This is a genomic window from Armatimonas sp. (assembly GCF_964826245.1).
The window spans coordinates 1-42404 of the sequence record NZ_CBAYMC010000004.1; the positions used below are offsets into that span (position 1 = coordinate 1).

Annotated in this window: 44 protein-coding genes, 2 tRNA genes and 1 pseudogene; 21 read left to right on the plus strand and 26 right to left on the minus strand. The window is 59.0% G+C overall.

Annotated elements, in window-relative coordinates; all coding sequences use genetic code 11:
* The 3 genes from AC1XOS_RS00970 to AC1XOS_RS00980 form a co-directional block, all read right to left on the minus strand.
* On the minus strand, positions 1 to 776 hold a 776-nt coding region (locus AC1XOS_RS00970), incomplete at its 3' end, for a substrate-binding domain-containing protein (protein WP_481960345.1).
* A 52-nt stretch (positions 777 to 828) separates the two neighbouring features.
* Positions 829 to 2586 carry a glycosyltransferase family 117 protein gene (locus tag AC1XOS_RS00975; protein WP_481960346.1) on the minus strand — a complete coding sequence of 586 codons (1758 nt, stop codon included), beginning with the start codon at positions 2584 to 2586 and terminating at the stop codon, positions 829 to 831.
* Positions 2587 to 2617: 31 nt separating this feature from the next.
* Positions 2618 to 3001: a VOC family protein gene (locus tag AC1XOS_RS00980; RefSeq protein WP_481960347.1), complete on the minus strand. Its 384-nt coding sequence runs from the start codon at positions 2999 to 3001 to the stop codon at positions 2618 to 2620.
* Between the two features lie 332 nt (positions 3002 to 3333).
* Between AC1XOS_RS00980 and AC1XOS_RS00985 the strand changes: the two genes are divergently transcribed.
* Entirely contained in the window at positions 3334 to 3753 is a 420-nt protein-coding gene (locus tag AC1XOS_RS00985) for a nucleotide triphosphate diphosphatase NUDT15 (RefSeq protein ID WP_481960348.1), read from the plus strand.
* Positions 3754 to 4010: 257 nt separating this feature from the next.
* On the opposite strand, the gene AC1XOS_RS00990 is transcribed toward AC1XOS_RS00985, so the two are convergent.
* Complete coding sequence (locus AC1XOS_RS00990; protein ID WP_481960349.1) at positions 4011 to 4625, minus strand: hypothetical protein; 615 nt, start codon at positions 4623 to 4625, stop codon at positions 4011 to 4013.
* A gap of 49 nt (positions 4626 to 4674) precedes the next feature.
* On the opposite strand from AC1XOS_RS00990, the gene AC1XOS_RS00995 reads away from it, so the two are divergent.
* Positions 4675 to 6156 carry an SDR family NAD(P)-dependent oxidoreductase gene (locus AC1XOS_RS00995; RefSeq protein ID WP_481960350.1) on the plus strand — a complete coding sequence of 494 codons (1482 nt, stop codon included), beginning with the start codon at positions 4675 to 4677 and terminating at the stop codon, positions 6154 to 6156.
* 1 nt (position 6157) lies between these two features.
* Here the strand turns inward: AC1XOS_RS00995 and AC1XOS_RS01000 are convergent, their stop codons facing one another.
* Positions 6158 to 6826 (minus strand): L,D-transpeptidase family protein, encoded by a 669-nt coding sequence (locus AC1XOS_RS01000; RefSeq protein WP_481960351.1) that lies wholly within the window; start codon positions 6824 to 6826, stop codon positions 6158 to 6160.
* A gap of 168 nt (positions 6827 to 6994) precedes the next feature.
* Here AC1XOS_RS01000 and AC1XOS_RS01005 point away from each other — a divergent pair, with 168 nt between their 5' ends.
* Complete coding sequence (locus tag AC1XOS_RS01005; RefSeq protein WP_481960352.1) at positions 6995 to 7720, plus strand: phytanoyl-CoA dioxygenase family protein; 726 nt, start codon at positions 6995 to 6997, stop codon at positions 7718 to 7720.
* Between the two features lie 74 nt (positions 7721 to 7794).
* Here the strand turns inward: AC1XOS_RS01005 and AC1XOS_RS01010 are convergent, their stop codons facing one another.
* The 3 genes from AC1XOS_RS01010 to AC1XOS_RS01020 all read right to left on the minus strand — a co-directional run bounded on the left by AC1XOS_RS01010 (position 7795) and on the right by AC1XOS_RS01020 (position 11140).
* Positions 7795 to 8400, minus strand: coding sequence for a PEP-CTERM sorting domain-containing protein (locus AC1XOS_RS01010; protein WP_481960353.1), 606 nt, complete (start codon positions 8398 to 8400; stop codon positions 7795 to 7797).
* Between the two features lie 247 nt (positions 8401 to 8647).
* Positions 8648 to 9616: a glycoside hydrolase family 43 protein gene (locus AC1XOS_RS01015; protein ID WP_481960354.1), complete on the minus strand. Its 969-nt coding sequence runs from the start codon at positions 9614 to 9616 to the stop codon at positions 8648 to 8650.
* Between the two features lie 3 nt (positions 9617 to 9619).
* Entirely contained in the window at positions 9620 to 11140 is a 1521-nt protein-coding gene (locus AC1XOS_RS01020) for a carboxypeptidase M32 (protein WP_481960355.1), read from the minus strand.
* Between the two features lie 68 nt (positions 11141 to 11208).
* Between AC1XOS_RS01020 and AC1XOS_RS01025 the strand changes: the two genes are divergently transcribed.
* A tRNA-Gln gene (locus AC1XOS_RS01025) sits at positions 11209 to 11279 on the plus strand.
* 178 nt (positions 11280 to 11457) lie between these two features.
* Positions 11458 to 12621, plus strand: coding sequence for a hypothetical protein (locus tag AC1XOS_RS01030; RefSeq protein ID WP_481960356.1), 1164 nt, complete (start codon positions 11458 to 11460; stop codon positions 12619 to 12621).
* Between the two features lie 158 nt (positions 12622 to 12779).
* Here AC1XOS_RS01030 and ccmA read toward each other — a convergent pair whose 3' ends face one another.
* Complete coding sequence (gene ccmA, locus AC1XOS_RS01035; protein ID WP_481960357.1) at positions 12780 to 13406, minus strand: heme ABC exporter ATP-binding protein CcmA; 627 nt, start codon at positions 13404 to 13406, stop codon at positions 12780 to 12782.
* Positions 13406 to 13528 carry a hypothetical protein gene (locus AC1XOS_RS01040; RefSeq protein ID WP_481960358.1) on the minus strand — a complete coding sequence of 41 codons (123 nt, stop codon included), beginning with the start codon at positions 13526 to 13528 and terminating at the stop codon, positions 13406 to 13408. The genes ccmA and AC1XOS_RS01040 overlap by 1 nt, the downstream gene beginning before the upstream one ends.
* A 136-nt stretch (positions 13529 to 13664) precedes the next feature.
* On the opposite strand from AC1XOS_RS01040, the gene AC1XOS_RS01045 reads away from it, so the two are divergent.
* From AC1XOS_RS01045 to AC1XOS_RS01055, 3 genes are read left to right on the plus strand one after another with little or no spacing between them, the layout of a single operon-like run.
* The gene (locus AC1XOS_RS01045) at positions 13665 to 14288 is read left to right on the plus strand and encodes a sigma-70 family RNA polymerase sigma factor (protein WP_481960359.1); all 624 of its coding nucleotides are present in this window, start codon (positions 13665 to 13667) and stop codon (positions 14286 to 14288) included.
* Between the two features lie 21 nt (positions 14289 to 14309).
* A complete protein-coding gene (locus AC1XOS_RS01050; protein ID WP_481960360.1) occupies positions 14310 to 14834 on the plus strand; it encodes an anti-sigma factor family protein in 525 nt (174 codons plus the stop codon).
* An 8-nt stretch (positions 14835 to 14842) separates the two neighbouring features.
* Positions 14843 to 15874, plus strand: a complete 1032-nt coding sequence (locus AC1XOS_RS01055) for a sigma-E factor regulatory protein RseB domain-containing protein (RefSeq protein WP_481960361.1) — start codon at positions 14843 to 14845, stop codon at positions 15872 to 15874.
* A gap of 4 nt (positions 15875 to 15878) precedes the next feature.
* Here the strand turns inward: AC1XOS_RS01055 and AC1XOS_RS01060 are convergent, their stop codons facing one another.
* The 4 genes from AC1XOS_RS01060 to AC1XOS_RS01075 are packed head-to-tail and all read right to left on the minus strand — an operon-like array spanning position 15879 to position 20409.
* Positions 15879 to 16829, minus strand: coding sequence for an AAA family ATPase (locus AC1XOS_RS01060; RefSeq protein WP_481960362.1), 951 nt, complete (start codon positions 16827 to 16829; stop codon positions 15879 to 15881).
* Positions 16830 to 16889: 60 nt separating this feature from the next.
* A complete protein-coding gene (locus AC1XOS_RS01065; RefSeq protein ID WP_481960363.1) occupies positions 16890 to 17399 on the minus strand; it encodes a hypothetical protein in 510 nt (169 codons plus the stop codon).
* Between the two features lie 26 nt (positions 17400 to 17425).
* Positions 17426 to 19456 carry a serine hydrolase gene (locus AC1XOS_RS01070; RefSeq protein WP_481960364.1) on the minus strand — a complete coding sequence of 677 codons (2031 nt, stop codon included), beginning with the start codon at positions 19454 to 19456 and terminating at the stop codon, positions 17426 to 17428.
* A 53-nt stretch (positions 19457 to 19509) separates the two neighbouring features.
* Entirely contained in the window at positions 19510 to 20409 is a 900-nt protein-coding gene (locus AC1XOS_RS01075) for a universal stress protein (RefSeq protein ID WP_481960365.1), read from the minus strand.
* A gap of 69 nt (positions 20410 to 20478) precedes the next feature.
* Here AC1XOS_RS01075 and AC1XOS_RS01080 point away from each other — a divergent pair, with 69 nt between their 5' ends.
* The 4 genes from AC1XOS_RS01080 (at position 20479) to AC1XOS_RS01095 (ending at position 24290) form a co-directional block, all read left to right on the plus strand.
* Positions 20479 to 20883 (plus strand): OsmC family protein, encoded by a 405-nt coding sequence (locus AC1XOS_RS01080; protein ID WP_481960366.1) that lies wholly within the window; start codon positions 20479 to 20481, stop codon positions 20881 to 20883.
* Between the two features lie 74 nt (positions 20884 to 20957).
* On the plus strand, positions 20958 to 21764 hold the full coding sequence (locus AC1XOS_RS01085) for an ABC transporter permease (protein ID WP_481960367.1): 807 nt from the start codon (positions 20958 to 20960) through the stop codon (positions 21762 to 21764).
* An 8-nt stretch (positions 21765 to 21772) separates the two neighbouring features.
* Positions 21773 to 22708 (plus strand): ABC transporter ATP-binding protein, encoded by a 936-nt coding sequence (locus AC1XOS_RS01090; protein ID WP_481960368.1) that lies wholly within the window; start codon positions 21773 to 21775, stop codon positions 22706 to 22708.
* Position 22709: 1 nt separating this feature from the next.
* Positions 22710 to 24290: an ABC transporter permease gene (locus tag AC1XOS_RS01095; protein WP_481960369.1), complete on the plus strand. Its 1581-nt coding sequence runs from the start codon at positions 22710 to 22712 to the stop codon at positions 24288 to 24290.
* Between the two features lie 159 nt (positions 24291 to 24449).
* On the opposite strand, the gene AC1XOS_RS01100 is transcribed toward AC1XOS_RS01095, so the two are convergent.
* On the minus strand, positions 24450 to 26804 hold the full coding sequence (locus AC1XOS_RS01100; RefSeq protein ID WP_481960370.1) for a VIT domain-containing protein: 2355 nt from the start codon (positions 26802 to 26804) through the stop codon (positions 24450 to 24452).
* A gap of 65 nt (positions 26805 to 26869) precedes the next feature.
* Here AC1XOS_RS01100 and AC1XOS_RS01105 point away from each other — a divergent pair, with 65 nt between their 5' ends.
* Genes AC1XOS_RS01105 through AC1XOS_RS01115 form a run of 3 tightly spaced genes read left to right on the plus strand, consistent with a single transcriptional unit; the run spans position 26870 to position 28280 of the window.
* Positions 26870 to 27352 (plus strand): NUDIX hydrolase, encoded by a 483-nt coding sequence (locus AC1XOS_RS01105; protein WP_481960371.1) that lies wholly within the window; start codon positions 26870 to 26872, stop codon positions 27350 to 27352.
* A 2-nt stretch (positions 27353 to 27354) separates the two neighbouring features.
* Positions 27355 to 27816 (plus strand): NADPH-dependent FMN reductase, encoded by a 462-nt coding sequence (locus tag AC1XOS_RS01110; protein WP_481960372.1) that lies wholly within the window; start codon positions 27355 to 27357, stop codon positions 27814 to 27816.
* Positions 27816 to 28280, plus strand: coding sequence for a DinB family protein (locus tag AC1XOS_RS01115; RefSeq protein WP_481960373.1), 465 nt, complete (start codon positions 27816 to 27818; stop codon positions 28278 to 28280). Before AC1XOS_RS01110 ends, AC1XOS_RS01115 begins: the two co-directional genes overlap by 1 nt.
* On the opposite strand, the gene AC1XOS_RS01120 is transcribed toward AC1XOS_RS01115, so the two are convergent.
* From AC1XOS_RS01120 to AC1XOS_RS01150, 7 genes are all read right to left on the minus strand, one after another.
* A complete protein-coding gene (locus AC1XOS_RS01120; protein WP_481960374.1) occupies positions 28265 to 29395 on the minus strand; it encodes a glycosyltransferase family 4 protein in 1131 nt (376 codons plus the stop codon). The genes AC1XOS_RS01115 and AC1XOS_RS01120 overlap by 16 nt on opposite strands.
* A gap of 15 nt (positions 29396 to 29410) precedes the next feature.
* Positions 29411 to 30667 (minus strand): MFS transporter, encoded by a 1257-nt coding sequence (locus AC1XOS_RS01125; RefSeq protein ID WP_481960375.1) that lies wholly within the window; start codon positions 30665 to 30667, stop codon positions 29411 to 29413.
* An 87-nt stretch (positions 30668 to 30754) separates the two neighbouring features.
* Complete coding sequence (locus AC1XOS_RS01130; protein ID WP_481960376.1) at positions 30755 to 32512, minus strand: AMP-dependent synthetase/ligase; 1758 nt, start codon at positions 32510 to 32512, stop codon at positions 30755 to 30757.
* 227 nt (positions 32513 to 32739) lie between these two features.
* Positions 32740 to 33267, minus strand: coding sequence for a DUF1559 family PulG-like putative transporter (locus tag AC1XOS_RS01135; RefSeq protein ID WP_481960377.1), 528 nt, complete (start codon positions 33265 to 33267; stop codon positions 32740 to 32742).
* Between the two features lie 20 nt (positions 33268 to 33287).
* The gene (locus tag AC1XOS_RS01140) at positions 33288 to 34415 is read right to left on the minus strand and encodes a heavy metal-binding domain-containing protein (RefSeq protein ID WP_481960388.1); all 1128 of its coding nucleotides are present in this window, start codon (positions 34413 to 34415) and stop codon (positions 33288 to 33290) included.
* Positions 34416 to 34444: 29 nt separating this feature from the next.
* On the minus strand, positions 34445 to 34840 hold the full coding sequence (locus AC1XOS_RS01145) for a YbaN family protein (protein WP_481960378.1): 396 nt from the start codon (positions 34838 to 34840) through the stop codon (positions 34445 to 34447).
* A gap of 116 nt (positions 34841 to 34956) precedes the next feature.
* Positions 34957 to 35166 (minus strand): hypothetical protein, encoded by a 210-nt coding sequence (locus AC1XOS_RS01150; RefSeq protein ID WP_481960379.1) that lies wholly within the window; start codon positions 35164 to 35166, stop codon positions 34957 to 34959.
* 102 nt (positions 35167 to 35268) lie between these two features.
* Between AC1XOS_RS01150 and AC1XOS_RS01155 the strand changes: the two genes are divergently transcribed.
* Genes AC1XOS_RS01155 through AC1XOS_RS01165 form a run of 3 tightly spaced genes read left to right on the plus strand, consistent with a single transcriptional unit; the run spans position 35269 to position 37514 of the window.
* A complete protein-coding gene (locus tag AC1XOS_RS01155; protein WP_481960380.1) occupies positions 35269 to 35973 on the plus strand; it encodes a pirin family protein in 705 nt (234 codons plus the stop codon).
* 14 nt (positions 35974 to 35987) lie between these two features.
* Positions 35988 to 36437, plus strand: coding sequence for a MarR family winged helix-turn-helix transcriptional regulator (locus AC1XOS_RS01160; RefSeq protein ID WP_481960381.1), 450 nt, complete (start codon positions 35988 to 35990; stop codon positions 36435 to 36437).
* Between the two features lie 21 nt (positions 36438 to 36458).
* A complete protein-coding gene (locus AC1XOS_RS01165; RefSeq protein ID WP_481960382.1) occupies positions 36459 to 37514 on the plus strand; it encodes a BMP family lipoprotein in 1056 nt (351 codons plus the stop codon).
* On the opposite strand, the gene AC1XOS_RS01170 is transcribed toward AC1XOS_RS01165, so the two are convergent.
* The gene (locus tag AC1XOS_RS01170) at positions 37511 to 37921 is read right to left on the minus strand and encodes a ribonuclease HI family protein (RefSeq protein ID WP_481960383.1); all 411 of its coding nucleotides are present in this window, start codon (positions 37919 to 37921) and stop codon (positions 37511 to 37513) included. The genes AC1XOS_RS01165 and AC1XOS_RS01170 overlap by 4 nt on opposite strands.
* Positions 37918 to 38916, minus strand: a complete 999-nt coding sequence (locus tag AC1XOS_RS01175) for an SGNH/GDSL hydrolase family protein (RefSeq protein WP_481960384.1) — start codon at positions 38914 to 38916, stop codon at positions 37918 to 37920. Before AC1XOS_RS01175 ends, AC1XOS_RS01170 begins: the two co-directional genes overlap by 4 nt.
* 190 nt (positions 38917 to 39106) lie before the next feature.
* Here AC1XOS_RS01175 and AC1XOS_RS01180 point away from each other — a divergent pair, with 190 nt between their 5' ends.
* The 3 genes and pseudogenes from AC1XOS_RS01180 to AC1XOS_RS01190 all read left to right on the plus strand — a co-directional run.
* Positions 39107 to 40273 (plus strand): DUF2157 domain-containing protein, encoded by a 1167-nt coding sequence (locus AC1XOS_RS01180; protein ID WP_481960385.1) that lies wholly within the window; start codon positions 39107 to 39109, stop codon positions 40271 to 40273.
* 4 nt (positions 40274 to 40277) lie between these two features.
* A complete protein-coding gene (locus tag AC1XOS_RS01185; protein ID WP_481960386.1) occupies positions 40278 to 40811 on the plus strand; it encodes a GDYXXLXY domain-containing protein in 534 nt (177 codons plus the stop codon).
* A gap of 197 nt (positions 40812 to 41008) precedes the next feature.
* Positions 41009 to 41209 (plus strand): annotated as a pseudogene (locus AC1XOS_RS01190) (HNH endonuclease); the annotation flags it as partial.
* Here AC1XOS_RS01190 and AC1XOS_RS01195 read toward each other — a convergent pair.
* Both AC1XOS_RS01195 and AC1XOS_RS01200 read right to left on the minus strand, forming a co-directional pair.
* Positions 41169 to 41242 (minus strand) — tRNA-Met (locus tag AC1XOS_RS01195). The pseudogene AC1XOS_RS01190 and the gene AC1XOS_RS01195 overlap by 41 nt on opposite strands.
* A gap of 18 nt (positions 41243 to 41260) precedes the next feature.
* On the minus strand, positions 41261 to 42190 hold the full coding sequence (locus AC1XOS_RS01200) for an NHL domain-containing protein (protein WP_481960387.1): 930 nt from the start codon (positions 42188 to 42190) through the stop codon (positions 41261 to 41263).
* Positions 42191 to 42404 lie beyond the last annotated feature (214 nt).

The following is a 42404-nucleotide window of genomic DNA, read 5'->3' on the forward strand; positions in this document are numbered from 1 at the left end:
TCGTAGGCCCAGATTCCTAGGAAGCCGTTGATCTTGTCGCCGTACTTGGTGATGGCGTCCTGGACATTGCGCTGCGCCTTGAGCGGGTCGGCCTGGTCCTGGAACGGCTCCTGGAGCATCTCGATCTTGCCCTTGGTGGCGTCCTGGAAGCCCTTGTAGCGGTCAATGGCGTTCTGTGCGGACATATTGCCCACGAAGGCCACGAACTTCCCGCCTTCGGGCAGGAGCTTGAGGGCGGCCTCACCGGCGGCCTTGCCTGCTTCGTAGTTATTGGTGCCCAGATACGCCAGGCGCTTGCTGCTCTCACTGTCGGAGTCGAAGCAGATCACGGGGATTTTCTTGTCAATGGCTTCGTCAATGACAGACGCGAACTCTTTGCCATCAATGGGGGTTACGGCGATCCCATCGGGGTTCTTGGCGACGGCATCCTCGAAGGTTTTCTTCTGATCCGCGTGGGTGGGCGATGCGCCTGCGGGTGTCATGCGGCTGGTGTCGCAGTCGGTCAGCTCGGTCTTGGCGGCTTCGAGACCTTTCTCGGCAGCGGTCCAGAAGTCGGCGCTGTTGTTGGTGATGAGCGTGACGGCGAGCTTGCCATCTGCCTTGCGCGGTGCATCGAAGGCGCTACTGCCGCCTTCAGGAGCCTTTGCCGCAGGGGCAGGGGCGTCGCCTCCGCCCGGCGCAGGCGTCGCCGCCTGATCTTTACACGATGCCAGGGAAAACAGCGAGACCAATGCGGTCAGCGCGAGGCCCTGGCGAAAAAGCTGGGATCGCTTCATTCTTTGGGTTATCCTCCGCCGCCAGTATAACATATGGAGCGATCCGTGTGGGTTACTGCTCCGCGAGGCGCTTCTGGAGAGCATCCCCAAGCTCCGGATGGCCCGCCTCCTTGGCGAGCGTATCTACCGCCTGGAACGCCTCGACATAGCGCAGGAAGACATGCCGCTGGAGGGGGTCACGCTCACCCCAGCCAGTGAGCAGGCCGCGGGTCTGGAAGCTCTCCCAGAGAGGTAGATTGCCATCGAGTAGGGCTTGAGAGTCGGGGCGTGTGCCCGGGAGATAGAGGCGCTCCGTAACTCCCCACGGAGCATTTTCGAACTCCGCAGCGACTTCATGGAGGCTCGTGTTGAGAACCTTACGGCGAGCAAAGCGTGTGTCGCGAACTAAGAGCATGGCTCGTCCCTCGGTGAGCGCCTGACGGAAAAATGCCCGCTGAAAAGTGCCGTCTGCAAACTGCGCGGTGGTAAGACTTGCACCGGGCAAGACACTGTCAAGGGTGGGGTACTGTGCGAGGAGATGGCGGTAGTACCAGCCGTCGTAGAGCAAGGCACTTCCCAGGGTGTTCCAGTCCACAATCACCACATCGGGGCGCTGGTGCTTGACCCATTTCTGGTACCAGAGGCTAAAGGTGACATTGGAGTCGGTGACGATTACGGCGTTGGGTGGGGCGGAGAGGAGGATGTTTTGTGAAAAATCCGCTTCGATAACGTTGCCACTCTTGTCCGCTGCGCCCCAGTGGGTTCCCAGCGCAATCAGTGGCAGTCCGATGGCGGTGAGTGCGGCGATCTGTGGCTTTAGTGCAACCCGCTGCGCCAGTGTCCACGCTCCAACAGCCATCCAGGCGGTAGTCATCATAAACGATGGTAAGTAATAAACATAGATATCTAAAATATGGTAGTTTAGTGCGTAGAAAAGGCTCACACTCGCAATCCAGAGCGTTAGGAGAAGCATCGCCCGCTGCATTTTCCATAGTGTCATCACGCCCACCGGAGCCAGCCAGAGTGTCCAAATCCCAAACTCAGCCACCAGTGCTTTTCCATAGCGCAGGGTGTTCTCCCCGACCACACTCAGCGACTGTGAGAACATGAGCTGGCGGTAGAGATCCCCGGACAGATGCTTATAGAATAGCTCCGGTGTTGTTGGGCTTCCCCAGAGCACAGGAGATTGACTGAGTTTGGCGGACAGTGGCACGTAGGCGTAGAGGAGTAAGGGGAGCAGAAAAAGGGGCACCAAAGGCAGGAGCTTCTGAATGCCTACCCTACGACAGGCAAGTGTCAGAAAGCCTGGAAGAAAGAGCACCATCGTGAGATTGTTGGTCAGTGCAAGGCCATAGAGAAACACCAGGGGAGCCAGCACTTTTTCTCCCCGCTCGAGGCGCACACTCAGCCAGAGCACCGTGCACAGAAACAAAGCCGTGAGGGTGTAGACCTCACAAGAGAGAGATTGCTGCCAGAGAGTCGGGGCAAAAGCAAGCAAGAGCGCCGCGCTTGCCGAGACGGTGCGTGAGGGCACGACACTGGCGACAAAGCGGTAGAACATCGCGACAGCTCCTGCCCCGAAGAGAGCCGTCATCAGATTGACACGCATCGCAGGCTCATCTATCACGGGCGCGAGTCCAAAGAGAAACGCCCGGCCTAGCAGGGTAAAGAGCGGGTAGCCTGTCGGGTGACATACCCCAAGCGTCGCCATTGCGGTCTCGAAGTCGCCATCATCACCTGTGTAGATCGTCCGACACATGGTCGTGGCATAAATAACGGCGGCGAGGGTAAAGACGAGCCAAGCGATTTTCTTATCGGAGAGTGCGTTCACTCTCCTGATTGTCGGAGAAACCCCGTGATTTTTACAGCAGTGGTGTGCCGCGCTTGCAGAGCTGGAGCGCTAGGCCCCAAGGGTCGCGGAGCATGGTGAGCTGAGAGCCGTCGGGAAGGCGGACTTCGGAGGCATAGGTCGCACCCGCGGCTTCAAGACGTGCCCGATCCGTGTCCGGATTTTCGGAGACAAGGGCAATGTGGACAATGAGCGGGTCAAGGCTCGCATAGTCGGGCACTTGGTCGGGGGGATTGCAGTAGATCTCCAGAACGCTCTGACCGCTCTCATCGGCGAGAAAGTGTGTCTGGGTGGTGTTGTCCACATGTCGGACAACTCGGAAGCCGAGGTGCTCCACGTACCACGCGGCCATGGCGACAGGCTCGGCGACATTGAGAGCAAAGTGTTCGATGCGCATGGCTCTATTCTACAGCCCAAGGACAAATTCGGTATATTTCCCCAAGTTTGTGTGGGCTTTTACGAGACGAATTTGAGACAGTGAAATCTTATAAAAAGATATATAGTCAGTATGAATTGCTTTAAAGTGAGGGTTTTATTGGGTTTTAATTGGTTTTTATATGTTCAGGAATTTATAGGGGCTCTGATTTTTAATGGGCGTGGAGAGGGCATTTTGGGATATACTATATTCATAGTGACCTGGAAAACCCAGGAAACGAATCCTGGCGATCCCTTCAAAGCGAAGTGTGATCGTCATTTTTGTTTGTGCCTCCTATGCAAACGCCCCTTCCTTTGCAAACGCCCCTTCTTTTCCCCCGTGTTGGTGTTGCCGTCTTGCTCCTGCGCGAGGGGAAGCTTCTGCTTGGCCCGCGTGTCGGAACTCATGGGACAGGAACCTGGGCACCGCCGGGTGGCTACTTGGAGTTTGGTGAGTCTCCCGAAGCCTGTGCCCGCCGCGAGGTGCTGGAAGAGACCGGCCTGAGTCTGGAAAACCTACGTCATGGCCCGTACACCAACACGGTCTTCGAGGCCGAAGGCAAGCACTCCGTCACGCTCTTTCTCCTCGCCGACTGCCCCGAGTCGCTGGGTCCACCGGAGCGCCGCGAGCCCGACAAATGCCTCGGTTGGAGCTGGCACGCTTGGGACAACCTCCCCGAACCGCTCTTCGCCACGCTGGCTCAGCTCAAGAACAGTGGCTTTCGTCCGAAATAGTGGGCTTGAAATAAGAGACAATTTCGAGACAGTGAGTTGTTCATTTTTGGTAAGATTGATTTGGAGTTATAGATTATTCTAGATTTTTAAATGAATTTTCATTGATATATTGCTATTTTGAATTTTTCCATCTTAGATTTCTGAGTGGCGCAGGTAGGCCATTTTGGGATATACTATATGCATAGTGACCTGGAAAACCCAGGAAACGAAATCCCGACGATCCCTTCAAAGCGAAGTGTGATCGTCGTTTTTGTTTGTTACCCCCCTTCTTCTTCCACCCAAAAACTCTCCGCGATTAGCACATTGTTTCCCAATAACAAAACCCCCAGTGGCACTGTCACGGTCGGGGCGTCATCGGCTAAGAGAGCGCTCTGCATTCCGTGACGGTTCAAAATCTCTTGGGCGGGTGCGGCCAGTGAGAGCGGCCCCCGTAGGAAAAGCCCGGAAGGGAACCGAAAGAGATGCTCCAGAATTCTAGAGATCCCCCCGATAGGAAAGCCCTTTCGGGAGTCGGTGCCGTAGTGGTTTAGGTACTGCCAGAGAGGTCGCCAGCCGCCAAATACTTCCTGGGTGACTTGTTCAAGCTCCTGTACCAACGAGGGAATATCTGTAGGGATCGCGTTGAAGTAGAGGCTCGCTTGCGGATCGGTATAGTTGAGGAGCAAGGGATGCTCGGTGTGAAAGGACGCGCCAGCAAACCGCTTGTGCGGCCAGTGAAACGCGCGCTTGCTGCGAAAAGTCACGCGGAAGTGATACTCGCCTGCTTTCACGCACAGGAAGGTGGACTGGCGTTTTGTGAGCTGCGCCTCGGCGGCTCCGGAGATGATCGCGACAAACTCCTCCAGAGGGATACTCTCTTTCTCGTGGGCCATGGCGCATTTTACCGTCTAGGGGTGTTTTGACGTGCCGTACAATAGACCGATGTTGACAAGTGAGAACCCGGAAGAGCTGACGCAGCAAGTGCGAGCGGCGATGGAGACGTTAGAGGCGATTGTGGAGGATCGGGCACTTTTGGCCCATCTGAACAAGGACGATCTGGCGCGTTTGCTAAAGGCTGCGGGGCAAGTGGCAACTCCCGACGATGCGAGCCACCGCTACTTAATGAAAGCCACCAAGCGCCTGCGAAAGGCCGACAAGCGCGAGAAAATCGAGAGCGTTCTCCAAGAGGCGGGGATTCGTAAGCTGCGCCGTGAGGCGGTCTTTGTGACCCCGAACTACGCGCCACCCAGCGATGATAGCCAGCAAGAGATAGATGACCCGGACTTTCGAGAGGCAATTGAGCCACAGTATTGCTATATCTGTAAGCGCCACTACACCCAGCTCCATCACTTCTACGACCAGCTCTGCCCCAGCTGCGCCGCGTTCAACTACGCCAAGCGCACCGAGCTGGCGGATCTGCGAGGCCGTGTGGCGCTACTGACCGGCGGGCGCGTCAAGATCGGCTACCAGGCGGGGATCAAGCTGCTCCGCTGCGGGGCGCATTTAATCGTGGTGACGCGGTTTCCTCACGACTCGGCGGCGCGGTATGCGCTAGAGCCGGACTTTGAGCAGTGGGCGGATCGCTTAGAGATCTTTGGGCTGGACCTGCGCCACACGCCCAGTGTCGAGGCGTTCTGCTCGCACCTGCTCAATACCCGCGAAAGGCTTGATTTTATGATCAACAACGCCTGCCAGACCGTGCGCCGTCCGCCGGAGTTCTATGCCCACATGATGGAGGGCGAGCAAGCCCCGCTCTCGATGCTCCCCGAGGCGACCCGCAAGCTGCTCGGGGGCTACGAGGGGCTGCGCGGCTATGAGCTCCTCCCCTCGGCCAAGCTCTCGCAGATGGCACTTCTCCCCGGTGAGGGCGCGGGCCAGCAAGATCTCTTCCCGGAAGGGCGGCTGGATCAAGACCTGCAACAGATTGATCTGCGCGACCGCAACTCTTGGCGCTTGCAGATGGATGAAGTCTCCGCCGTGGAGCTTCTGGAGGTCCAGCTCGTCAATGCCGTCGCGCCGTATATCCTCAATGCACGCCTCAAGCCGCTGATGCTACGCACCCCCGAGCGCGACAAGCACATTGTCAATGTCTCAGCGGTCGAGGGGCAGTTCTACCGCAAGTTCAAGACAACCCGCCACCCGCACACGAATATGGCAAAGGCCGCACTGAACATGATGACCCGCACGTCGGCAGCGGACTACCAGGCCAGCGGAATCCACATGAACGCGGTGGACACCGGCTGGGTCACCGATGAAGACCCGGTGCAGATCGCGGAGCGCAAAGTGGCCCAGCACGGGTTTCATCCGCCGCTGGATATTGTCGATGGCGCGGCGCGGATTGTCGATCCGATTATCGCGGGGATCAACTCTGGCGAGCACGTCTGGGGCAAGTTCCTCAAAGACTACCTGCCCACGGATTGGTAGCTCACCCCTGCCAGCGTCCCTGGATGCGAATGGGGGTTCCCCGGTCAACCCACTCGTAGAACCAGCGAGCAGGGTTACCATTGCTTAGGGGGACTCGGATGCAGCCGTGCGATGCGGGGAACGGTGGCACGCTGGTGAACCCGTGGATGAAGACATTGCCGTTTACCTGGACGCTGTAGGGCATGGGGGCTCCGTTGTAGAGGCTAGAGTAGTGCATCCGTTCCTTGACCGGCCCCGCCATGAAATCGCCTTTCGGGGTTCGGTGGCCTAGCCGCCCCGTACTCACGGGTGTCTCCAGCACGAGAGTGTCTCCCTGCCAGGCACGGAGCCGCTGGGTGGCGCAGTCTACCTCGACACGCTTCTCGCCACGGACAATCTGGACCGTGCGCTCCCCGCTCTTGACCGTCACCATGCCGCTTGACGGCTCCCACGAGACAGCACCGTCCAGGGAGCGTAGCGCACCTACCACGAGGAGCGCGGTGCCATCCAGGAGTCGTCGCACGCTGCTGGGGGAGGTCACGGCTTGGTTGTTGATCGAGAGGCGCTGAGTGCTCTGTTCCCAGAGGATCGTCCAGCCAAGGGCATCGGCGACCTTTCGTGCATCGACATAGAGAGTCTCGGGTCTGTCGGCAAAGCTGATGCCGCTCAGGGGGGGGGCTTGTGTTCGCATGGGCGCATTTTACTGGAAAAAGTGCGTGTTTAGGGCTTCAGGGGCAGTGTCCTGCCGAGGGAACCGATCCCTCGGGGCGCATGCGCGGAGGTCGCGCCAGACGATGCTGGTAACTAAATCGCGCGGTGCTTAGGAGGAAAAACGTCTCGCCTGCCGAACGAGATATGTATGGAAAATGACGCTGTGGTCGCCGCAAATCTTGCGGTGCTTGAAGAGAAGGGCTGGGTGGTTCTGCCGGGGGCGCTCTCGCCGGAGGAGACGGAGAGCTGTCGGGTGGCACTGAACCAGGCCCGTGCCAATGGCTGGGAAGAGGGCCTCAACCGTGTGGGCAATATGTGGTTCGACTGCTTGCTTGCCAAGATGCCCGAGGTCTTTGCGCCCCTGGTGATGCACCCGAGTGTCAAGCCGTACTTGGACGCGCTCTACGGCCCCCAGGCGCTGCTCCGCTCGCTACGTGGGCACATCAACCCCGGCCCCTATGACCAGGAGTGGCACCTGGATTTCTACGGCTACTGGCAGCAAAACGACAAGGCGCCCTATGCCAGCCGTGCCACAGGGATCAACACGACCTTCTATTTTCAGGACAATGGCCCCGGTATCGCCAAGCTAACGTATGTGAAGGGAGGGCACCGGATTCCTCCCCCGGAGGAGCTGACGCATCGGGGTGGCTGGGCCGTTTCGGAAGCGGCGTTCAACGCACACTACGATGCCCAAGAGCACGAGATTGTCTATCCCAAGGCCGGCGACTGCGTCCTCTTTTTTAGCCACATCCCACACAAGGGCTCCAAAGACGATGCCACCGTGGAGCGCTCCAATGTTGTCTGTCACTACCAGAATATGCCGTTTTATGAGGGGATTCCCCATGTCAGCCGCTTCCAAGCGGTGCGCCCTTAAGTGATGGTTGTGAGTGGGCTCTCCCTCGTCGGCTGCGGCGGTGGGGGTGGGAGCAATCCCCATTGAGACGATCTCTACTTCTTGCGACGTGCTACGATACCGAGGGCCGTGCCCAGCGCGAGGAGGGCGAGCGTGCCGGGTTCGGGTGCGGCGGAGGAAGAAGAGCCGAGAGTGCTAATTTTATCTCCGTTCCCCCTCACGATAACCGTGTCAAACGCCCCGTTTGCTGGGGCAGCAGCAGCGATGTTAGTGATGGTCGTTATTGTGCCAGCAGTCAGAAAGACTGTGTCCCCAGTAGTCACACCAGGAAACGAACCAAAAATATAGACATCATTCGTAGCCAAGCTTCCTCCTGTATAACCGCTGTTGATGCCATTGATGGTCTGCGCCGCGCCCCCATTGATGCTAAACGTCATCGTGGCGGTCACCGATGGTAAGGTATCCAAGAAAGGATTCCCCACTCCCTGAAAGGCGAAAATGGGCGCAACGGGGCTAGTGGTTGTGATGGTGTAGGTAATGGGAGCGGCAATGGTCATGGTCAGCGGGGTGCCACTGCCCCCGCTAAAGGTCAGGTTCGCCTGCGCTCCCGCTTTTTGCGGAAGTACGGTGAGGGTAGCGATACCTAGGCAGGTAGCGATAGCCAACTTAGAGGGGCGAGGGAGGAGAGAGGAGAGCTTCACGGGTTTCATTCCATTTCTATTGCCTACTGAAAGCTCGTCTGCGTCGGCAGCGAGCCAAAAGGCTACTATAAACTGGCAATATTATATACCGGCACTGGTAAAAGTACAAGGTTGTGAATCTAGGGGGCAAGACCAAAAAGTGGTGAGGCGAATACGCGCCAGGAGCTGAAAATTCCTCGCTGAACGCCTTCGGCGCAACGTCCTGCTGGACGAGGAGGCGTGGACTTTCCCACCCGTAATGTTTGCTCTACTGCTGGAGCGCCAGCTTTCCCTCTCCGTCACAGACCAGCTCTTTGACCTTGACGCAGCGCAGGTGATTCACCCCGCCCGAGAGGCTGGCGTCGTGGTGGAAGAGATACCACTTGTCTTGAAACTCGACGATGGAGTGGTGGGTTGTCCAGCCGAGAACGGGCTCTAGGATTCGTCCCTGGTAGGTAAACGGCCCCAGCGGGTTGTCCGACGTAGCATAGACAAGATAGTGGGTGTCGCCGGTGGAGTAGGAGAGATAGTACACCCCGCCCAGCTTGTGCACCCACGCGCCCTCAAAGAAGCGCCGGTCGTGGTCGTCGGCCTGGAGCGGGTTGCCACTCTCATCTAAGATTGCGATCTCTACGACGGGGCCCGCCAGCGCGTGCATGTCGTCGGAGAGCTTGGCGACGCGTGGTCCGAGCGCGGGGACGGCTCCGGTGGGCTCGACGGGTGCGTTTTTGTTGAAAGCATCGCCTTGCCAGCACTGGAGCTGCCCGCCCCAGATTCCGCCAAAGTAGAGATAGGCCGCGCCACCGCTCGCCGCATCGTCCACGAAGCTACACGGATCAATGGAGAACGTCCCCGCAATCGGCTCGGGATCGGCGGTAAAAGGCCCGGTGGGGGAGTCCGAGACCGCCACTCCAATCCGAAAAATGCCGTCTTTGTCGCGTGCGGGAAAGTAGAGATAGTAGCGCCTGTTTTTCGTCGCCGCATCGGGAGCCCAGAGCTGGGCACTCGCCCAGGGAATGTCTTCGAGCGCCAGCGCCACCCCGTGATCTGTCACCGGCCCGCTGGCACTCTCCATCGAGAAGACATGGTAGTCGCGCATCGCGTACTGATCACCGTTGTCGTTGGACTCTAGGCCAGAATCAATATCGTGCGACGGGTAGAGATAGAGCTTGTCCTCAAAAACATGCGCCGATGGATCTGCGGTGTAGATATGGGAAATTATCGGCTGGTCAGACATGGCTTACAGAATTCGCTTTCGGTCGCGGTGCTCGGCGAAGTAGATCTCGCGGTACTTGCTGTGCAGGTAGCGAATGAGCGGCTTGGCGGAGAGCGGCTCGCCGCAGATGCGCTCGGTCAGCTCGCCGGGTAGGTAACGTCGTCCGGGCTGGTGGACATTCGTGCGGAGCCAGCCCAAGAGCGGAGCGTAGTCGCCACGAACGAGCCCCGGCTCGATGGTGGAGTCGCTAGCCAGTGCCTTCTCAAAGAGCTGCGCGGAGAGCATCGTGCCCAGCGCATAGGTTGGGAAGTAGCCAAACATCGCGCCGGACCAGTGGACATCTTGCAGGCAGCCGAGCGCATCGCTGGGGGGCGTGATGCCCAGATACTGCTCCATCTTGGCGCTCCAGGCTTCGGGGATGTCTTTTACCGCGAGAGTCCCCGCAACCAGCTCTTGCTCCAGCTCAAAGCGCAGGAAGATATGCAGGCAGTAGGTCACTTCATCGGCCTCAACCCGAACCAGTGAGGGCTCGACATGGTTGATTGCGCGGTAGAACTGGTGGACATCCACATCGGCCAGCACACCGGGGAAGTGATGCTGGAGGCCGGGGTAGAACACGTTCCAGAAGGTCCGTGAGCGCCCGATAATGTTCTCCCACAGCCGCGACTGCGACTCGTGAAACGCCAGGCTTGCGGCTCCCGAGAGCGGCGTGTCGTCGTCCTTGGGATCGAAGCCCTGCTCGTACATGCCGTGGCCCGCCTCATGGATCGTCCCCATGAGGGCACCGGGTAGCCAGTGGGTCTCGACACGCGTCGTGATGCGCACATCAGTGCGGTGTAGTCCCTGGCAGAACGGATGAACCGCCATGTCTTGCCGCCCCCGCTCAAAGTCAAAGCCCAGCTTCTTGGCGATGTACTCCGCGAACTGGAGCTGTGTCTTATCATCAAAGCCTCGCTTGAGGCAGGAGTTGTCCACGGGCTCGCCCTCGCGGATGATCTCCATCAAGGGCAGTAGGCCATCGCGCACCTCGGCAAAAACCGTCGCCACTTGCGCTGTGGTCATGCCGGGCTCGTACTGATCCAGCAGTGCATCGTAGCGGCAGCCACCGTGCCCCAGATGATCGGCCACGTCGCGGGAGAGCCCCAGGAGCTTTTCCAGAGTGGGGGCGAACTGGGCGAAACTATTTTCCTGTCGCGCCTTCACCCAGATCTCATGGGCCAGGGCTGTCTCTCGGGCAAGGCTCGAAACCAGTGCCGTCGGTAGCTTTACCGACTTGTCGTAGTCGCGGCGCACGGCTCGGAGTGTCAGGGCTTGATCCGAGCCCTCCTCGGCCCCCTCCGCCTCGGCATTGCTCAGCAAGCGCCCCGTTTCATCATCGGTGAAGCGCTCGTGAAGCAGCTTGCCCATCGCGCCCATGGCATTCGCACGTGCCAGCGCCCCGCCGTGCGGCATGTAGCACTGCTGATCCCAGCCCAGCAGGGCAGCGGCGTGGCCCAAGTGACCTAGCTCCGCCAAGCGGGCCAGTAAGCTCTCGTAGTCAGACATAGGCGGCATTGTACCCGATGGGTTGCAAATTGGGTAAATCTGCGATAGAGTATCTCTCGCCTAGCCGCTCCCGGATCGTTCAACGGCAGGACGACAGGTTCTGGCCCTGTTAATCGAGGTTCGAATCCTTGTCCGGGAATCCAAACCCCGCTACAATCGTAGTGGGGTTTTTTGTTGCCCTCCTCCCCCAGCCCCTCCTCCCAATCCTGGGAGGAGAGGGAGAGAGGGAAGTTTGAGGGGGCGAGGTTTTTGGCCTGGCTCCCCTCCTTGCCCAACCTCCCAGGATTGGGAGGAGGGGCTGGGGGAGGAGGGTATCTATGACCGAGAGCTATCGCGCCGCCTATAATGCGGCCTTCACACCGGCACGCTACGAGGCATTCCAGCGCCTGCTGACGGAGCGCTGCGGTGTGCCGATTGCGTTTCGTTGCGCGGAGACACCGTGCTTCTTCGAGGCGGCCACTCTTGAGGCGATGATCACCGCAGGTCGTGAGCTGATCGTGCCGCTTTTAGAAGATGCGGACTATCTTGCTCGCGCCGCGGAGGCCATCCCCGAGGCGTTTCGCGTCCCCGGCACCGACTCCGCCCCGCTCTTTGTCCAGGCAGATTTTGGTTTGGATGCGAACTTGCAGCCCAAGCTGGTCGAGATCCAGGGCTTCCCCTCGCTCTACGCCTTCCAGCCCACTCTGGCGGAAGCCTATCGGGATGCCTTTGCGCTGGATGCAACACTGGGGGCCTATCTGGAGGGCGGCACCGCGCAGAGCAACGATGCGGCGCTGATGCAAGCCTTCTGCAATGGCCACGATCCCCACGAAGTGTTCCTGCTGGAGCTCGACCCGCAGAGCCAGAAAACCCTCCCCGATTTTGTCCTCACCCAGAAGCGCTACGGCGTGCGGATGCTGGATGCTCGTGAGGTGGTCAAGCGCGGCACGAAGCTCTACACGCCCGAGGGGACACAGATCAAGCGGGTCTATAATCGGGTGATCGTGGACGAAGTGATCCGCAAAAATATCACGCTCCCCTTTGATTTCCGCGATGAGCTGGATTTAGAGTGGGCCGGGCACCCGAACTGGTACTTTCTGCTCAGCAAGTTCTCCCTGCCGTTTCTGACGCATCCGAGTGTCCCCAAAACCAGCTTTCTCTCGGAGGTGACGGCGCTCCCGGAGAACCTGGAGGACTTTGTGCTCAAGCCACTCTTCTCGTTTGCGGGCCTAGGCGTGAAAGTCGGGCCGACAAAGGCCGATATTGCTGAGGTAGTTGACCCGACCCAGTGGATTCTGCAGGAGCGCGTGAACTTTATCCCGACCATCCAGACCCCCGAAGGCCCGACCAAGGTGGAGGTGCGGATCATGTTTGTTCGGGTCGGGGAGCACTACCGGGCACTCACGACGCTCCTGCGGCTCGGACGCGGCAAGATGCTGGGCGTGGATCATAACCGCGATGCCACCTGGATCGGAGCCAGCGCCGCCTTTACGGTGCCTTAGTCTGTTAGCGGGTCAAGAAACTGGCCTCTCTCAAGTGGTAGACGAAGTCGTAGGCAGTGCCCGGCACCACCCAGGCGATGAAGTGGCCGGCGGGGCCGGGCGTGGGCTTTGCGCTGCGCCGCGAGGTCGAAAAAAGCAGCGCTTGTTCGGAGCTATTTTTACAGAGCAATAATCCGTTGGGCGAGAACTACTTCGCGGCTGTCGTTGGTGGCGATAAGCGTGAGCCCACCGCGTTTTTGCTGCTCCGCGACGAGCTCGGCGACCAGTGCGACGCCTTTATCATCGAGAGCGAGCCCGGCTTCGTCGAGGAGCAGCACCGGCGGCTCGAACAACACCGCTAGGGCGAGCTTCACGCGCTGGCGCAAGCCCGACGAGTACTGCCCAATGGGATCGTCTTCGCGCCCCGAGAGCCCGACGCGCTCTAGAGTCGAGGCGATATTTTCGGGTGAAGCGCCGCGCACGTCGCAGAAGAACTGAAGGTTCTCACGAGCCGTTAGCTCTGTGTAGAGTGTCAGGTCGGGCGAGACATAGCCACAGAGCCGCCGCCGCCGCGCGGGATCACTCTCATCGGCAGTGCCCACGGTCAGTGCAATCTGGCCTTTGCTTGCCCGCAAGAGCCCCGCCACCAGCTTGACCACCGTGCTCTTGCCGCTCCCGTTGGCCCCCGTGATCGCGACCACCTCGCCGCCCTCGGCCAGAAACGAGAAGTCTCGCAAGACGCGCCGCATCCCGTAGCGCTTCTCGATTCCCGTCAGCTTAAGTTGGATACTTTGCAGATCGTTCACTAGGAGACCAGCTCTAACAAGATACCTAGAATCTTCTCTAGTGCTTCAAGCGGCGTGTCACGCTCGATAGTCAGCCCGAACTGTGCTTCGACCTCCGGGAGAGTGAAACGATTATAGGCCATGTTCCCATTCTACCGCTTCATGCCCGTGTTCGTGATTGCCCGATGGAGAGCATGTCGCGTTTTACACACCTAGACTCTAGTGAACAATTTTTAAGGACATTCGTCCGAGAATACACTATAGAATGAAGGGGACGAGATGGCATTGGCAACTTTCTGGAATCGGGGCGCAACACCCATGACGACCGACACGGCTCTTATTGCGCGTTGTCAAAAAGCGGATATCGCGGCCTTCAATGAGATCGTCGGGCGTTATAAAGGCAAGATCTACAACTATCTCTATCGGATGACGGGCAATGCCGAAGACGCCGAGGATCTGACCCAGGAAGTTTTTGTGCGGATGTACTCCCATATCCACACATTTCGGGCGGAGGCGAGTCTCTCGACCTGGCTGTTTCGGATCGCGGGCAATCTCTGCGTGGATGCGTTCCGTCGCAAGAAAAAAGAGCGCGGCGTGGTCAGCTCGCTGGATGCGCCACTGTACAACGATGAGGAAGACGGCGGAGCGACGCGTGATGTGCCCGATATGAAGGCTGCGCCGGAGGTACTTTTCTCTCGTAAGGAACTAGGGGGGCAGATTGAAGAGGCACTAGCCAAGCTCCCCACCAAGCTACGCTCCGCTGTGGTTCTCCATGATATCGAGGGGCTCTCCTACGAAGAGATCGCGGAGGTAGAGAAAATACCCCTGGGAACCGTGAAATCGCGCATCTATAATGCCCGTGTGGCACTGCGAAGCTCTCTTCGTCCGTACTTAGAATCATGAGTCAAAAATAAAATGGCAAGCATGTTAGATTGTAAAAAAATTCAAGAAGGGCTCTCGGAGTACATCGATGGTGTACAGACGGTGGAGCAGAGTGAGGCGACGCAGGCACACCTGCGGTCTTGTGCGGTCTGCACCAAAATCGCTGAGGAGCTTACTCAGACCAGTCGCTTGCTGGCGTTTCTGCCACGCCCCGAGCTTTCAGAGAGCTTTGAGCTGAAGCTAACCACGCGGCTTGCGGGGCAGGCTCTCCGGCCCAAACCGATCACGCTTACGGAGAAGCTTGCCGCCTGGTGGGTACGCCCAGGAGTTCGCCCTGCCTTGGCCTCTGGACTTGCGGTGGCCACCCTCGTGCCCGTGGTGGTCTTCTTCCCGCGTGCTGTACGCCCGACGGTTGTCGCGACACCGGCAGTCGAGGCCGTGGCCGAGAACGCGGAGGTAGAACAGGCCATGCAGGAGCACCTCTCCGCCAAGGCGGGCGAGGTCTTTGGTGATTCCTCAGGCCTCTTACTTGCATCGACCCCGGCGGGGCGCGAGACAGGGTCATAGGTAGAGGGATGTCTCGTATTGCTCTAGGGGTGGGGCTGGCGCTGGTGGCGCTCTCGGCGCAGGCACAGCCTCCCCCGCTGCCAAAGGAACTTCAGAGGAATCAAGAGGTGCTCGCCAAGGCAAGAGCAGGGCTGGCTCACGTGATCCTGCGCCGCATGGTTCAGGCCGAGGCTGCGCTGGCGTTCCAGGCACGCGAGGTCACCGTGGGCTCCGAGGGGCGCACCACGGAGCAGTGGGTCAAGCGCGATCCCAAGCAAGGGATTCGGCGCGAGTCGATCAAGCCGGAGGGAATTCTCCTGATCGACAACCAGCACCGTCAGTTTCTGATCCACCAGCGGGAGAAGCGCTACCAGGAGGGCAAGTCCCAGCTCGCGGAGGTGAAGAAACACCTCCAGGAGGCGCTATCGGCGGGTAAGGGAGCGCTACAGATCGAGCTGCAAGGCACCGACACCATCGCAGGGCGTCCGGTGGATGTGGTCTTTGTCCATCCCGGCGATGGCCTCTTGGGACCATCACGGCGCTTCTGGGTAGACCGCGAGACGGGGCTACGGCTCCGCACGGAGGAGCGGGCCCCCGATGGCCGCATCCTCTCCAATACCTACTACCTCTCTTTGGAGCTCAACCCCAGCTTCAAGCCCGATGACTTCCAGCCCCCGCCGCTCCCACAGGGGTTCAAGCGGGTCTTGGATAACCAGAAGCGCTATAAGTCCCTGGAGGAGGCAAGCAAAGACGGCGTGATCATTCGGCAACCCGGCTGGCTTCCTCCTGGCTTTAGCCTGCGCACGATCACGGTGACAAAAGCGGCCCGCCCACGAACGACTCTCCTCTGGGGTAACGGGCTGACGACACTCTCGCTGGTGAGTATTGCCAGCCCCATGCCCTCCCTGCTGGTTCGGCTTTTGAAGGGTGCGGAGAGCGGGATTGTCCAGCCTCCCAAGGGCGAGCGCTCCTACACCTGGAAGACCAGCGAGGGGTACTGCCTGCTGATCGGCAACCTCCCCGATGACCAGCTCAAACATATCGCCGACTCGGTGAAGTAGGGGCTCAAACTGTCGGGACGGGAACTTGGGTGAGGATTTTCTGGATGATGGTGACATCCTCCATCCCGTGTGCCCGTGCCTCCGCGGAGAGGATCAGGCGGTGGGCTAGCACAAACGGAGCGAGGCGCTTGACATCGTCTGGGTTGGCGTACTTGCGGCCTGCCATCGCGGCATGGGCCTGTGCGGCGTGCATCAGTGCCAGCGAGCCACGAGGGCTCGCCCCAATCTCCACCTGATCGCTCTTACGGGTAGCTGCCACGACCTCTGTGATGTACTTTTGCAGCAGCGGGGCAACAACAACGTGGCGAACCTGATCCTGGAGGTCTACCAGGGTCGGGGCATCCAGAACGGGCTTGACATTGACTAGTGGGTGGCTCTGGACTTGGGAGTTCAGAATCCCAACTTCTTGCTCCAGGCTCGGGTAGCCTAGGCGGACACGCATCGTGAAGCGGTCCATCTGTGCCTCAGGGAGCTGGTAGGTTCCCGCGTGCTCGATATTGTTCTGGGTGGCGATCACAAAAAACGGACGTGGCAGCGGGTGCGTGATCCCGCCCTCCGAGACTTGTAGCTCCTCCATACACTCCAGAAGCGCCGCCTGGGTCTTGGGCGTGGCGCGGTTGATCTCATCGGCGAGCACCACTTGCGCGAAGATCGGGCCGGGCATGAAGCTAAACTCTTGGGTCTTCTGGTTGTAGATCGAGGTGCCTGTAATATCAGCGGGGAGCAAGTCTGGGGTGAACTGGATACGCTTAAAGGCACAGCCAAGCGACTGCGCCAGGGTCTTGGCTAGGGTGGTCTTGCCGACACCGGGGATGTCTTCGATGAGAAGATGCCCGCCCACTAGCAACGTCACCAGCGCCATCTCGACGGTCTCGTGCTTGCCAATGATGACCGTCTCCACCTGCTCTTGAACCCGTCGCATGGCCACTGCGACATCGGTTTGTAGTTCACTCATGGCAGGATTATACCGATTTTACTTTCATAGTGGCTGCCTTGAGACCTGCCGTCTCCACTTTTAAGAGCACTTCGCCTTTGCCTCATCCTTGGCGCGGATGATGGCGAGTGCGAGGCCGTGAAACGCGGGGTACTCGGTGCCTTGGAAGCTGCGCGGGTTGGTGGCATCGCCATTGCCCACTGCGGTGAGCTCAGCGGCATTTCCAGTGATCGTGAAGCGCAGGAGATAATCTGCAGACATCACTTGCTGGCCTTTTGCATCGACAATCGTCACGGTCACAAAGCTCAAATCATGGCCTCCCGTGAGCTTGGTCCGATCCGCAGTGAGCTTGATCTGCGTGGCGGGGTCGGTGGTACGCTGGAGTGCCTCAGCCCAGGGCTTGCCGTTTTGGTAGGCGATAGCTTTCAGCTCTCCGGGGGCGTAGAGATGCACCGGGTTCTCCAGCTCCTCAGGCTCAGACCACGAGTCCCCGTCGGACATCAGCCCAAAACGCGCAAACTTCCCGCTCCGGTCACCGGGCTGGAGACTTGGGAGCCCGGCACGGGCTTTGCGGCTGAGGAACGAAGCCACTGCAGACGCCTCCTTTCATGGGGCGTCTACTTGGGCATCGTGAAGACCTTGTTATCCACAGGCACATCCCAGTGGGTACTTTTGATGACCGTGACAATATTACCCATACTAGGGGTCTGCTGGATGCTCTTGTGTGGCACGATCACGCCGCCGCTCTTGCGGAAGTCTGAGTAGATTTCTGGGGCATCCGCGTCGCGGCGGAGCACAAAAAAGCTCTTGGTGGAGACATACTCGGTCATGCGCTCGCCGGATTTCGTGGTTTTAAGGAGCACATAGCACTCCTCGCCGTCGATTTTTTCGGTGCCCGTGATGGCGATTTTTTCAAAGAGCTTGCGCGGCTCCAGCAAGCCCATCGCCAGATCGACCTCCGCGCGGGCACGCTCGCTGTTTTGCATGGGCTGGGGCGGCAGGAAGCTAAAGCTAACCCAGATGGCTTTCCCATCATAGCCAGTGGCCATCCAGCCAATCTTCTTGCCAATGGTGGTGATACTGAGCCTCTGCGACTGTTTCCCCTGGCTCTGGTAGGTCTCGCCAGTGGCGAGCATGCCCTGGTTTTCAAAGTCCACCGTAATGGTATCCACGCGGCTCTTGTGCTTGCTCCAGGCGGCGCGTCCCCCTGCCGCCTCCAGCATCTTGGCCAGGAGCGCGTCCACGGCGAGCGGGGCAACATAGGCTACGGCTTTGTCTTTCACCAGCGTTAGTTTAGTTCCCGGCTGCTCCCAGGTCATGCCTTTCTCGTCGAAAGTGGCTTTCATCCCGGCAGGAACCGGCGGTGCGAGCTGGTAGACACGACCTCCGAGGTGCTGCATGGCGTAGGGCGGCTGGCCCGGAACCGTCAGCACGAGATGGTCTTTCTCAAAGCTAACTTTCATCGTCGCGGGGGGGGTCGTGCTCACGTAGCTCCCAGCTTCGTCTTTGGTGGGCACGGGAGATGGGGCTGGCTTGGGAGTATTGGAAGTTGTTGGATTTTTGTCTTCGGGCTTTTCACCGCTTAAGTTGCGCCAGACAATCTCCTGAATCTCGCTTGCCAGCGGACTGTCGCTGACATTGCTGAGCATCACCAATCCCCATTTCTTCTCGGGGATAAAGGCCACTTCGGCGTTGAAGCCATCAATATTGCCCCCATGCTCCACGACTTGGATGCCCTTCCACTTGGGCAGGAACCAGCCGTAGCCGTAGCCGATACTCGGCGTCATGGTCATCTGCTTGGTGGTCATCGCGGTGTAGCTCTGGGCGCTCAGTAGGGGCTTTGCCTCTTGCAGCATTGCCTCGACCCACTTTGCCATGTCTACCACCGAGGAGTTAATGGCTCCGGCGGGTGCCGTTGTGGCAATATCGCGCCAAACAAGAGGTTTCTGGGTTGCAGGATCGTAGCCGGTGGCGTGGTCTTTATCGGCGAGAGCTTTTTTTACGGAGAGCGTGCTGCGGGTCATGCCCAGCGGCGCGAAGATCTTCTGCTCGATCACTTGCTCATAGGGCATCCCAAAGGCGTTGGCCGCGATCTCCCCGGCAGCGGCAAAGAGAATATTCTGGTACTGAAACGCGGCTCCCAGCTTGGCGGTGGGCTTGGCGGTGCCCACTGCCTGGATCAGCTCTTTTCGGCTCAGCGTGCCCTCAGAAGCGAGCATTAAAAAATCCGTGCGGGGCAGGCCCGAGCGATGGCAGAGGAGATCTGAGACGGTAATTTTTGCGCTGGCCTCGGGGTCACGGAGCTGGAAGTAGGGCAGGTAGGTCACGGGGCGCTCTGTGAGCTTGACTTTCCCCGCGTCCACGGCCATCAGGACGGAAGCGGCAGTAAAAGCCTTGGTCGAGGAACCAATAGAGTAGAGCGTCTCCGGCGTGGCAGGGAGCTTCTTGGCCACATCGCGCAGGCCAAAGCCGTGTGTGTAGGCCAGCTTGCCGTCTTTGAGGACGGCGAGCGAGAGGCCCGGGATTTTGTACTTGATCCGCGCCGCCTCGACTTCTTTTTCCAGAGCCGAGAACTCAGCAGGAGCCTGAGCCGAGGCGAGCGCGGGGAGCGTGAGCGCAAAAAGCGAGACAAGAAAAGAGCGTTTCATCGCCTTTAAGATCGCACTCTGGGAGCAATTGTTACAAGCGACCGCTTTGCCAATTAGCGAGGACGTAGAAGTAACACCGAGTAGGGAGAGCTGAGAGCGTAGCGAAACGAGACGCTACCCACGATCAACCTCTCTGTGAAGCTATGACCGTGGGCTCCTAGGATCAGCAAGTCCGCGTGGGTTTCGGTCATGGTCTCGGCAATGGCATCGTCAAGGGGCTTGTCCAAGATGCGTGACTGCATCACGGGGGCCGAGTCGCCAAAGGCTGCGTCTAGGCGTGCAATTGTGTCGGCATTGCGCACGCGCAGGCTATGTTCGACTTGGTCGCCTGCCCCGACCCCACTCTCGCCTTTGGCCAGAAGCTGCTCGCGCATCGCAGCAATTGGGAAGGCGGTGAGTACGGTTAGCTCCGCAATGCCTAAGGGCAAGAGCTCCCCCAGAAGTGCCGCACACTGATCGGCGTAGGGCGAGTGATCCGTGGCGAAGACAGCATGTAGGGGGCGATCTGGAAGCTCTGTGGCGCGGGCTAGCAAGACACTCTCTTTGGCGTCCAGCACAGCGGCGCGGGCGACACTTCCCACAAAGGCAGTCTTCCAAGCGGGATCGTGCGACGCATTCAGGGCCAAGAGATGCGCCCCCGCAGACTCCGCTGTTGCCAGGAGCATGGTTGCTGGGTTTCCCGTGATGACAGTCTCTGTGAGGGGATAGGTAGAGCCCAGTGCCTCCGCGACATGGGTGACAGCCTCGCTAGAGTCTGGCCACTCTTGCCCTTCGTAGAACTGTGCCGCAACTCCAGAGAGTACGGGCATCAGCTCTCCTCCCGGGAAGACGGGCGGCGGAACCACATGGACGACTTCAATCTCGCCTCCCACAAACGCGATTTTTTTCAGAAGCGACACAACAGGCACATTGGCCTCCGGTGTCCGACTATCCACACCCAGTACGATTTTCATAGGCTTATCCTAGGGGCCTTTTGCCTCCATTGAATCGGCGCTTCGGCGGATTTGAGGTACAACAATGCCATGGTACAGATCGTGGTTCGCTACGAGGGAAATAAGAAATGTCAGCTTACCCATCCGGAAGGCATGACACTCACGACGGATGTCCCTAAAGACCTAGGCGGAGAGGCCACCGCGTTCTCCCCGACAGACTTGATCGCCTCTGGGTTGGTAACCTGCATTCTGACCACAATTGCGCTCTGGGGGGAGCGGCACCAGCTTGATTTAACAGGCATGAGCGCCACGGTGGAGAAAGAGATGAGCACAACCACAAACCGGATCGGGCGGCTTGCCGTGACTGTGAGCATCCCTACGGCGGCAGTTTCTGAGGAGCTACGGCCACGCTTGGAAGCGATGGGGCACCGTTGCCCGGTACACGCAAGCCTGCACCCCGAGATCGAGGCTCCGATTCTTTACCGCTATGTCTGATCTTTTGATCTTTTTCTGCAAAGCCGTAACCATCTGGGCCATAATAACGTTTAGCTAGGAGAAGGACTTTTGCCATGTCTGTCTTTACCGAAAATCCCGTTCTCTACAAAGAGATCACCACTCGCTTTCAGCTACGTCGCCAATCTAAGGCCAACCGTATTGTCATCTACTCTATCGTAGGGCTGATCATTCCCCTGTTCTACTGGTTCAGCATGCTGGCCATACTCCGTGACTCCAATGCGGCGCGTGACTCCTACGGGATCTTTCTCTGCGCTCTGGAAGTGAGCCTGGTGGTGTTCCTGACCCCAGCCATGCTGGCCTCGGCGATCACGCTGGAGCGGGAGAAGCAGACCTGGAACGCGCTTCTGCTCTCGCGGCTCACCCATAGCGAGATTGTGGCGGGCAAGTTTATCGGTGGGCTGATTCCCACCCTGATCGCGCTGGCGGTCTTTTTCCCGCTCAATATTATCGCGGCACTAGGGGCGGGCATAGGACTGGGGCAGTTTCTTCTCTCGCATGTCTTGCTGATGGCAACGATGCTCTTTTACGGGGCGGTAGGGCTCTTCTGCTCCTGGGTCTGCCGCCGCACCCAAGTGGCAACGGCGACAGCCGCGGGAACCGTGGCATTCTTCACCCTGGGCTCCCCGCTGGCGCTCTCACTCTGGCAGTCCGTGTCAGGCTACAGTGGTAGCTCCCGAGCCAGCGACTTTCTCCCCCTCTGGAGCAACCCGTACTACGCCATGGCCGAGCTGACCATGGAGCGCAGCGGTAACCCCGAAATCGCGATCTTACTGACGATAGGCTCGCTGATCGGCACCGTGCTGCTCTTGGTGCTTGTCACTCGCAGACTGGCCCAAGGCCCGAAAGAAATGAGCGCGTAGGCATCACCATGGCACTTGTTGAGATCAGTCATCTTCGTAAAGAGTACGGCGACTTAGTGGCGGTCAAGAACCTCTCGCTAACCTTGAACGAGGGAGAGATCTTTGGTTTTATTGGCCCCAATGGCGCGGGTAAGACCACGACCATCAAGATCCTGGCGACACTTTTAGATCCCTCAGCGGGGAGCGCGAAGGTGGATGGCATTGATGTCTCCCTTGACCCTGAGGCGGTTCGCTCCAAGATCGGCTACATGCCCGATGCCTTTGGGGTCTACGATGACTTTAAAGTATGGGAGTACTTAGACTTCTTCGCTGCTTCCTATCGAGTTCCCAAGGGCGACCGGCCCGGCCTCATTGACCTCGTTCTAGATCTGACCAACCTCTCCGTCAAGAAAGATGCCTATGTTGAGTCGCTCTCACGCGGCATGAAGCAGCGGCTCTGCCTGGCACGCACACTGGTACATAACCCGAAAGTATTGCTTTTAGACGAGCCTGCCTCGGGGCTAGATCCGCGTGCCCGCATCGAGATCAAGGAGCTGCTCAAAGAACTGCGTAACATGGGCAAGACGATCATTGTTAGCTCGCATATTCTCCCCGAGCTGGCGGACTTTTGCACGTCGGTGGGCATTATCGAGCGTGGCGAGATGATCGTCGCCGGCCCGATTGAGAAGATCATGAAAGAGGTGCTCGGCGGGCGCGTGCTGGAGCTACGCGTCCCTGAGGCGGATCGAACACAAGCGATGGCGATCTTGCGCTCCGTAGAGCACGTCCGTGATGTCGTGCTGGTGAGCGAGACAATCCGCGTGGACTACAATGGCACGCTCGACGATCAATCTAATGTTCTGCTGGCACTGATCCAAAACGGCGTCCGTGTGCAGACCTTCGCCGAGCAAGATACCGACTTGGAAGATATTTTCCTACGCGTAACAAAGGGCCTGGTGGCATAAAATGGCATTTTCCCTCTCCTTTGAAAACCCGATCCTGACCAAAGAGCTGCGCACGCGAATGCGTGGCGCGAAGGCGTTCTGGATTCTATTGCTCTACCTGGGGCTGCTCTCCGTGATTCTTGGGGGGACGTACTTAAGCTGGCTGACCAGCCAAGAGCGCCAAGGAGCCTACGCCACCCAGACCTACGACATGGGCCGGATGTTCTACGGCGTCATCTTCGCGGTTCAGGCGGCACTCGTAGGGCTTATCACGCCCGCTCTCACCGCGGGAGCCCTCTCTATCGAGCGGGAGCAGCGCACCTTTGAGGCCCTCGCCGTGAGTCCGCTCTCACGCCGGAGCATTGTGCTGGGCAAGCTGACCTCGTCAGTGGGCTTTGTCGGGCTGCTCTTGCTCTCATCGCTGCCGCTGGTGGCACTGTGCTTCCTGCTGGGGGGCGTCTCGCCCCAAGAGGTGTGCGCGGCCTATGTCCTGCTCATGGCCTCGGCGTTTCTCTATGGCGCAACCGGCATGGCCTACTCGTCGTTTGCCAAGAACACCACGACATCCACCGTGCTAACCTACGGTACGATTCTACTCTTCTTCGTGGGCACCCTCCCGCTGGTGAGCAGTATAAACTTCGCCTCTGCGAGCCTGAATAACTACGCTAAGCCGTTTTTGCTCTCGGTGAACCCGGTGGGCGCGATGCTGGCGGGCAACCTCACGGAGAGCTACTTTGGCCTCGCTATCCCCAGCTGGTTGGTCGGCCTGACGATTAACGGCCTGCTAGGCACGATTCTCACCCTTGTCGCCCTGCACCGAATCGAGTACCCCCGCACCGACCGCTCGCCACTTTTGCGTGGCCTCACCGCGCTCTTTATTGGCCTCATCTCCCTGGCGATCTACGGCAACGACCATTGTCACTACATCTACAGCTGGCTTCCTGCCCTCCTGATGCCCATCCTGACCGTGCTCCTTATCCCGATCTTCGTCTCCGGTGAGGGCTTGCCCAAGGGCTCGCTCAAGCAAGCATTCCGTCGGATTAAAGATGGCAACCCCGTTTCGGGCTTGTTCTACGGAGCCAGCATCATTGGGATACTTACTCTTGTTCTGTTAGGGCGAGGTGAGTATGATTTCCAGTCTCAGGTGCTGAGTAACGTTCATGTTTTAAGCAACCCTGAGTTCTCTGCTTGGAAGACGCGTGCCACCGACTGGTTCATTGTTGGAAAAGAGCTGGCAATCACGCTGAGTGCGCTCTTTGGCTTTGGCTCGCTCACGCTCCTCCTCTCGCAGAAGCTCAAGAATCGCTGGGGCGCGATGGCGCTCTCGTTTGTGGTCTTGGCCGTGGTGAACTTCCTGCCCTTTGCCGCCGAGGTGAATACCTACAACGAGAAGCATACGATCTTTATCAATGCCCTCTATCTCTCGCCCATCGCAAGTGTGGCTGGAAATACGGGCTATGGAAACAGTGGAATGCTCAGTAGCGATGGGGATGCACTGGTTTGGGGAACGTCGGCGATGCCTTGGATCAATATCGCTTTTACTAGCCTGCTCGGGCTGATCTCCCTGCGGCTCCTGAAGCGAGCCCGTAAGATCGCGGCGTAACGAACGCGAATCACCAATCCGCCTCATGAAATGAGGCGTCTGGGTAGCCTTCGGCTGCAAAGCCCGTGCCGGGCTACCGAGTCGGTTCCCCAGCCCGGCACGGGCTTTACGGCGCTTGCGCCACTGCAGACGCCTCATTTCATGGGGCGGCGGACGATTTTATTTTTTCAGCAGTGTGTCGAGCTCTTTATCGGTGAGCTTCTCTTTGCCGTCTTCGCTGAACTGAATGGCCTTCTTGGCGCTGGCAACCACGACCACGTTCTCCCCGACGGCGGCCCACTTGGCCCAGTCACCGCTGCGCCGCACGAGCGCGAAGTAGGCGTCGGAGTAGAGCTTGATCTTGACTAACTCCGTCTGCTTCTTAGGATCGTAGGTGCCGTCTTCCCAGTTTGTGCCGCGCTGGTAGAACGCCCGATTGCCCGCGTACTGAATCTGCCGCGCCTGCGCCTCCGCGAGCTTCTTATCCGCGCCGCTCTGGGACGTGATCGCCGCCAAATTGCCCGCTTGGTTCTGCGCCCGACCACCGCGTGCACTCTGACTCAGATTCACCGCACTCTCACCGCTGCGCATATCCGCCTTGGCCGCAAAGCCGCCTGCACCACCAAAGCCACCAGAGCTCGAGGGCGCTCCGGGGGCACCCAACTGCAGACGTCTTATGGGCTGATCGGCGGTGCCGGGCTCGGGGACGAACATCGCGGTGTAGGGGGTGAGAACGCCGAACTCCTTGGAGAGCCCGATGATCTGCTCCTCGATCTCTTTGCGCCGCGCCGGGTCTTTCTCATCGCGGATTTCATCGAGCAGATACCCGATCTTGCGGCTGGCCCAGAGGCGTGGCAAGAAGCTGGCCTCGGTGGAGACGGCGGCGAGCTTGGTGTCGAGCACGAAGCTCTGGGGCTTGCCCAGAACATCGCCCGTGAGGGTCACAGACATGCCCGAGCCCACCCCGTAGCGCCCGACTAAGACAAGCTGGCTGCCCTCGAAGAGATCGGGAAGCTCATCAGGCTTGGGGTAGATCTCGCCCGCACCCGCACCTGTCACTTTAAGCTTGAGGTTCTCCAGCACCGCCGTGCTGGTCTTGGCCACAAACTGGCTGGTCTTAATCTCGATGTCTTCATCGGGGCGCACGTAGTCCGCATCGCCGCTGAGCTTGCTGCCGACGCGGTCCAGAAACGGGACATCCACATCGTAGCCGACTCCAAAGACAAAGCACCGAGCGCGTTTCTGCGCAGCGCTCACGGCATTGCTCAGAATGGTCGCATGATCGCGCGTCCCCACGGTCGGCAGGCCATCGGTGAAGAACAGCAAGCGATTTCCGCTACTTTTCTCCGGGAACTGCTTGAGGCCATCGGTGAGGGCATCGTTGATATTGGTGCCCCCATCCGCGACAATCTCATCCACAAAGGCAGCGGCACGCTTGAGGTTATCGGGCGTCGCCCGAGCCGGCTCCGGCGAGAACTTGGTGACGGCATCGGAGAACGTGAGAATATTGAAGCTGTCTTGGGGGCGCAGCTTTCCCACGGCGAATTTTAAGGCGCTGCGTGCCTGCTCGATCTTCTTGCCCTGCATCGAGCCAGAGCGGTCCATCACCAGCACGACGCGGCGTGGCGGAAGATCCTTGAGCGCTGTTTTAGGGATATTGGGGCTGGCGATCACCATAAAGTAGCCGCTCTGGTGCAGGCCGCCGCCGATATGGGCGACTTGAGGCAGCGCCGTGTTGTAGCTGAGTAGCGAGAGCGCGACGGCACTGGTGTCTCTTGCTCCCACATAGAGCGCCAGCTCGGGGTGCTCCGCTAGCGCCCCTTCGTTCTTAGTGGACGACCACTCTGCGGAGACGCGGCCCGTGCCGTCCTCAAGCCGCTTAATGGTCACATCGTGCGTGGGCGAGTAGAGGCTCCCGGCGTTGCTGGCGACTATGCGCACGCTCACAAACGCGGGCTGCACTCCTCCGGGCAGGTGCGGCCCCGCCAGCGCCCAGACAAACTTCTTCGCATCGCCCTCGCGCGGGAGAACCGAGACAAGCCGCATCGTCACGCGCCGCTCGCCGCCCGCTGGAATCGGAAATACCCGTGCTCGCAGCAGCCCCTGCCCGACATAGCTCAGTAGCGCCGGGTCGCGCCGCTGCCGGACAATTTCTTCGTAGATTTTTGTGGCCTCGTCTTTATTGAGCACACGCGCCTCGAACTTCTGCTCGCCATCGTACATCGCGAAGTCTCGCACGGTCGCGCCACTTGGGATGGGGAAGACAAAGTCTGCCTCACCCTGCACCGTGCCTGCGTTCTTAAAGACATGCGAGACCTCAACCGTGGCGATCCCGTCTTTAATGTCCGCGTTGAGCGTGACCGACGAAACGGTGATCCTCTGCGTGGGACGCGGTGGAAGTGGAAACGGGCGCGGCGGCACGGGCCGAGTCGGCGGCTGTCCACTGGGCAGCTGTGCCCAAGTCACTCCAAGGTTCGTAAGAAGACCCGCTCCCAAAACTTGGAGGGCACGACGACGGTTAAATGCATTTTCCATAGTACTCTCTTAGTACCATCGTGAAACAAAAAGGTTCAATGTCGCTCTGCGGATATACTAGCTCTATGGCTGTGATTGATGAGAGCTGGTACACGCGTCCAGAGAGTGGTATCCGGGATCGGTTAGCGGCAGGTGGTATTATCGTGCGTAAAGACGAGAGCGGCAAGCTCTGGATCGCACTGACTACCGGCGAAGATATCAAAGTCACCACCGCGTATATTCTTCCGAAAGGTGGTGTGGATAAAGGCGAGGAGATCGAGACAGCAGCGCGGCGTGAGATCGAGGAAGAGGCGGGCTTCTCCCAGCTCCAGCTCGTCGAGAAGCTTGGCATCCGCGAGCGCCTGAGCTTTGATAAGACCCGCTGGACCACAACCCACTACTTTCTCTACACGACGAATGAGACCGAGCCACAGCCCACCGAAGTGGGGCGTGGCTATGTCACCCACTGGTTTGATTTCTCCAAGCCCCTGCCACCCCTGTTCTGGCCCGAGCAAGCCGCCCTCGTCGAGACGCATCGGGAACGGATTTTAGCGCTTGCTGTATCATAGTCATGGTTCATGTCACCCTGGTTGCGACCAGCTTAGATAGTAGCTCCAAGTCCCAGCACCTGGCACGCCACGCCGCGGGGCTTTTCGCGGAGCGCGGCATCCCGCACACGCTACTAGACTTGCGTGACTCACCAGAGCTTGCCGGGCCGCTGGAGCTGGCCACCCATATTATCTTCGCGGTTCCCATCTACAATTTCGATGTGAACGCTGCCGCCAAGCAGGTGATCGAGGATCATGGCGGGGCGCTGGAGGGAAAGACGGTGGGTTTTCTCTGTCAGGCAGGCGGCCAGCGTAGCTACATGAGCGTGATGAGCTTTGCCAACGCCCTCATGCTCGATTTTCGCTGCTGGATCGTCCCGCGCTTCGTCTACGCTACCGGCAACGACTTTGACGAAGGCCAGCTTGGGGAGACGGTTCGTGGACGGATTGAAGAGCTGGTAGAAACACTCTTGAAAGGAAACTAATGAATCCCTATATTCAGCGCTATATTTTAAGCGGTCTCCGTGCGACGCCGCAGGTCTATATCAAGCTCCTTGAGGGCATCACCGACGAAGAGGCGGACCGACGCCCCGATGCGGACCGCTTCACGATCCGCGAGGCCCTCGCGCACATGGCGGACTGGGACGAGATTTTCCGCACGCGTGGCGAGCGCATTCGCGACGAAGAAATCCCCCTGCTGCCCGGCTACGATGAAGGCCAGCTTGCCATCGAGCGAAACTACGCCACCATGCCTATTGCGGAGTCGCTTGCACGTTTTGTAACCAGTCGAGCCGCACTGCTGGCGTTTTTTGAGAGCCTCACCCCCGAGCAATGGAAGCGCCAGGGAAACCGTGATGAGATTGGGATGATTGATCTGAGTGATCTGTCTGTGATGATTCTAGGTCACGACGGCTACCACGCCGAGCAGTTTATTCAGTACCGCGACTGAGAGAAGACCGTGTGGAGCTGGCGAGCAACGGCCTCAAAGGTATAGCGGTCATGAACCGCCTCGTAGCCAGTGCTGGCGAGCTCCCTGCGGCGCTCGGGGGATGCGACAAGCTCTCCCAGACATTTCGCAAGTGCATCGGCATCCCCCTCAGGGAAGACAAGCCCTCCCCCCGTGGCTTGGATGACATTGGGAATCTCGCCGCTGTCGGAGCCCACCACAGGGATCTTGCAAGCCAGCGCCTCGATGAGAACACGCCCAAACTGCTCTTTCCAGTTTGACGCCGTGCGCGAGGGAAGCACTAGGATATCCAAGCAGCGCATGTAGCGATCCGCTTGGTTATGAGCCACGGAGCCCGTAAAGACAACGCGTTCGGCCACGCCACGCTCTGCCGCCTCAGCCCGTAGCCGTGCCTCCTCCACGCCTGAGCCCACGAGCAGTAGCTTTACCGTGTCAGGGAGCTTGGCGAGGGCTTGAATAATCAGCTCAACACCTTTTTCGGGGACGAAGCGGCCCATGTACCCAATCACCACAGCACCGGCAAGGCCCAGCTCCTGGCGAAGCGGCTCCTCACGTCCTGGCTGAAACTGCTCGATACTCGTGGCGTAGGGAATAACCAGCGAAGGACGCTTCAGGCCTTTCTTTATCATCACCTGCCGCGCTTCCTCTGAGTACGAGAGCGCTGTCCCTGCAGCTCTGTAGGAAAGCTGCTCAAACCAGCGAAACGGCGGGGGATAGTTTTTAAAGAGATTCTGATTGGTGTGAAAGAAAAAAGGAATCTTGAGCTGCTTGGCGAGAAGCAAAAACTGCAAGTTGCTTAAGCTCCAGGGCTCTTGCGTGGAGTAGATGACATCGGGAGCAAAGCGACGGATCGCCGCCATAGGAAGGCGTGGATAACAATGAAAGGTGATATGGCCTGGTTTCACGACAGGCACATGGTGAATCGGAAAGGTCGCCTCAGGATGGTGTGCTGAGAGAAAGCGCTTCCCATCGTACTCGCTGACCCACTCATACGGAACCACAAGCTCCACTCGTGTATCGGGGAGGCGATTGAGCTCGATAAAAAGGCGCTGATTCACATCCACGATACATGAGTGGCTGACAGCAAGAATCTTCACGTGGCCATTGTACCCTCACCGAGATGCCTGAACTTTCTGTACGAGCAGACAGCCCGTCAGAAACGCCGCGGACGAGATCAAGAAAGCGAAGGTATAGCCTAGGCCGCTGGAGGACTTGTTGCCTGCATCCACTAATAAGCCCACCGTGCCGGTGAGCACTTGCGGCGTGGAGACGCTCGCCTGCCAGATTCCCATGTCTTTTGCCGCATCCTCTGGGTTGGGCAGGACATCGGCGGCGAGGGCGTAGGAGGCGGATAAATAGACACCGTAGGCCAGCCCAAAGACCAGCGCGACGCAAAAAATCACCGTGAAGTTGGGGATCAGAGCAAAGGGAATCAGTGCGGCGGCCATTATCCAGCCACAAAGACGGATACTTTTCTTGCGCCCGATATTATCTACTAACTTTGCCGCAATCCCGGAGCCAATCGCCCCGGAGAGAGAGATCACCAGCGCCGCTGCCAGCGCCCCGTTCTTGGGCTGGCCGAGATCCAGCCCAAAGAGGGTGAGCTGGCGAACCCGATCTGAGAGATAGTTGCTGACATAGAGTAGGATTAAGTAGAAGCCAAAAGCCACTAAAAACCGCGCCAGCCAGACCCAGCGAAAGTCCGAGGAGCGAAACGGCTCCGTCCAGGACCTTAAAGAGAGCTTGGGTAGCAGTGGAAGCGGCTCATTCTCGTGGCGCTCGGGGGCGGCGGGCTCATGCCAGATGGCGAGGGTGATCACGGCGCAGACAATATTGATCACCGCCACGGCGAGATAGATCAGCCCAATCTTTCCCAGCCCCAGCCCAATTCCCACGGCGACGATCTGCGCGATCAGCTGGAGCATGCTCAGAATACCGCTGGCCTTGCCCCGGTGGTTCTCTGGCACCTGGTCGTAGATCAGGGCGGCGTACGGGCCGGTCGCCACATCGTCGGAGATCTGCAGGAACAGATAGGCAATCGCCATGAAAACAAGCGAGTTTGCCTGACCGAGCAAGAGAAGCGCGACACTGGTGAGTGCCGCGCCTATCGCCAGAAACGGGCGGCGACGGCCAAGGCGCGTTCGTGTGCGATCGGAGAGCCAGCCCATCACCGCTGGGCCGATCATCGCCTCAAACGCCCCGATGGCGACAATCATCCCCCACGCCCCGTTCTTCTCGCCACCTGGCACCACTTCGGCTACTTGGAGAGGCTGGAGCAGAAAGAGCACGAACCACTTCAGGCTGGTGACAAACCAGTAGGCACCCGTTCCCAGGTACCAAAACGGCTTGTCCTGAAACGTTGGTCTCACACTTCCCCCCTAACCCCCGCTGGGCGGGGGGACAAGTCGGAAGTTTCCTTATTTTTCCCCCGTTGCACGGGGGTTAGGGGGGAGAGCTTACTCATCGCCACGCAGCTCGGCGACTTCTTTTGCCCACTTCTTGAGAACTGCTTTTCGCTTCACTTTCAGTGTCGGGGTTAGCTCGCCACTGTCAATGGAGAAGACGGCGTTGATCAGTGTGAACTTCTTGACCTTCTCAAAGTCCGCCAGCGTGGTGGAGTTTGCATCAATCTCGGACTTGATCTTTTTCTTGTGATCTGCCTCCGCAATACCCGCCTCACGCAGCTTGTCTAAGTTCGGGACGACGAGTGCTGTGATGGAGTTCTGCTTGTCGCCGATGAGCACCACTTCGGTGATAAATGGGGAGTTCTTAAGCTTGGTCTCAATGGGCACGGGCGAGACATTCTTGCCGTTGGCCAGCACGATAATGTCTTTCTTGCGATCGGTGATCTTGAGGTAGCCATCGGCGCTGAGCTCACCGATATCGCCGGTGTGGAGCCAGCCCTCATCGTCGATCATATCCCGCGTGGCTTGCTCGTTGTTCCAGTAGCCCTTCATCACATTGGGGCCACGGTAGCAGATCTCGCCATCAGGAGCGATCTTGACCTCGCCCTCGTTGATGACCTGCCCCACGGTCCCCAAACGAACTGCATGGCCAGGGTTGATCGAGATCACGGGTGAGGTCTCGGTGAGGCCATAGCCCTCCAGTAAGTTCATGCCAAGCGCCCGCCAGAAGAGCGCCGTCTCCGGGTTGAGTGCTGCGCCGCCGGAGACCATCAGCCGGAACTTGCCACCAAACTCCTCACGAATCTTGTGGAAGACAAGTTTTTCGCCCGTGGCCCGCTGTAGGCTCTGCGCCATTCCGGGGCTCTTGCCTGCTTGCTCCGCGCGGATGCACTCTTTTGCGGCCTCCAGCGACTTGGTAAAGATCGCAAAGCGCACCTCACCCGCCTTCGCCGCCGCGCTCATAACCCGCTCCTGCATCATCTCCCAGAGGCGTGGGACGCAGAGCATGATGGTCGGCTGAAGGGTTTTCATCTCCTCGGCGAGGGTCTTGACACCTTCCGAGTAGGCGGTTGCAGCACCCGTGCCCAGCGAGAGATAGCAGCCAATGCGCTCAAACGAGTGCGAGAGCGGCAAGAACGAGAGGAAGACATCATGGGAGTCTACCGTCACGCCGCCTCGGGAGAAGAGCGCCAGCGCATTGATGACATTGCTGGTGAAGTTGTTGTGGGTGAGCATCGCGCCCTTCGGATCGCCGGTTGTCCCCGACGTGTAGATCAGGGCTGCCGTGTCGTGGGGCTGAACTGCCTGGCACGTCGCTGCGTACTCACCGGGGCCGAAGGGGTTCGCTTGTCCACGCTCCAGAAGCTGGGTAAACGACATCGCGTCACTGCCGGCCTCGCCCATCACCACGAGCTGGGTCAGGCTGGAGCACTCTGCCTGTGCAACTCTTGCATTGGCTAGCAGCTTGGCATTGCCCGCAATGAGAATCTTGGCGCCACTGTCATTGACAATAAAAGCCACTTGTGCCGGCGGAAGCGTCGGGTAGATAGACGTGTTGATCGCACCGAGCGCCTGGCACGCCAGATCGGTTATCACCCACTCCGGCTGGTTCTCGGCGTAGATCGCCACCCGGTCACCGTGCACGATCCCCAAGCTCCGCAGGCCTGCCGCTACCCTCTCCACTTTGGCGGCGAGCTCGGTGTAGGTAATGTCGTGCCACTCGCGCTCTTTTCGATAGCGCATCGCCACAGCGCTCCCGTGCGCGGCGACGGTCTTTTGAAAAAACTGTGTCAGTGTCTGCTCTGTCATTGTCTTGTGTCCTCTTGGCTTCCCATTTAGCCATCGTGGCGGCAAAAACCTGCCGCACAGAGCCACGCGAGAGTTAGGAGCACAGCGCTTCCCAGAGCCCAGTGCAGCATTGCGATTGTGATGACGTTTTCCATGCCTTGCATTTTAGGCCAAGGACTCCCCACCCCGCGCAGGGCATTGGGCCCAATTTGCGCGGGGGAGAGTCCTAGAAAACGTGAGCACTCTCCCTATTTTCTCGTGAGAAGCGCATCACTCCGCTCGTGCAGCTTCTGTTGGTACGCGCCATAACCATACTTTACCCGTCCATCCACAAAGGCGATATTGGGCGCTCCATGACGCGTCTTAGTAAGCGGCGGGCGCGGCTTTTGGTCAGGCGCGTCGGTTTCGTAGAGCAAGATCGTCTCCGAGGGATTTTCCAGCGTATCCAGATCAGTCTTAGAGAGACGCGGCTCCATCGCATAGCCATCGCCTGATTTTACTTCGGGACAACCTAAATTGTCTCCAGGTTTCAGATAGGGGCGCAGCTCCTCGCGCCAGTGGGCCGCATCTGGCAGATGGTTCTTATGCTCCTCTGCGTAGATAAGCAAAGCAAACGAGAGCTTTTTCAGATTCGCTTCACAAGTCATGCTTCGCGCCTTCATGCGTGCCGACGACGTGACATGGGCAAACTCTGAAATGAAGACGGCACCAAGCAGACCCGCAACGGCGATGCAGCCGAGTTTGTGCCCTGTACTTTTCTCACGCCAACTGCCCATTTCTGGCTTTTCCAGTGAGGCTACCGCGGGCCCACGTTCAAGCTTGCGCCCAAGATCTTCTCCGCGTTATTAAAGAACGTATCTTTGTCCTTGATCACCGCCTGAGGCGGGAGCGCGGGGCTCAGGGTTTTCGTGCCGGGGATTTTCTTGACGGCAGTGCCGATGGCCATGAACTCGATCAGACCGCTGCCTAAGTTGTAGACATAGGTCTTGATCCCCATCACATCGTCGGCCCCGACCAGCTCGGCGTCGGCTTTGATGCGCGTGATGGCGTTCGCACGTGCCTCGTAGATCAGCGAGCTCAGCTCCGAGATCTCGCCACGCACCAAAGACTTAAACGCGGCGGTGAAGCTGCCGACAAAGCCGAGGGAGTAGACGGAGACGCCTAAGACAAGCTGGATCGGCTGGTAGCCCATGTGCCAGATATTCCAGAGCTCCTCGTTGGTTAAATCACTGGTGATCGGGGCCTCGAAGTGGCGTGGATCGAGCTCGGCGTGGCGTGATGCCGTGCCGACCATGACCATCTCCTGCATCCCATTGAGCGGCAAGATCGTCGTCTGGATTCCGAGTACGGCGTTGGCTCCCACGGAGCGCGCCTCCTCCGTGATGCGCGTGAGCGCCCGGTGCCGTGTTGCGTTGAAGACATCGGAGAACTCTTTTACCTCGCCGCGTGCCAGGGAGCGCAGACCGCCCATCACCCCTCCACCGATCCCAATCGAGTAGGCCACATTGCCAAAAGCGAACTTGATCGGCATGAAGCCACAGTCGAGCTGGCAGTAGAGCTCTTGACCATCCGCCGACGTCGAGAACGCCAGCTTCTCGGACTTATTGCCCTCGTGGTGGATGCACGAGCCAATCGAGAGAAACTCGACATTGCCGGACTGCCAGATCAGCTCACTGGAAACGCCCGTGATCCCGATCCCGCCATGATGCTCGGCCTCTTTGATCATCCGATCCAGCGCACTCTGTCGTCCCTCGTGGACAATCTGCGTCACCTGCTCGATCTCGCCGCCCATCATGGTCTTGAAGCCCGCCCCCACCGAGCCCACAAAGCCCATGGAGTAGACACTGTTGCCAATCACCAGCTCGCCCGGTGCAAAGCCCTTCAGGTGCAAGCAGAACATCTCGTTGCCGGAAAGCCCTGTCATAATCGCCACTTTGTTTTGTCCTTATCACCCTATTCTACGCGAGATTCCTGCTTCGCGAGAACTTTCTCGCGGAGTGGGACGCGGGTCCAGATGTACCAGAGGCCGATGAGCCCTAGTGCGATGCAGCCGATCTTGCCCCAGAGCAGGCGGATGGCAAAAAGTGAGCTGATACTCACCGCGAGCGAGAGGCTGATGGAGGCGAACCACTTGGCTTTGAGGGGCATTCCGAGCCCTGCACGGTAGTCCTGAAGGAGCGGTCCGACGAGGGGCAGGTTCAGGAGCCAGAAGAGAAATTTCTCGCTGCTCCGGGAGAAGCACCAGGCCGCCGCGACAAAGAAGCCCGTCGCAGGCAAGCCTGGCACCACAATTCCCACAAACCCCAGCCCGACACACAGAAAGCCCAGAGTCAGCCAGAGGTAGCGCATATACTAGCGAGTATACCGCGGACTCTGGGCAAGAGTGGGGAGCAAGAGGCGGGCGATTCGGGCGATGCTTCTCGCGTCATCGGGGGCACTGTGGGGCCGTCCCGCGTGGGTAAGGTTCAGATGGCGCAGCGCAGGCCCGAGACCTGTGGGTCTGAGAGTACGGGGGTTCCTACGGGGCGCACCAGCATCCCAAACTCGCTAGAGACTGCCGCTGCCGTACGCGCCGACGAAAGCTCAACGGCCCCGATCTCCAGAATCTCGGTTCTCTCTGGTGAGACCTGCTCCTCCCAGCTTGTCGCCTCAATGTCAAAAATCACGTATCGCATGGTAATGGTTGTATCGTAAAAAAACTCTGGTTTGCTAAAATTTACTTCCAGTTGGAACTATTTTGACGGAGTGGGGTTTAATAAAGCAGGAGGATAATTGAGATGATGACAATACGACGATCGAATGAGCGAGGACATGCCAACCGTGGCTGGCTGGATGCCTACCACTCGTTCTCTTTTAACACGTACCACGACCCGGACAACATGGGTTTTGGCCCACTACGCGTGATCAACGAGGACAAGTTTGGGCCGAGCCGAGGTTTTGGGATGCACCCGCACGAGAACATGGAGATTATCACGTATGTGCTCTCTGGCTCCTTGGCGCACGAGGATAACACGGGGGGCAAGGGGATTTTGAGGCCCGGCGACATCCAGCGCATGAGTGCCGGAACCGGGGTTTTTCACAGCGAGGCCAATGCTTCGGATACCGAATGGCTCCATCTGTTTCAGATCTGGATCGAGCCCAATATTCTAGGAGCCGCGCCGCGCTACGGCGAGAGCCATATCCCCGAGAGCGCAAAGCGGGGCAAGTGGGCCGTGGTAGCCTCAGGCACAGGCCGCGAGGGCGCGATGGAAATCTACCAGGATGCGGAGCTTCTGACAACGCTTTTAGAGCCGGGCGAGAGCCGGGAGCACACGCTGGCCACGGGCCGCCTGGGCTATGTGCATATTGTCGCGGGGGAAGTGACCGTCAATGGGCAGCTTCTGGCAACCGGCGATGCGGCGAAGCTGGAGCAGGAGACTCTCGTGACGCTACAGGCCCATGCGGCAAGTGAAGTGCTCCTCTTCGACCTTCCCGGAGATTAGGGCTATAATGCCCTATGCCGACCCATTTCGTGGGGCCTGACTCGCAGAAGCAGGCGCTGGATACCTACATCAAGCTCATGCGCGCCGCCGAGTCTGTGGCACGGCGCGCTCTGAGCTGTCTCCAGGACTCCGGGCTGACCGAGGGCCAGTTCGGGGTTCTGGAGGCACTCTACCACCTAGGGCCACTCAAGCTCTCTGATCTGGCCCGTAAGCACCTGCGGAGTCCCAACAACCTAACTGTCATTGTAGACAACCTGGAGAAAAGTGGACTGGTGCGCCGCCAGCGCTGCGAGCACGACAGGCGCATTGTCTTTGTTCACTTGACGGAGCCTGGGGAGCAGCTTATCACGAGCCTCTTTCCCAAGCACGTTGAGGCGGTGGCAAAGGAGATGTCTCTCTTAACGGAAGAGGAGCGTGAGCTACTCGATGGGCTCTTACGACGACTGGGAAAAGGCGTCGGCTAGCGTTGCGGGTATACTGAGGCCATGAATCGTCGTCATTTTCTCGCACTCTCTCTCTCGGGAGCACTTATCGCTACGGGGGGGAGCTGTGGCAAAAAGCAAGAGACTCCCGCGCCGCCTTCTGGCGAAGGAAAGAAGATCAAGGCAGGGCTGGTCACCGATACCGGCGGTGTGGGTGATAAGTCTTTTAATGCACAGGCCTGGGCGGGGCTCCAGAAAGCGGAAAAAGAGCTGGGAGCGCAGGTGAAGTATGTCGAGTCCAAACAAAATGCGGACTATGTCGCCAACCTCACTAAGTTTGCGGAAGCCAAGTACGATGTGGTCTTTGCCGTTGGTTTCTTGATGCAAGATGCCCTCAAGGAAGTTGCGTTTAAGTTCCCAAAAGTCAAGTTCGCGATTATTGATGGCGATGCGCCTTCGTCGTCTAACTGCGTAGCCTATAAGTTTCGCGAGGAAGAGGGCTCGTTCTTGGCGGGCGCACTGGCAGCCTCGGTGAGTAAGTCAGGCGTGCTGGGCTTTGTGGGGGGGATGGAGATGCCGCTCATTAAGAAATTCGAGTACGGCTACCAAGCAGGGGCATTTACGATCAAGCCCGATATCCAGACCCGCGTGGCCTATGTCGGCGACTTCAACGACTCACAAAAAGGCATGGAGCTGGCGCTCTCTCAGATGGGAATGCGAGCGGATATTGTCTACCATGCGGCGGGCAAAGCGGGAATTGGCGTGATCAAGGCCGCCCAGACCAAGGGTGAGGGGTACTACGCCATCGGGGTGGACAAAGACCAGGACGATGAAGCGCCGGGGCGTGTGCTGACCTCTATGGTCAAGCGTGTAGATGTGGCGGTCTTTGATGTTTGTAAGCAGGTGAAAGAAGGCCACTTCAACAGTGGGACAGTAGAGCTGGGCCTGAAAGAGGACGGCATTGGGCTCTCGGTGATGAAGAATACTAAAGACAAGATCCCTGCCGATGTCCTCAAGAAGATTGAGGAGCTCAAGCAGGAGATTATTGAAGGAAAGCTCAAGCCCCCTGCCGATGCGCGCGGCTTTGATAACTTCACCAAGGCAAAAGTGGGTAACTAGACGGGCAGTGGCAGCTTAACGCCCTGGTTGGCAAGCTTGTCCGCGAGGGCGTTTTGCTCGCGTCGGACATGGACGACTTTGGCTTTATCGAACTTGCTCAGCAGGCGCTTGGCCTCGGCAAAGAGTGGCTCTAGCTCCGGCGACTTGACTTTATAGAGCCCGGCGATCTGCTTGGCCATCAGCTCGGAGTCCGTGCGAACTTCCACCTCGCTTGCGCCCTTGAGGAGTGCTTCCTGCAAGCCACGTAGCAGCGCCGTGTACTCAGCGGCATTGTTGGTTGTGTCGCGAAGGCGCTCCGCGAGGGTGTGAAACGGCTCCGCCTCGCCGTCGCGCCAGAACGCCACGCCAATCCCTGCGGTTCCAGGGTTGCCCTTGCTCGCCCCATCGGTGTGTAGGATCATCTTCATGCGGGCCATTGTACCGCCTCGAAGGCTTGTGCGTAGAGCCAGTGGCCAAAGTCATTGGGATGGTTGATATTGTTTCCCAAGAGCGAGGGCTGGTCCTTGCGCCTTAGCACCTGCTCCCAGGTGGAAAATACATCGACATAGGCCACGCCCGCCTCGCTCGCTGCTTGCTTGGTCGCGGTGGCAAACTGCGCCATGCGGTGCGTCCCGTAGTGCCAGTCGTCGTTGGGGGGAAAGGCGGAGAATAAGATCACGCTTGCGTCTTTGCGCTCCCGAATCAGCTTGGTGAGCGCGACCAGGTTGTTCTTAAAGACCTCAGGTTCGACGCTGCCCCGGTTGTGATCGTTCATCCCAAAACCCACCAGCACCAAGTCCGGCTTCTCGCACGTCCCCAGGGTCGTCACAGGCCGCAGCGACTCGGGCTTCTTGTCGAACCAGTCGATTCCCTGTCGCGACGTGTACCCGGAGAGCGAGAGATCCTCTATCGTGATCGCCGCTTTGGGGAACTTCTTGCCAAGCGACACTGCCCAGCGCCACTGGAAGCGCAGCGCCTGCTCCGAAGCCTCACCGCCCGCTGTAATGCTATCGCCGTAGCTCACAATCTTAAACGGCCCACCCGCTTGTAGCTTCTTCTTCACCTCAGCCAAGGAGCGCGTCTGGTCGTTGCGCCGCGCCCAAGAGATTTTCTCGGGTGTCTTGTAGTCCGCCCAGACAAACCACGGATGGTTGGTGAAGCCGGGAAACTTAGTATGGTCGAAGTCTTTCTGGCCAAAGAGTGGGTTGGTAGCAAAGTCGGGGATGCGCGAGCCGGGAGTGCGTGCCAGAGTCCCTTTGGCATCGTCCACCACGTAGTCCCGTCCCTCGGTGTAGACAACGCTCCCGGGCCTATCGGGCAGAAACGTGCTGCGCACCGTCACGCTACCCTTTGTCACGCGCTCCACGCAAAACTTGCCGGGCTCGGTGCGGGTGAGCACAAAGCTCTCTCCAAAAATATCCATCTTAGAGCATGTTGTACCCGAGATTAGTCTTTCGTGTCGCTTTCAGAGTGGCTCGCCAGCAGTTTGAGTAGCTCTTTTGCAGCAAGCTCCGACGACTATCGATGGCATAGGGCATTGTACCCAGGCCAGACGCGCTCAAACTCCGTCAAAAGCCCCACGCGAAGAGCATAGAAGTCGGTTACAGTAGGACATGAAAGAATCCGAGTTTGTTCGGCGGCTTCGGCAAGAAGTGGAACACTGGCACGACGAGGGCCTGGTGGACGCCGCTCTCGCTGAGCGCTTGCTGGCGCGCTACGACGGCCAAGATGGCCCGGCGCGTAGCAAGATCGCGGTGGTACTCTCGTTTCTGGGGGCGCTTCTGATCGGGATCGGGATGATTGTCTTTGTGGCCTCCAACTGGGCGGTGATCCCTGGCGCGGCAAAGCTGGGTGGCCTGCTGGTAGCGATGATGCTCGCGTACTGGGGGGGCTTTCGGCTACGCTATGTCGGGGAGAGCTACCACGGAACAGGCAATGCGCTGCTCTTTCTGGGCGTCTTGCTCTACGGCGCGAATCTCTTTCTGGTGGCGCAGGCCATGCACATCAACGCCGAGGCACCGTCGCTGCTGGTTCTCTGGGCCGTGGGCGTGCTGCCGCTGGGCTGGCTCTTGGAGTCACGGGCGATGCTAGGGCTGGGGCTGATTCTGCTCACCATCGCACTGGGCGTGGAGTCCGCGTTCTGGTGCGACGGGCCGGGCGGGTTCTGCGCAGTCTTCCTGCTCTGGGGCACGCTCTTGGTAGCGCTGGGCCGCTTGGTTCCCCGCCTCACCGGGCTTGCCGAAGGGCTGGGCGTGTTTATGCTCTTGGCCACCTTGACTATTCTCGCCGATTTTGGACTCTCCCTCCATAACTATCCCGGCACCGAGTGGGCCTATCTTGCACCGGGCGGGAAGCTTCGGCTCGTGGGACTTGGAATCGGTACGCTGGCTACCACCTTGGTGCTGCTCTTTCGGAGAGGCCAAGAGCCGCTGGAGCGTGGCGAGGGGCTGGGATTACTGGCGCTGACACTGCTCGCAGGAGGCTTGCTTGTCGGTGGGGGACTCGACGAAGCCCTGCTCCGGACGGGCTTTAACATTCTCCTGCTCTTGGTAATTATAGGCGTGCTCTGGATCGGCTACGAGCGCCGGGAGCCGGGCTGGGTGCAGCTGGCGCTGGCGTTCTTTGCGCTGGAGGTGCTGAGCCGCTATGTCGAGCTACTCTGGGAGCAACTCCCGATGGAGGTTTTCTTCCTGAGCGCAGGAATTGTCCTGCTGGGCGGCGGGCTGGCGCTGGAGCGGGTGCGGCGGACACTGCTCAAAAAACTGGCGGAGAGGGAGTAAGACAATGCGACAGTTCCCAAGACATTTTGCACTGCTCGTGGCTATCCAAGTGGCACTGGTACTCGGGCTCCTGGGAGTGCGGCAGCTGACGCTCCGCACGGGGCAGTCGGTTCTGCTGCGTGTCGAGCCGATCGACCCCGTGGATTTCTTCCGCGGCGAGTATATCGTGCTCAGCTACAGTGTTTCGGAAGTGCAGAGTAGCTGGCTGGTGGGGCCACCTTTGCAGAAAGGAGAGACGGTCTACATGGCCCTCGCGCGGAGTGGGCGCTTTGTGGAGCGTGCGGAGGTCTCCCGCACGCCCCCGACAGATGCCTTCGCGTTTCTAAAGGGCACGGTGACCAGCGCGGACAAGACCCACTGCCGCGTCGCCTACGGGATCGAGAGCTGGTTTGTTCCCCGCGGGAAAGGCCCGGAGCTGGAGCGCGAAGGACGGCGCAACGACCGTCAGCTCATCGCCGAGGTGCGGGTAGACTCGCAAGGGCATGCCGTCTTAAAAGCGGTCACGGTCGAGGCCAAGCGCCCTACTTCCACTCGGTAGTCATGCGCCTTTCTTCAGCTCGCCGACGATCAAGAGCGCGCCGGGATAGAACGCTTTGTCGTTAAAACGAGCCGGATTGTCCATTTTTTCTTGGCGTTGCGCCAGAATCTTCACTTTGTCAGGCTGGTCGGGGTGAAGCTCTATCTTGACCGTATGGAGCGTATCCGGCAGATCCGCCGAGGCAGTGTCAGCGGTGCGGTTATGCGCTTTTCGTGGAAACTTGCCACCTGCGAGCGATTAAGGACTTTCCCGAGACAGCGCTTCTCTCCCAGATCAATGCCCCTGAGAACCTGCTCTATCTCTGTCCAAATTGCCACCATGAGCTCGACGCTGGGCTTTTGGTGTGGAAAGGTGAAATAGCGGCATCCGGACTTGAACCGGAGACCTATGGGTTATGAATCCATCGCTCTAACCAGCTGAGCTATGCCGCCAAGATCGCGACGGTAATTCTATCGCGTTTCCTCTTTCTTTGCAACACGCCGAATTCGGTGGTTGAGGGTATCGCCAATGTAGAGCGCCCCATCAGGGCCAATCACGACGCCGTGGGGACGGTCTAGCCCTGCCTCGCTCGCGGGGCCACCGTCGCCGCCAGAGCCCTTGCGCCCGCCCGCCACCGTCGAGATCACGCCTGTTTTGGCATCAATGCGCCGGATCGCGTGGTTCTCAGTGTCCACGATAAACAGATTTCCGTTTTTGTCGCACGCCGCGCCTTTGGGGCCGTTGAAGGTCGCCTCTTTAGCCGGGCCACCATCGCCCGTGTAGCCTTTCTTACCCGTTCCCGCAATCGTGGTGATTACGCCCTTCTCATCCACTTTACGCACGCAGTTCCCCTCACGCTCGATGATATAGACGAGGTTTTTGTAGCAGCAGACCGCCCGTGCGCCGAAAATCTCGGCCTGGGTTGCCAAACCTCCATCGCCGGAGTGGGCACGCTTGCCCGTGCCTGCAAAGACCTGCGGCGAGGTTTGCGCTGCGCTGAGACGGTAGATCAGGCACGCTTTCACATCGGCGATATAGAGCCAGCGGCCATCGGGCGAGGCTGCGACATCGTGCGGCTCTTGAAATGCAAAGTCGTGTGGTTTGGCATCACGGTAGATTCTGTGGCTGAGCCGATGCGCCGTCCAGACCGCCTCGCCCAGTACGGCCACGGCAACGAGATCCTCCGGTTTCGCTCCGGGCGTCTCGTAGATCGTGGTGATCTTCGTTGTCTTTGCCTCGATGCGCCTCAGTGCGTTTACCCCGGCCTCAGCCACAAATAAGTTGCCTTTTTTATCAAAGGCCAGCGTGAACGGGTCTTGAATTCCCGCATCTTTTGCCATGCCGCCGTCGCCGCTGTGCTCAGGCTTCCCATTGCCTGCAAAGGTTGTGATGATGTCCATGGCGAAGATTATACTTATGTTACGCACTCTTGGTATAATTCACGTTCAAAATTACATCTCTTTTCTAACCATTGGTGCTATTTCAAATCGGCACCCAAGCCGTACTGATGCTCTTTTTGTCGCCACCAAATAATGCTGTGGCCATATCCGTCACCAAATTCCAGGCAGCACAGGCAAAGGCAAGATGACTCTCAATACCGGGCCAGCCACGCTC

Bases quoted from the DNA above. Each gene is read 5' to 3' on its own strand.
- AC1XOS_RS01160 (WP_481960381.1), top strand. From the start codon at position 35,988: ATGCCGACCCATTTCGTGGGGCCTGACTCGCAGAAGCAGGCGCTGGAT.
- AC1XOS_RS01110 (WP_481960372.1), top strand. From the start codon at position 27,355: ATGGTTCATGTCACCCTGGTTGCGACCAGCTTAGATAGTAGCTCCAAG.
- AC1XOS_RS01095 (WP_481960369.1), top strand. From the start codon at position 22,710: ATGGCATTTTCCCTCTCCTTTGAAAACCCGATCCTGACCAAAGAGCTG.
- AC1XOS_RS01020 (WP_481960355.1), bottom strand. From the start codon at position 11,140: ATGTCTGACTACGAGAGCTTACTGGCCCGCTTGGCGGAGCTAGGTCAC.
- AC1XOS_RS01080 (WP_481960366.1), top strand. From the start codon at position 20,479: ATGGTACAGATCGTGGTTCGCTACGAGGGAAATAAGAAATGTCAGCTT.
- AC1XOS_RS01140 (WP_481960388.1), bottom strand. From the start codon at position 34,415: ATGACAGGGCTTTCCGGCAACGAGATGTTCTGCTTGCACCTGAAGGGC.
- AC1XOS_RS01105 (WP_481960371.1), top strand. From the start codon at position 26,870: ATGGCTGTGATTGATGAGAGCTGGTACACGCGTCCAGAGAGTGGTATC.
- AC1XOS_RS01180 (WP_481960385.1), top strand. From the start codon at position 39,107: ATGAAAGAATCCGAGTTTGTTCGGCGGCTTCGGCAAGAAGTGGAACAC.
- AC1XOS_RS01085 (WP_481960367.1), top strand. From the start codon at position 20,958: ATGTCTGTCTTTACCGAAAATCCCGTTCTCTACAAAGAGATCACCACT.
- AC1XOS_RS01045 (WP_481960359.1), top strand. From the start codon at position 13,665: ATGGCATTGGCAACTTTCTGGAATCGGGGCGCAACACCCATGACGACC.
- AC1XOS_RS01130 (WP_481960376.1), bottom strand. From the start codon at position 32,512: ATGACAGAGCAGACACTGACACAGTTTTTTCAAAAGACCGTCGCCGCG.
- AC1XOS_RS00980 (WP_481960347.1), bottom strand. From the start codon at position 3,001: ATGCGCATCGAACACTTTGCTCTCAATGTCGCCGAGCCTGTCGCCATG.
- AC1XOS_RS00990 (WP_481960349.1), bottom strand. From the start codon at position 4,625: ATGGCCCACGAGAAAGAGAGTATCCCTCTGGAGGAGTTTGTCGCGATC.
- AC1XOS_RS01170 (WP_481960383.1), bottom strand. From the start codon at position 37,921: ATGAAGATGATCCTACACACCGATGGGGCGAGCAAGGGCAACCCTGGA.
- AC1XOS_RS01040 (WP_481960358.1), bottom strand. From the start codon at position 13,528: ATGGCCTATAATCGTTTCACTCTCCCGGAGGTCGAAGCACAGTTCGGG.
- AC1XOS_RS01175 (WP_481960384.1), bottom strand. From the start codon at position 38,916: ATGGATATTTTTGGAGAGAGCTTTGTGCTCACCCGCACCGAGCCCGGC.
- AC1XOS_RS01165 (WP_481960382.1), top strand. From the start codon at position 36,459: ATGAATCGTCGTCATTTTCTCGCACTCTCTCTCTCGGGAGCACTTATC.
- AC1XOS_RS01050 (WP_481960360.1), top strand. From the start codon at position 14,310: ATGTTAGATTGTAAAAAAATTCAAGAAGGGCTCTCGGAGTACATCGAT.
- AC1XOS_RS01100 (WP_481960370.1), bottom strand. From the start codon at position 26,804: ATGGAAAATGCATTTAACCGTCGTCGTGCCCTCCAAGTTTTGGGAGCG.
- AC1XOS_RS01200 (WP_481960387.1), bottom strand. From the start codon at position 42,190: ATGGACATCATCACAACCTTTGCAGGCAATGGGAAGCCTGAGCACAGC.
- AC1XOS_RS01030 (WP_481960356.1), top strand. From the start codon at position 11,458: ATGACCGAGAGCTATCGCGCCGCCTATAATGCGGCCTTCACACCGGCA.
- AC1XOS_RS01135 (WP_481960377.1), bottom strand. From the start codon at position 33,267: ATGGGCAGTTGGCGTGAGAAAAGTACAGGGCACAAACTCGGCTGCATC.
- AC1XOS_RS01075 (WP_481960365.1), bottom strand. From the start codon at position 20,409: ATGAAAATCGTACTGGGTGTGGATAGTCGGACACCGGAGGCCAATGTG.
- AC1XOS_RS01185 (WP_481960386.1), top strand. From the start codon at position 40,278: ATGCGACAGTTCCCAAGACATTTTGCACTGCTCGTGGCTATCCAAGTG.
- AC1XOS_RS01005 (WP_481960352.1), top strand. From the start codon at position 6,995: ATGGAAAATGACGCTGTGGTCGCCGCAAATCTTGCGGTGCTTGAAGAG.
- AC1XOS_RS01090 (WP_481960368.1), top strand. From the start codon at position 21,773: ATGGCACTTGTTGAGATCAGTCATCTTCGTAAAGAGTACGGCGACTTA.
- AC1XOS_RS01115 (WP_481960373.1), top strand. From the start codon at position 27,816: ATGAATCCCTATATTCAGCGCTATATTTTAAGCGGTCTCCGTGCGACG.
- AC1XOS_RS01155 (WP_481960380.1), top strand. From the start codon at position 35,269: ATGATGACAATACGACGATCGAATGAGCGAGGACATGCCAACCGTGGC.
- AC1XOS_RS01000 (WP_481960351.1), bottom strand. From the start codon at position 6,826: ATGCGAACACAAGCCCCCCCCCTGAGCGGCATCAGCTTTGCCGACAGA.
- AC1XOS_RS01055 (WP_481960361.1), top strand. From the start codon at position 14,843: ATGTCTCGTATTGCTCTAGGGGTGGGGCTGGCGCTGGTGGCGCTCTCG.
- AC1XOS_RS01070 (WP_481960364.1), bottom strand. From the start codon at position 19,456: ATGAAACGCTCTTTTCTTGTCTCGCTTTTTGCGCTCACGCTCCCCGCG.
- AC1XOS_RS01015 (WP_481960354.1), bottom strand. From the start codon at position 9,616: ATGTCTGACCAGCCGATAATTTCCCATATCTACACCGCAGATCCATCG.
- AC1XOS_RS01145 (WP_481960378.1), bottom strand. From the start codon at position 34,840: ATGCGCTACCTCTGGCTGACTCTGGGCTTTCTGTGTGTCGGGCTGGGG.
- AC1XOS_RS00995 (WP_481960350.1), top strand. From the start codon at position 4,675: ATGTTGACAAGTGAGAACCCGGAAGAGCTGACGCAGCAAGTGCGAGCG.
- AC1XOS_RS01060 (WP_481960362.1), bottom strand. From the start codon at position 16,829: ATGAGTGAACTACAAACCGATGTCGCAGTGGCCATGCGACGGGTTCAA.
- AC1XOS_RS01150 (WP_481960379.1), bottom strand. From the start codon at position 35,166: ATGCGATACGTGATTTTTGACATTGAGGCGACAAGCTGGGAGGAGCAG.